Here is a 57189-nt window from a genome sequence, read left to right as displayed (position 1 = left end):
GGCGGGCCACTCGGTCCAGTTCTCGATCGGCACGTAGGGTCCTCCCGCCGCGACGCCGTCCTCAGCCACCGGCAGGGACACCGTACGCCGGGCGGACGTCGCGGGTCCGGTGGAGAAGTACTCCGGCGCGGGCCAGCAGCACGGCCGCGACGGTCAGCATCGCGGCGGAGCCGCCCTGGTGGACCCCGATCAGCGCACCGAGGCCGTAGAGCGCCGCGCGCAGGGCCATCCCGCCGAGCCATATCGCGGCTGTCGCCCTGCCGCCCTGGGCCCATGTCGCCCCGGACTCGTCGGACCATATTCGGGTGGTCCAGGCCCACGCGGCGCCGGTGGCGAGCCCGGCCAGCACACCTCCGGCGAGCAGACCGGCGGACTCCGCGGGGTGTCCGGAGTCGATCAGCCCCGGCCCACGGACGGCCAGGAGGACCAGCAGCGCGGGCAGCAGCCACCAGCGCCCACCGTCGGCGGCCACCCTGCGCGGCCTCGTCTGCCGGACGAGCACGATCGCGCAGACCGCGACGATCACTACGACGTCGAAGGAGCCGGACATGGGAAAACCCTCCGTGGGACCTGATCCGAGGCGTCGGATGCGAGTGACTCGACACATCCGACGCTACGGATCCGGGCCCCGGCGGGGATCGGACCACGGGTGGGGCTTCGGGTGGAACCCGGGTGGAGATCGCCCTCCACCTGAGGGTGGAGAGCCGCGCCGCGCGACCTGACGGACGCCGGTCAGGCGTCGATCAGACGTCGATGCGCGAGCGGTCCAGCGTGGCCGCGGAGTTGGTGATGAACTCCTTGCGCGGGGCGACCTCATTGCCCATCAGCAGGTCGAAGGCCCGCTCCGCCGCCTCCAGGTCACTGATGTTGATCCGCCGGAGCGTACGGTGGCGCGGGTCCATCGTGGTCTCCGCGAGCTGGTCGGCGTCCATCTCGCCGAGGCCCTTGTACCGCTGGATGCCGTCCTTGTAGCGGACGTTCTTCCGCTCCAGCTCCAGCAGCGTCTGCCGCAGCTCGCTGTCGGAGTAGGTGTAGATGTACTTGTCCTGCCCCTTCTTGGGGTGGGTCAGCTCCACCCGGTGCAGCGGAGGCACCGCCGAGAAGACCCGTCCCTCCTCGACCATGGGCCGCATGTAACGCTGGAAGAGGGTCAGCAGCAGGCACCGGATGTGCGCACCGTCCACATCGGCGTCGGCCAGGAAGATCACCTTCCCGTAGCGGGCCGCGTCGATGTCGAAGGTCCGCCCCGATCCCGCTCCTATCACCTGGATGATCGCGCCGCACTCGGCGTTCTTGAGCATGTCGGAGACCGACGACTTCTGGACATTGAGGATCTTGCCGCGGATCGGGAGCAGGGCCTGGAACTCGGAGTTCCGCGCCAGCTTCGCCGTACCGAGCGCCGAGTCCCCCTCGACGATGAACAGCTCGCTGCGCTCGACGTCGTCGCTGCGGCAGTCGGCGAGCTTGGCCGGCAGCGAGGAGGACTCCAGCGCCGTCTTCCGGCGCTGCGCCTCCTTGTGCTGCCGGGCGGCGATGCGCGTACGGGCCGCGGCGACGACCTTCTCCAGCACGGCGCGCGCCTGCTGCTTGGCGTCGCGCTTGGTGGAGGTCAGGAACGCCTTGAGCTCCTTGGCCACCACGTTCGCCACGATGCGGGAGGCGGCGGACGTGCCGAGGACCTCCTTCGTCTGGCCCTCGAACTGCGGTTCCGCCAGCCGTACGGTCACGACGGCCGTGAGGCCCTCCATGGCGTCGTCCTTGACGACGTCGTCCTCGGCGACGCGGAGCAGCTTCGAGGAGCGGAGCGCCTCGTTGACCGTCTTGGCGATCGCGCGCTCGAATCCGGCCACGTGCGTGCCGCCCTTGGGGGTGGCGATGATGTTGACGAAGGACTTCACCGCGGCGTCGTAGCCCGTGCCCCAGCGGAGGGCGATGTCCACACCGAGCTCGCGGGTGACCTCGGTGGGGGTCATGTGGCCGCGGTCGTCGAGGACCGGCACGGTCTCCTTGAAGGTGCCCTGCCCGGTCAGCCGGAGCACGTCGCAGACGGCCTTGTCCTGGGCGAGGTACTCGCAGAACTCGCTGATGCCGCCGTCGTAGCGGAACGTCTCCTCGGTGCTGTCCCCGCCGTCGAGGCCCCGCTCGTCGCGGACGACGATGGTCAGCCCCGGCACCAGGAACGCGGTCTGCCGGGCGCGCCCGTACAGCGTCTCCAGGGAGAGCTTCGCGTCCTTGAGGAAGATCTGGCGGTCCGCCCAGTAGCGGACGCGGGTGCCGGTGCGGGTCTTGGGCACCTTCTTGCCCTTGAGGAGGCCGTTGGCCGGGTCGAACGGTGCGTCAGGGCCGGACTCGGTGAAGATGCCGGGGACGCCGCGCCGGAAGCTGATCGCGTGGGTACGGCTGTTCCGGTCGACCTCCACGTCCAGACGTGCGGAGAGCGCGTTGACCACGGAGGCGCCGACGCCGTGCAGACCGCCCGAGGCCGCGTACGAACCGCCGCCGAACTTTCCGCCGGCGTGCAGCTTGGTCATGACGACCTCGACGCCGGACAGGCCGGTCTTGGGCTCGACGTCCACCGGGATACCGCGGCCGTTGTCCCGGACCTCCACCGAGCCGTCGTCGTGGAGGATCACGTCGATCCGGTCGCAGAATCCGCCCAGGGCCTCGTCGACGGAATTGTCGATGATCTCCCAAAGGCAGTGCATCAGGCCACGGCTGTCCGTCGAGCCGATATACATGCCCGGGCGCTTGCGAACGGCCTCAAGACCCTCGAGGACGAGCAGGTGCCGCGCGGTGTAGTTGGATCCGTCCCGGTCTGCCCCGGTCAGCAACGCAGTGGACGGCACGGACATATCGGCGGTCACGCGGTTCGCTCCTCGCTGAATTTCTTTTCGGCCCCGGTCGGGCGCGGTCGTGGCTCGGTTGCCGTTCAGAGGGTACCGAGGCCAGGTAGAGCCTTTGTGCAGCCACCCGTGGGAATGCCCATGCTAGTCCAGTGTCGATCACATGTTCGATGACACGATGGAGTGACGTGCACATCACGTTCCCTTGGAGGCATGAACCATTTAGGCTCCGGGCACGTCCTCAAGAACAACCCGGCAAGCCGGCCGGGAGGACCAAAGCCCCCAGCGACGTGAAACCGTAAGCCCACGCGATACGGCTCATTCGCCGCCAACCGTCAAGATCCGGCCCACTCTGAAGGAACTTTCGAGGAAAAGCCACGAGCGGGAACGTTTTCGGCCTGGTTGGATGTTGACCCTGGTACGACAGCTCGTCGAGCTAGAGAAGAGGCGACGTGACTACTGTTCTGACCCCCGCGAGCCCGCTGACGGCCGCTGACCGCTGCGACCGGTGCGGCGCTCAGGCTTACCTGCGCGTCGTTCTCATGAGCGGCGGCGAACTGCTCTTCTGCGCCCACCACGGGCGTAAGTTCGAGCCAGAACTCAAGAAGATCGCCGCGGAAATACAGGACGAGACGGAGCGGCTCACCGCCTCTCCGGCGTCCGCGTCCGACGAGGACCGTTGAGTCCGCAGTGGACCGCTGACACATCGCATCCGACGACGAGCGAGGTCCGGCCATCCAGGGCCGGGCAGCCGCGGGCGGCCGCCCCCACGGGGGAGGTCGCCCGCTCTCGTACCGTCACCCGCTCCACCGAGGCACCCGTGGCCGCCCGCGGGCACACCCTCGTACCCCCTCACGGCCGCCACCGCGGCCTTGCCGGCCTCACCCCGGCGCCGTGCCGCACACCCGGCGCAACAGCCCGCCGAACGGCCCGGAGCGGGGCGGTCTGGCCCATGTCCGGCAGTGCGGAGTGCGGCGGGACGATCTGGTCCGGCTCCGTCGCCCCGGAGTGCGACGGGGTGCTCTGCCCCGCATCCGGCGATACGGGGTGCGGCAGGTCGACCGCCTTCGCGGTCGACAGAGCGGCCTGTCTCGCCGCGTCGGCCACATGGGCCGCCAACGGCTTCGCGACCGCCGAGATCCGCGTGTAGACCCCTGGACGGCCCTTCTGGGCGCAACCGCTGCCCCACGACACCAGCCCGATCAGCCGCCCCCGCGCGACGAGCGGCCCGCCGCTGTCGCCCTGACAGGCGTCCTTACCGCCTTCCGGCAGCCCTCCGCACAACATCGACGCCCGACGGTAGATGCCCTCCGCACTGCCCGGGTACGCCCGCTCGCACAGGCCGTCGTCCAGCACGAGCAGCCTGGCCGTACGCAGCGTCTCCGAGTAGGTGCCGTCGCCGTACACGTCGCCCCAGCCGTAGACCATGGCCGCCGTGCCCGTCCGGTAAACCGATTCGCCCGGCTGCGCCATCGGGAGGACGCGGCCCCCCGGAACCGGCTCCTTCAGGGTGAGCACGGCGACGTCGCCCGCGTTGGTCACGGCGTCGTACTCGGGGTTGACCCAGGTGTCGCGCAGCTCCAGCTCGGCTCCTGTCAGGCTCCGCAGATCGTCCCGCCCGACGATGATGCGGAGGTCCTTCGCCTCGCTCACGTCCATGCCGAGCACCTCGTGGCTCAGGCAGTGCGCCGCCGTGACGACCGTCCTGGGGCCCACCACGACGCCGCCGCAGAACTGCCCCGACCGGGCGGGCCCGAAGCGCTGGCGGCTCGCCAGAGCCACCGCCCAGGGCGCGTCCGAGGCCCTCACCGACTGGCCCCCGATGATCACACGGTCCGCTGCCGCCGGAGCAGGCACCGCCAGCAGCAGCGCGATGGCGCCTGCCAGCGGATAACTCAGCGAACGCATACGACCTCCTGACGGTGTGGAGTTCCTCGCACACCCAGGGTCAACCTGCGAGGCGATCACCGCATCCGGAAGCTGGACGGGCCCCACCCCCGCGGAGCCGCTCCGCACAGCCCGAAGGCCCGGCACCTCCGGAAGAGGGGCCGGGCCTTCGGGTCCTGCTGATCGGGTTCGTTCCGTCCGTCAGTCCAGGTAGTCGCGGAGAACCTGGGAACGGGACGGGTGGCGCAGCTTCGACATGGTCTTCGACTCGATCTGACGGATGCGCTCACGCGTCACGCCGTAGACCTTGCCGATCTCGTCGAGCGTCTTCGGCTGACCGTCGGTGAGACCGAAGCGCATCGAGACCACACCCGCCTCACGCTCGCTGAGCGTGTCCAGGACGGAGTGCAGCTGCTCCTGGAGGAGGGTGAAGCTGACCGCGTCGGCGGGCACGACCGCCTCGGAGTCCTCGATGAGGTCACCGAACTCGCTGTCGCCGTCCTCACCCAGGGGGGTGTGGAGGGAGATCGGCTCACGGCCGTACTTCTGGACCTCGATGACCTTTTCAGGGGTCATGTCGAGCTCCTTGGCCAGCTCCTCCGGGGTGGGCTCGCGGCCCAGGTCCTGGAGCATCTGGCGCTGGACGCGCGCGAGCTTGTTGATGACCTCGACCATGTGCACCGGGATGCGGATGGTGCGGGCCTGGTCGGCCATCGCGCGCGTGATGGCCTGGCGGATCCACCAGGTCGCGTACGTGGAGAACTTGTAGCCCTTGGTGTAGTCGAACTTCTCGACCGCGCGGATCAGACCGAGGTTGCCCTCCTGGATCAGGTCCAGGAAGAGCATGCCGCGGCCGGTGTAGCGCTTGGCCAGGGAGACCACGAGTCGGAGGTTGGCCTCCAGCAGGTGGTTCTTGGCGCGGCGCCCGTCCTCGGCGATGATCTCCAGCTCGCGCTTGAGCTTGGGCGCGAGCTTGTCGGAGTTCGCCAGCTTGTCCTCGGCGAACAGACCCGCCTCGATGCGCTTGGCGAGCTCGACCTCCTGCTCCGCGTTGAGGAGGGGGACCTTGCCGATCTGCTTGAGATAGTCCTTGACCGGGTCGGCGGTGGCACCGGCCACCGCGACCTGCTGCGCGGGCGCGTCGTCCTCGTCCTCGTCGGACAGGACGAAGCCCTTGTTCTCGCCGGTCTCGTCCTCGTCCTCGCCGCCCTTGCCCGGGGTGGGGGTCTCGTCGACGAGGTCGTCGTCGAGCAGCTCGTCGGCGTCCTTCTTCGAGGCGGCCTTCTTGGCCACCGTCTTCTTCACGGCGGCCTTCTTGGCCACCGTCTTCTTCGCCGCCGCCTTCTTGGTGGCGGCCTTCTTCACGGGCGAGCCCATGGCGTCGTCACCGTCGCCGTACGCGTCCGTGGTGGACGCGGTCTGCCGGGCCGTGACCGTCTTGGACGCCACGGCCTTGGTGGCGGTGCGCTTCGCCGGGCTCTTCGCTGCGACGCTCTTGCGGGTGCGCTTGGGCGCCTCGGCGGCACTGACCATCAGCGTCACACCCTCCTCGTCGAGGACCTGGTTGAGGCTGCGCAGAACATTCTTCCACTGGGTTGGCGGAATCTGGTCAGCCTCGAAGGCCCGACGCACGTCGTCGCCGGCGATCTGCCCCTCGGCCTTTCCCTGCTCGATGAGCGCCATCAGAGACTCGGATTCGGCGATCTCCGGCGGGAGCGTACGGGATGTGCTGGCCGACACGAACAACCTCTCGGAACGATGGAAACGGCTTTCGGTACCGGCCTCTGGACGAGGAACCGGTTCCGACGACCGCCGGCAAGGATGAACCGACGGCGCGGGTGATGAATGCAGACGGACACAGCACCTCGGACGAGGCCGGTATTCCCTCCGCGGCTACCACCTCTTTAGTCATCGCACTGCCTCAAAGAGCGTTACGCCCAATCCCCGTGGCCCGAGTCACACCCCATAAGGGATCTAAAGGCCACTCAATCGGACAGAACGCTCCGATATGCCCCCGACCGAGCCCGGGGGCATCCCACACCGCTCACCTCTGGCGGCTCGCGCGTACGGTTCGCACGTCCGACCGTACGCGCGAACCGTACACACGGTCCGCGCGTGCGGCCCGGCCGTGCGACCCGCCGCTGCCGCTCGGGTTCAGTGCTCGCGGGGGGCCGGCACCACGCGCTCGACGTCGGGGTGGGCGACGAGCAGTTGACGCATCGCGGCTTCCGCCCCCGCGGCGTCCCCAGCGCCCACGGCGTCGACGATCCGGAGGTGATGACCCACTCCCGCTTCCGTGGGGCGGTCACAGCCGCCCGATGGCGCGCCCGAGACATGCAGGGCGGAGGAGACGATGCCCGCGAGGTGCTCCAGCATGCGGTTGCCCGCGACCTGGAGCAGCAGCGAGTGGAACTCGGCGTCGGCGCGGGAGAACGTGAGCGAGTCGCCCTGCGCCAGCGCGTGCCCCATGATCTCCGCCATGTCGGCGAGGCGCTGCTGGACTTCTTCGCGGCCATGACCGGCGGCCAGGCGGGCGGCGAGCGGCTCGATGGTCCAGCGGAGCTCGCAGAGCTCGCGGCGCTGGTCCTCGCGCTGGGGGCCGAAGGCCCGCCACTCGATGATGTCGGGGTCGAGGAGGTTCCAGTCGCTGACGGGACGGACCCGGGTGCCGACGTTGGGGCGGGCGCTGACCAGGCCCTTGGCCTCGAGGACGCGCAGGGACTCGCGGACGACGGTGCGGGAGACCTCGAACCGCTGGCCGATCTCCTCGGGGACGAGCGGGCGGTCGGCTCCCAGATCGCCGGAGACGATCATCTGTCCGAGCTGCTGGACGAGCTGGCCGTGCAGGCCTCGGCCCCGGCTGCCGGCCGCGCGGCGGCCGGCCCGGCTCAGCTCCGCCTCGCCGTCCCAGGCGGGCGAGGCCCCGCGGTCGGCCCCGGGGGCCTCCGCATAGGGGTAACGGTCAAGCTCGCCCGGACCGGAGAGGCCGGTGTCGGCGGGGCGAGCCGCGGTCATCATGGTGTGCGCAAGGGTACTCACGCCTCCTTTGTCGGCGACACCTCCAACTGCCTTGAGGTCTTTGGTGAAAAGCACACGAAAGGGTGATCGCCCATTACCTCACAATTGACGCCCAAATGGACAGAACTGGGCACTCTCCGGGGTGGCTTGAATGCGGAGCGTGACGACATTGGCGCCTGGATGCCCTGCGGGTTCCGGGGCGCGAGCGCGGCGGCGTAAGCACTTCGATGCGCGCCCTCATCGCGGTCTGCCGCGGAACACCGTGAGGACATACGCGCCGAGCAACCCCGTGAGCGACAGGGCGAGCGCCCAGCCGACGGGCTGGGACACCAGTTGCAGGGCCGCCGAGACCCCGCCGTCCACCTCGGACGGCCACTGGACCACGGCTGCCGCGCGCAGTCGCTCGGGGAGGCCGATCAGCGAACGGGCCGCAGGCTCCGACAGCGCGCTGCCCAGGACGGGCATCACCAGCGTCGGTACCGCCAGGACGGCGACCAAGCCCAGTTCGGTGGAGCGGAACAGCCCGGCGGCGAGCAGGCCGGACCAGGCGCAGCCGAGCGAGAGGCAGGCGCAGCCCGCGAGTCCGAGGCCCCACCCGGCGGGAGTGGCGGCCGCGTCGTCGCCGTAGAGCAGCCACACGGCGGCCGCGTCGAGCGTCACCGAAAGGAGCGCGAGCAGCACGGCCGCGGCACCGGTGACCACGAGCTTGGCGCCGAGCAGTCCGAGGCGGCGGGGAACCGTGCCCTGGTCGGGCGCGAGCGCGGGATAGCGGAATTCCTGGCCGAAAGAGAGTGCTCCGATGATCCCAGCGCCCAGGGCCGCCGGGGGCAGTGGCAACAGGTCCGGCCAGCCGGTGAACATCCGAGGGTCCGGCGCGCCAGTACGGGCAAGGAGAACCGAGGCGAGGAGCGACACGCCGAATGCCACGGCCGCCACGATCCAGCCGGTCCGGACCCCGGTGGCGCGCAGCAGTTCGTACCGCAGCGGCGAGACCGGGTCGGGGGCGGGAAGGAGCGGCTGAGGACGGGGCACGGGGACGGGCCGGACGGACGGAGCGAGTGCGTCAGCGGCTCCTTCCGCATCGTTCGGCCCGCCGGGGAGTTCGGCGGAGGGTTCAGCGGACGGATCGCCGAGCGGTTCGCCGGACAGCTCGGCGAGCGGTTCGTCGGCTGGTCCGCCGGGCGCCCTGTCAGGCCGGCAGCCCTGTGGGGCCGTCGCCTCGGCGCTTCCGGCTCCGGTCCGCCGGCCGTCCGCGCGGGACAGGGGTGTGACCGATCCCGTGGGCCCGGTCTCCTCGGTCAGGCGGTGAACGGGGATGCCGTGCCGGTGCGCGGTCTCGCCGACAGCGGCGCAGCTGCTGCCGTAGACCGACAGTCTGCCGCCACCCTCGTGCACGACTTCCACGGGAAGGCGGCCAGGAGGCGCGGACGCCGCGTCGGCCTCGGCCGTGAGGAGGTGGGCGAGGCGGGGTGCGGACGGCGAGCGGACGGCGACGCGGGGCCGCAGCCGGGTGCGGGCGAACGCGGCGACCTCTTGGTCTGCGACGAGCCGCCCTTGGTCGATGGTGACGACCTGATGGGCGATGCGGGCCGCTTCGCGGGCGTCACGGGAGGTGACGAGGACTGTGCCACCTTGGGTCGCGAAGCCGCGCAGCAGCCCGTGGACCCAGACGGTCTCGCGGGGCGAGAGCTCGCGTGCGGGCTCGTCGAGGATCAGGGTGTGCGGGTCGCCGAGCAGCGCGGCCGCGAGGCCCAGGCGACGGTCCATGCCGCGGGAGAACTCCCCGATGCGCTGGTCGGCGAGGCCGGTGAGGCCCACGACTTCCAGCACTTCGTCGACGCGGGCCACGGGCACGCCGGCCGCGGCGCCGAGCATGCGCAGGTGGTTCCTGGCGGTGCGGGCGGGGTGGCCCGGCACGTCGCCCAGGAGCACCCCGATCTCGCGCGTGGGGTGGGCGACGCGGTCGAGCGCGCGGCCTCGGAAAAGCGCGACGCCGCGGCCGGGATCGAGCCGGAGCATGAGCCGCAGGGCGCTGGTCTTGCCAGCTCCTTCCGCCCCGAGCAGGACGGTCAACCGCCCCGGCCGGGCCTCGAAGGTGAGGTCGTCGACGGCAAGGAGCCCGTTGCGGCGCGGGACGCTGGTGAGTCCGATGGCCTGGATCATGGCTCCTCCCGCAGGGCGTGGGACGGCTCGGCGGCACGGCCGACGGCCGGCTCGGAAACCCGAGAGGTCGCACGGCACGCGGAACGCTGGGACGTACCGGAGCACCGTAACCCGATATAACCGATTTACTACGTAATGCAGATAGTCGGTCTTGTCGTGTCACGCCCTGCGGGCGGGAGGCGTCGCTACGCCTCGGGCCGCAGCATCGGCGGATTGAGCAGAGTGGCCCCGCCCGCCCGGAAGAGCTGGGCCGGGCGCCCGCCCTGACGGGTCGTGGTCCCGCCGGTGGGCACCAGGAAGCCGGGGGTGCCGGTCACCTTGCGGTGGAAGTTGCGCGGGTCCAGGGCGACGCCCCACACCGCCTCGTACACCCGGCGCAGCTCGCCCACGGTGAACTCCTGGGGGCAGAAGGCGGTGGCCAGCGAGGAGTACTCGATCTTGGAGCGGGCGCGCTCCACTCCGTCCGCGAGGATGCGGGCGTGGTCGAAGGCCAGCGGGGCCGCCAGCTCGCCCTCGCGTCCGTAGCCGATCTCCTGGTCGAGCAACTCCTCCACGGGCGCCCAGCGCACGCTGCGCGCGTCACCACCGGGGCGCGGTGCGGGCAGATCGGGCGCCAGCGCGAGGTGCGCCACGCTGACGACCCTCATCCGCGGGTCGCGCTTGGGGTCGCCATAGGTGGCGAGCTGTTCGAGGTGGGCGGCGTTGGGCAGAGCGGGTCCCGCCGGCTCGTGGGCATGCAGCCCCGTCTCCTCCTCGAGCTCCCGGGCGGCGGCCGTCGCGAGGTCCTCGTCGCCCCGGACGAATCCGCCCGGCAGTGCCCAACGGCCCTGGTACGGAGGTTCACCGCGGCGAACGGCCAGGGCGCACAGCGCATGGCGACGCACGGTGAGCACGACCAGGTCGACGGTGACAGCGAAGGGCGGAAAGGCCGACGGGTCGTAGGGCATGACGCGATCATAGTCGTCTGCTTGACGATAAACAGGGTCTTGCGGACGTCCCGTGTACGTCGTCTCCGACAGCCTCGTGCGCATCGTCCTCACACCCCGAGTTGCAGGCCGTCGGGCGCTTCCTCGACCATGCCGAGCCCCATCCTGCTGATCCGTACGGCGAACCGCTGCTCGGCGACCCGCAGCCCGGTGAGACGCAGGGCACCCAGGGGGGCGGTGTGCAGTGGGCGGACGGCCACGGATCCGGCGGGCACATCGGGCCGTACGCCGACGAGCGCGGTCAGCAACTGCACCGTGCCCGCCGCAGCGACGGCAGCAGGACGGCAGGCTGCCGGGTGTGGCAAGGGTGCGCTGCCGGTGCTGCGCTGCTCCCCCGCGTACATCTCCGGAAGGCGGTGCCCGAATGCCTCGGCGGCGTCGACCGCGCCGCACAACAGAGCGCCGGCCTCCTTCTCATAGCCTCCGGCGGCCAGACCCGCGACAGCGACGGCCGTCTCGTGGACACGTACCGCACCGCTGCGGTGCCCGAAGGGGTTGTGTCCAGGTTCCTTCGCCCCCAGGCTGCGGAGCCCCCAGCCGGAGTCCAGGGCCGGGCTTCCGAGCAGTCTCGCCAGTTGTTCGGCCTGTACTTTGTCGAGAAGGCCGGGGGCGTGCGTCCCGGCTCCGAGCAGTCCCGTGTCGAGCAGGTGCGCGGCAGCGCTCCCCAGGTGAGGTATCCGCTGTCCTTCGGGGGTGAGGGCGGCGGCGGGGCGGCCACCGCTCAGGTCCTCCACCCAGAAGTCCTCGCGGAACCGGCGGCGCAGCCCGGCGGCCCAGCTCCGCCACTGCTCCGCCCCGGGGCGGCCGTACGCCTCCAGCAGGTCGGCGCCCAGGAGTGCCGCCCTGTGCGCGTGTGCCTGTACCTCGCAGCGGTACGGGCCCCGGGGCAGGGGGTCGGCGAGATAGCCCTCGCTTCCCACCGCTCCGCCCAGCCATTCCAGGCACCGTTCGGCGGCGGGCAGCAGTGCTTCCGTCTCACGCTCCGGCAGTCCCCACCGTCTGGCCTCGGCGAGAACGACCGGGAACAGCAGCGTCGCCTCGATGCCGGTGCAGCCGGGCGGCAGGTGCCCGCCCGCGTGGCGCAGCGCTCCTGGGATGCGTCCGCGGTCCGGGCCCGGCCCTGGGAGCTGGGTGCGGGCCAGGGTGCGCAGGGTCCCCGCCGCCAGCCGGACGCCCAGGGGCAGGGTCATCCGGGCCGCCCAGAGCCCTTCGGCGGGGGCGAGGCCGCACCGCCAGGGGACGCCTGCCGCGAGGTGGGAGTCGCCAGGTTGCTCGGGATCGCGCAGCAGCAATGCGCGAAGGTCGTCGAGGGCGGCCGCGAGCAGGGCCTCGGCACGGGGATCGTCTCCCTCTGCCTGTACGTCGCCCCATGGGACCGGGCCGGTCCTGACACGAGGGGTGGCGGCTTCGGGCGCGCGTGCCCCGCCGGGCTGCTCCGGGAGTACCCGGAGCTCGATGCTCCGGGTACTCCCGGGGGTCAGGTCGACGTCCCAGCACAGCAGCCCTGCGGATGCCAGGGCATCGTCCGGCGGGGGTTCGGCGGTGACCGCCGCCTGCACGCCGGACGCCGACCACCTCAGCCCGGAGGCGTGCACGGCGGCGGGCACCCCGGCGCCGGCCAGCCCCGCCGCTGCGGCGCCCAGCTCTGCCAGATCGGTGCCCAGGGACACCTCCACCCGGAGCCGCAGGGGGCGAACGGCGGTGCTGCGCAGGACGATGCGCTCGACCCCTTCCGCCGTACGCAGCCGCTCGACGGTGACGGCCGGGTCGGGCCCGGAGTCGGCGGCGGTGCGCACCGTGCCCACGAAGCGCGCCCGTTCCGCGGTGAGCATCCGCCCTTGCACGGGCAGCGGCTCAGAGCCGCCGACCCGTACCAAGCACCGTGCGAGGAGCCTTCTTCCGCCCCGGTAGAACCCGTCGAGCCCTTGCCCGGTCATCTGTCCGTGCTCTCCGGAAATGGCGAGGGCGGGCAGCGCGACGCAGATCAGTGACGTATGGACGGGTTGCGGACCGTGTGCGCGAGGCGTGCCGGTGCGCTGAGACGGTGCGGAGCGGCGGGTCTGCTGACCATGGGGGACGATGCCTTGCACTTGTCTGCACTCCCCTGTGGGTGTCATGGGCCGGGATGACGGACAGCTTCTGCGGCCACCCGGATGAACGGCGACGGGGCCGCCGAAGTCACGCTGTCGGCCCCGTGCTCCGTTCGTCGTGGGGTTCACTGGGGGCGGTCCTGACGGCTGCGGATGCCCTGTTGTCCACCTGTCCGCCGGGTGTGCGCCCTACCGGCAGGACCGTTCGGCCCGCCGGGGCGGATGTTTCCCGCGGGCTTGCCCGTCCTGGCCTTGCGCCGCGGCACGACCGGCCCCGGCGGGGTGTCCGTCGCGGCGGCGTCACCGCGGGTCTCTTCCTCGGCCACGGCCCTGCGCAGGGCGCGGTCCGCTTGCTCCCCTCGAAGACAGCGACGCAGGGGCTCCGGGTCGAGCCCTTCGTTGCAGGCCCGGTGGAGGAGCTGGGCGAAGAGGTATTCGGGGTCGAGACGCAGCGCGTAGCCGAGGGCGACCCGTGCTTCGAGCTTGTCGTCGGCCGACCATGCGACCCAGCCCGCGAGGGTGACGGGGGCTGCGGCGTGTTCCTCGTACGGGGGCACGCACCGGCGGGCGACGGCGCGCCACAGCCGCAGCGCGGCAGGTGCGTCCGGCCCCTCCATCCACTCCGCTGCGCGGTCCCGGGTGACACGGTCCTGCATGCCGATGATGATCGCCGCGGCTTCCCGCGCGGTGAGGAGGGAGTCGTCGCGCTCGTCCGATTCCGCCCGGCCGCCGAGCGGGGCGGTGCCGTGGAACCTGTTCATGGTCAGACGGGCCAGGTCCAGCGTCTCCTGGCGCACGGTTTCACAGTCGGCGCTGCGGAGGATGCGGGGCACGAGGGCCATCGCCGCGGCGTCGAGCGCCTGCTGTTGCTCGTCGGCACGGGCGCCGGTGAGCGGTGCGTAGCGGGCTTCCATCTGGCTGAGGGAGCCGCGCATCTCCATGCCCGCGTAGGTGGCGGCCGCCGCGATGACCGAGGTGCCGGGGAGCGCGAGGGGGGTGCCCTCCGCGGGGCAGCAGCGCGGATCGGGGCAGCAGTAGGACCAGAAGCGGCCGTCGGAGATGCACAGGGCCTCGTACACGGGCATGGCGAGGCGGCCGCACGCTTGGCGCAGCGCCCGGGCGAGCGGGCGCAGCCGGTCCATCACGAGCTGCCCGGTCTCGTCCGTGGCCGGGTCCTGGCAGAGGAACAGGACGACGCCGTCGGGGCGGGCTCCACGCTTGTTGCTTCCGGTGACGAGGGTCTCGGCGAGCTGCTCGCTGATGTCGGGCCACTCCTCGCGGGAGTGCGGGATGCCGAGCCTGAGTCGGCCGCCGAAGCGGCCGCGCTCGCCGTGGAGCGCGACCATGACGACACTGTCGTCCGGGATGAAGCCCAGCAAGTACGGCAGGGCGTCGGCCAGTTCGGCCGGGCTGCGGAGGGTGACCTCCTGTTCCGCGCGCGGCCCCGAGGCGGCGGACGCAGCGGTGGTGGAGGAGGGGAACGGGCGGGCTGAGTCGTTGTGCTTGGTCATGGCCAGAGAGTCCCGTGAACCCGCCGAGGCCCGCCAGGCCTGTGGATAACTCTCGAATATTGTCGTACTAACTTTGTGGGCGAGGTTTTCCACAGGATCGTGGTCGCGGTCGCGCGATGTCAGTGGCCTCGTGTTGCATGGGGGCATGACCAACGAAGACCTCCGCGCCTCGGCCGACGCAGTCCTGGCCCGTCTCGTCGGAGACACCACAGGCACTGCGAGACTGCGCGAGGATCAGTGGCGCGCGATCGAGGCGCTGGTCGCCCACCACCGCCGCGCGCTGGTCGTCCAGCGGACCGGCTGGGGCAAATCCGCCGTGTACTTCGTCGCGACCGCGCTGCTGCGCCAACGCGGCAGCGGCCCGACAGTGATCGTCTCGCCGCTCCTTGCCCTGATGCGCAATCAGGTGGATGCGGCCGCGCGCGCAGGCATCCACGCGCGCACGATCAATTCCGCGAACACCGAGGAATGGGACACCATCCAGGCGGAGGTGGCCGCGGGCGATGTGGATGTGCTGCTCGTCTCGCCGGAGCGCCTCAACAACCCCGACTTCCGTGATCAGGTCCTGCCCAAGCTCGCGGCCGCCACCGGCCTGCTGGTGGTCGATGAGGCCCACTGCATCTCCGACTGGGGCCACGACTTCCGGCCCGACTACCGGCGGCTGCGCACCATGCTCGCCGACCTGCCCCCCGACGTGCCCGTGCTCGCGACGACCGCCACCGCGAACGCGCGCGTCACCGCGGATGTCGCCGAGCAGCTGGGTACGGGCGAGGGTTCGGAAAAGGCGCTGGTCCTGCGCGGGCCGCTGGACCGGGAGAGTCTGAGCCTGGGCGTCCTGCAGCTGCCCGACGCCGCGCACCGGCTGGCATGGCTAGCCGACCACCTCGGCGAGCTCCCCGGGTCCGGGATCATCTACACGCTCACTGTCGCCGCCGCCGAAGAGGTCACGGCGTTCCTGCGCCACCGCGGCCACACCGTCGCCTCGTACACCGGCAAGACCGAGAACGCCGATCGTCAGCAGGCGGAGGACGACCTGCTGGCCAACCGGGTCAAGGCGCTGGTCGCCACGTCCGCGCTCGGCATGGGATTCGACAAGCCGGATCTGGGGTTCGTGGTCCACCTGGGCTCCCCCTCGTCCCCCATCGCCTACTACCAGCAGGTCGGCCGCGCCGGGCGCGGAGTGGAACACGCGGAAGTGCTGCTCCTGCCGGGCCGCGAGGACGAGGCCATCTGGAAGTACTTCGCCTCCCTCGCCTTCCCCTCGGAGGGCATGGTGCGCCGCACCCTCGATGTGCTGGCCGCGTCCGACCGCCCCGTGTCTCTGCCCGCTCTGGAACCACAGGTGGAGCTGCGCCGCTCGCGTCTGGAGACGATGCTCAAGGTCCTCGACGTGGACGGCGCGGTGCAGCGGGTACGCGGCGGCTGGACGGCGACGGGCCGACCGTGGGTCTACGACGCCGAACGCTATGCCTGGGTCGCGCGGCAGCGTGAGGCGGAGCAACAGGCGATGCGGGATTACGTCAACACGACGGAATGCCGGATGGAGTTCCTGCGGCGGCAGCTCGACGACGAGCAGGCGGCCCCGTGCGGGCGTTGCGACAACTGCGCCGGGCCCCGGTTCACCGCCGAGGTGTCCGCCACGGCTCTGGACGCGTCGCGGGGTGAACTGGGGCGTCCGGGCGTGGAGGTGGAGCCGCGGCGGATGTGGCCGACGGGGATGGCCTCGGTCGGCGTGGATCTCAAGGGCCGTATCCCCGCGGGGGAGCAGGCCGCCACGGGCCGGGCTCTCGGCCGGCTGTCCGACATCGGCTGGGGAAACCGGCTGCGGCCGCTCCTCGCCCCGCAGACACCGGACGGCCCCGTTCCGGACGATGTGGTGGACGCCGTGGTGACGGTGCTGGCCGACTGGGCGCGTGGGCCGGGCGGTTGGGCCTCCGGCGCACCCGACGCCACCGGCCGGCCGGTGGGTGTCGTCACCATCGCCTCCCGCACCCGGCCCCGGCTGATCCAGTCCCTGGGCGAGCGCATCTCCGCGATCGGCCGGATGCCGCTGCTGGGCACGGTCGAGTACCGGGACACGGAGGCGGACACCCGGCTGCCGCGCACCAACAGTGCTCAGCGTCTGCGGGCGTTGGACGGGGTGTTGACGGTGCCTCCGGTGCTCGCCGCGACCCTGGCCACGGCGGGCGGCCCCGTTCTGCTCGTGGACGACCTGTCCGATACGGGCTGGACGCTGGCCGTGGCCGCGAGGCTGCTGCGGCGGTCCGGGGCGACCGAGGTACTCCCGTTGGTCCTCGCGGTACAGGGCTGACCACGCGTGACGAGTCAGGCGGCTGGGCAAGGATAGGGGGCGCACGGCGCGCGCAGGGGGGCAGTGGCGTCAAACGATCGTTGCCGCGCTCCGGCGCGGCCGGGAGAATTGGACCCGCTCCCACCCCCGTCCGTCCGTGACCCGCCGGGCTGACGCGGTGGTGCGCACCCTTGCCCGATGGCCGCCCGCGCCCTCGCATGGGCACGCAGACGAAGGGAGGATCATGACCTTCGGCTTCGCTCCCCCGCCCGCCGACTCCGGTCCCCGGCTGGGACGGCTGCTGGAGCCCGCCGAATGGGCCGCGGCCGGGATCCCGCTGCTGCGCAACCCACGTGAGCTGATAACTGGTCTGCACGCGCGCCACCTGCCGTCGCCGACGACGGCGGTCGTCGCCGTACTCGACCCCGACGACCGGCTCGTGGCGAGCGCGTCCTTCACCCGACGGTCCGTTTCGGCCGATGGCTGGGAGCTCCGCAACGCGCTCCTCGCGCAATTGCGCCAGGTGATTCCGCACGACCTCCGTCGGCGCACTCCGGTGCGCACCGCTGTACTGCTCTACTGCCGGGAGGGCGAGGCCCATTGGACCGAGGAGGACGGCGCCTGGATGTGGGGCCTGCGTGACGCCTGCACCCTGCACGGTCTGCGCTGTGGCGCATACATCACGCTGACCACGAGCGGCTGGCGGATATTCGGCGAGGGGCGCACCGGACGGCGTCCGCACTCACCTGTGTACCGGACGGCGCCGCTGGTGTCCGACGACGAGGTGTCCGAGGTGGGGCCTCGGACGGCGGCCGGCTGACCTGCCCCTCCAAGGGGCAGCGGTCCGGTGCGAACCCCGCGGTCACCGTCGCCTCCAGGGCCGGGTGACCGCCGGGTCCGTATCTCAGACGCCTGCCGGGAGAAGGGTGCCGACCAGTTGCGAGTCGCCGCAGACGATCAGCAGCCCACCGGCGCGTTCCAGCGCGGCGGAAAGGACACCGTTCACCGCGACATCCTCGTCGCTGTTGACGGCTACGACCACGATCGGACGGCGGCCGGCGCGGCTCGCGTCGGCGCTCGCGTAGAAGACATCGTCACGGGCGTCGTGCTGCGCCCAGTACGACGCCTCGCCGAAGGACAGCTCGTGCGCTGCCCACGGGTGCTGTTCGCCGGTGGTGAGGACCAGGATCTCGCCGGGTTCGCGGCCGGTGTCGAGCAGCAGGTCGACGGCCTCGTCCGCGGCGTCCAGCGCGCCCTGCGCGGAGGCCGGGATGAGCTGGATCTGCGGACCGGTGGCGGGGGTGTCCGTCACCGCGGCGTGCGAGACGCGCGGGGGCGGAGCCGGGACCGGACCACGGTGGGAACCGGGGCTGCCGGGCCGCACCGGGGCCGGACGGGGGCCAGGGACAGGACGGGGGGTCTGCGCGCCGCGGCCAGGGGCCGGAACCGCGCGGGGACCCGGGACACTCTCGTGAATCTGAGGCTCCTCGGTGATGAGAGGCGTGAATTGATGTCTATCAAACGCCGGTGCGGGACGCGTCGGCGGGTGGCGGCGGGTGCCGCTCAGAAGTCGAAACCGAGTTGGCCACCGGCCTCCAGAGCAAGTGCCTCCGGGGCGCTGCGCGCCCGCTTGAGGTGCTGCCACCTGGGCAGCGCGTCGAGATAGGACCAGGACAGCCGGTGGTACGGGGTGGGGCCCAGCGCCTCCAGGGCGGCGCGGTGCACCGGCGAGGGATATCCGGCGTTGTCGCAGAAGCCGAAGTCCGTGTATTCAGCGCCCAGTTCGGCCATGATGGCATCGCGCCGCACCTTGGCGATCACGGACGCGGCGGCGACGACCACGCAGGACTGGTCGCCCTTGATGACCGTGCGGACCTTCCAGGGCTCCCCGAGGTAGTCGTGCTTGCCGTCGAGGATCACCGCGTCGGGCCGCACGGGCAGGGCTTCCAGGGCACGGGAGGCTGCCAGCCGCAGTGCCGCCGTCATGCCCAGTTCGTCGATCTCCTGTGGGGAGGAGTGGCCCAGCGCGTGGGCGGTGACCCAGCCCTCCAGCTGCTCCGCGAGCGCGGTGCGCCGCTTGGGGGTCAGCAGCTTGGAGTCGGTGAGGCCCTCCGGGGGCCGGCGCAGACCGGTGACGGCCGCGCACACGGTGACCGGTCCGGCCCAGGCCCCGCGGCCGACCTCGTCGACCCCGGCGACGACCTTGGCTCCGGTCGTGGCGCGCAGGGAGCGCTCGACGGTGTGGGTAGGCGGTTCGTACGGCATGGCGCCAGCAAGCGTACGCCCCTGCCCGCGGCCGGAGTAGCCCCGCCCCCTCCCCTTTTCGTCTCTTCTTCCTGTCGGGTCAGCCCACAGCGGTCGGCAGCCAGCCGGGAAGCCCTTCGGTGCGCTCCAGCCAGCCCTCGGGCGGAGTGCCCTGTTCCGCCGCCGCGACGACTCCGCCGACGATGGCGCAGTTGGTGTCCACGTCGCCGCCCACCTGCGCGGTCGTCCAGAACGCGGTCTCGAAGGAGCCGAGGTTGCGGGCGGCTGCCCACAGGGCGAACGGCACCGTGTCATGGGCGCTGGTACGGCGTCCGCAGCCGAGGACGGCGGCGACGGTCTGGGCGTCGCCGTAGTCGAGCATGTCGCGGGCACGCCGCAGTCCCGCCTGGACCGCGCTGCGCGGGACGAGCGCGATGACCCCGTCCAGGAGGGTCTCCGGGGCGACGGGGCCACTGGGGGCTGCGGCGATCGCGGCCGCGGCGGCCACGGCCATGCTCCCGGCCACGGCCTCGCGGTGCTGGTGGGTGGTGTACGACGAGATCTCCGCCTGGTGCGTGGCCTGTTCCGGGTCGTCCGCGTACCAGGCGCCGAGCGGGGCGATACGCATGGCGGCACCGTTGCCCCAGGAGCCCTGGCCGTTGAACAGGGCGGCGGCCAGCTCCCGCCAGTCGCCCCCCTCCCTGATCAGGCGCAGCATGCGATTGACCGCCGGGCCGTAGCCTCGGTCGAAGTCGTGGTGCTCGGCGAAGGAGCGGGCGAGAGCGTCCTGGTCGACGCGGCCGTGTTCGGCGAGGACGGCCAGCACGGAGCAGGCCATCTCGGTGTCGTCGGTCCACTGCCAGGGGGAGGGCGGCAGCTCGCGGCGTTTGAGGGACGGGTAGTTGGCGGGGACGAAGAACTGGGAGCCGAGGGCGTCACCCAGGGCCAGCCCGCGCAGGCTCCCCAGGGCTCGGTGGAATCGGTCAGCGGTCATCGCAGCGAACTCTAACCGGTGAAGCCGTACGGTTCGGGGGTGCACCAGCGCTCGAACGGGCGGTCCAGGTGGTAGCGGCCGTCGGTCCCGAGGAGCAGGGCGCGGGTCTCCCCGTTGCCCGGGTTCGACAGGCACTCGAACTCGGCGACGGTCCAGTGCAGCCAGCGCATGCAGAACAGCCGCATGGTCAGACCGTGGGTGACCAGCAGGACGTTCGGCGGGTGCCCGGGGTCCTCGAAGCTGCGCCACAGGCTCTCGAGGAAGGCCCCGACGCGGTCGTACACATCGGCGCCGGACTCGCCTTGGGCGAAGCGGTAGAAGAAGTGCCCGTAGGCGTCGCGGTACGCCTTCTGCCTGCGGACGTCCGCGGGGTCCTGCCAGTTGCCCCAGTCCTGCTCGCGCAGGCGCGGCTCCTCACGGACCCGGACCCTGCCCGGGTCGAGCCCCAGGGCGTGGAACGTCTGGTGCGTACGGCGGTAGGGGGAGACGTACGCGGACACCTGCTCGTCCCCGAACATCTCGCGCAGCCGGACACCGGCCTCCCTGGCCTGCTTACGGCCCTTTTCGGTCAGGCTCAGGGCGTGGTCGGGCTCCCGTTCGTAAACGGTGTCGTCGACATTGCCCACCGATTCTCCGTGGCGGATGAGAACGATGCGTCGGGGCCGTGGCATGCCGCCACCCTAGATCGGGCGCGAGCCTTCCGCCGTGCGTCACCTCGCCACAAGCGGCCGACCTGCCCGTATCTCCTGGCGGCGACCGGTGAACCGGCTGCTCAGCAGCCTGTCGTGGGAGACCACGACCAGGGCTCCGGGCCACTCGGCGAGAGCCTGCTCCAACTGCCCGACCAGGCCGAGGGCGAGGTGGTTGGTGGGTTCGTCGAGCAGGAGCAGGTCCGCCGGGCGGGCAAGCATGCGGGCGAGATCCAGACGGCGGCGCTGCCCGACCGAGAGCGAGCCGACCGGCACATGGAGATCCCGCTCGCGGAAGAGTCCGTACGAGAGAAGGCGCTCACGGCGCTCCTCCTCGGTCCCTGGCAGGCCGCGCCCGAAGGCGGTGAGCAGCCGCTCGGCACGGTGGTTCAGGGGCGACTCCTGGGCGAGGTGGCCGATGCTCCCCCGTCGGCGCACCGTGCCGGTGTCGGGTTCGATCACCCCCGCGAGGACCTTCAGCAGGGTGGACTTGCCCGCGCCGTTGGCGCCATGGATCAGGAGCCGCTCGCCCGCGTGGATCCGCAGCGAGTCGACGGCGAGCCGGTCCCCGACCCGCACCCGGTCCAGGTCGACGAGGACGCCCTCGACGCCGCCGGTCGACGGCCGGGCGGTGAAGCGCAGCGGCTCCGGCGGGCGGGGCACCGGATTCCCCTCCAGTCGGCGCAGCCGCACCTGGGCGTTGCGCACCCGGCTGGAGACGGAGGACTGGACGCGGCCCTTGTCCCGGTCGTAGGCCATCTTGTTGCCGTCCTTCATGGCCCGCCCATGGGCGACACGTTGCCCGGTGGTGGAGGCCGTCTCGGCGAGTGCCGCGGTCTCGGTGCACCACTGCTCGTACGCCTGCTCCCAGCGGCGACGGGCGGCCGCCTGCTCCATGACGAATCCGGTGTAGCCGCCGCCGTAGCGGACAAGGGCCTTCCGGTCTGCGTCGACCTCGACCAGAGCGGTGGCGACGCGCTCCAGGAAGACGCGGTCGTGGGAGACGGCGAGCACGGTGCCGGGGTGGGCCCGTACGGCTTCTTCGAGCCAGGTCAGCGCATCGCCGTCCAGGTGGTTGGTGGGTTCGTCCAGCAGCATGACCTCGGGTGCGGCCGCGATGAGACAAGCCAGGCTCAACCGGGCCTGTTCACCACCGGACAGGCCGCCCAACGGTCGCTCCCGCTCGATGTGGGCGAGCCCGAGGGCGTGCAGGGCCTTGTCGACCCGGGCGTCGGCCTCATAGCCGCCGCGCGCCTCGAAGGCCGTCAGGAGCTCCCCGTATTCGGCGAGCCCCTCGGGCCCGGCGGCGTCCAGACCGGCCTCCAGCTCGTGGAGCCGGTGCTCCATGGTGCGCAGTTCGGCGAGCGCCGCGTCGATCGCGTGGCCCACCGTGCGGTCGGGCGGGAGCGAGAGTGTCTGCCCCAGAAGACCGATGCCGCCCTCCGAGGTCGCCACGACCACGCCGTCGTCGGGCCGCTCGGCACCGGCGATGAGCTTGAGCAGGGTGGACTTGCCCGCGCCGTTCTCTCCGACGACGCCGATCCGCTCACCCGGCCGCACGGAGAAGGACACGTCGTCGAGAAGCCGACGATCTCCTCGGGACACGGATACACCGCGCAGGGAAAGCTGAGTGGGCATACGAGCCTCCAAGGGAGATCGGCACCGTGAGCGGGAGGAACGCTCACGGGAGCGCGACCGACCACTCAAACGCAACACAAGTTGCGTTACCCTCAGCATGGCACGACTCCCCGACTAACGCAACAGGAGTTGCAGTTGACTTCCGAGACGCCCCCCTCCCAGTCTCCGGGCACCGTCCGCCCCGGCGGTCGCACCGCCCGCACCCGTGCCGCCGTACGCGACGCCGTCCTCGCCGGACTGGTCGAGAGCGGATACCCGGGCCTGACGGTCGAATACGTGGCCGAGCACTCGGGCGTCCACAAGACCACGCTCTACAGGCGCTGGGGCGGGATCGAAGGCCTGGTCGCGGACGCCCTCGAGCTCGCGGGCGAGGACAGCTGGACCCCGCCCGACACCGGTTCCCTCCACGGCGATCTGCGCGCCCTGGCCCAGGAGATCGTCGACAGCTTCACCGACCCCGCGGCAGCTGCCGCCCCGGCTGCCTTCATCGCCGCGGCCTTCCAATCCGCCCATGCGGCCGACGCTCTGCGCCGCTTCTACAGCGAGCGCTTCGCGCGCTGTGCCCCTCTGGTCGCGCGGGCCGTCGACCGCGGCGAGGCGCCTTCCGGCACCGACCCCGGCGCTCTCGCCCGCGCTGTCTCGGCGCCGCTGTTCCTCAGACTGTTCATCACTCGGGAGCCCATCGGCGCAGCCGACGCCGGCCAGGCCGCCGACGCGGCCCTCGCCGCGGCACGCGAGGGGGTCTATGCCAGGCGCGCCTGACCCCGACCGGCGACGGGTGCGTGCCGGTCATACCGTCCAGGACGGTTCTATGGCGACGATGTCGCCCCCGACCGCGGCCACATCCGCCTCGGTCTGCGCCCGCAGGGCGAGCCGTTCCAGCCGGTCCACCCGGTATTTTCCGTACTCCGCGCCGGAGTTCCACATCGACAGCACCAGGAACTCCTGGCCGGGCGCCTCCCCGAACACTCCGCGCAGCATCCCCGGGGAGCCGGCCATCGCCGGGTTCCACACCTTCTCCTGCATGAGCGTGAAGTGCTCGACGCGGTCCTCGCGGACACGGCAATGGGCGATCCGCATCACGTCCGCGTCCGCGAACTGCGGCCGGAATCCCACTTTCACATCGCACCGGTGCTCGAACAGCCTCACCTGGGTGTTCTTGAACGTGCCGGCCTGCGCGGCCGCCAGCCGGTCGTGGGAGCGCGCCATGAACGAGTCGTAGAACGCCCTGCTCTCCCAGAAACCGAAGAGGTGCGCCACTTGGGGACGCCCCCTGCTCCAGCCCCCGCCCTGCCCCCGGAACCCCGGTTCGCCGAGCAACCCCGCCCATTTCCGCTGCCCCCGCTCGAACCCGCGGCGGTCCACCACGGTGCAGCGAATCCACTTGACCAGCACCGCGCCATCGTACGGTGCTGACAGCAGCGCGTAATCACGTACCGGATGAGTACACCCGCGCGAGCGTCGCGGCGTCCGCCTCACTGAGCTCGATCCGGAACTCCAGCTTCAGGAGTTCTGCCAACTCCTCGGGCTTCACCGTCTTTTGCTCGACAGTGCCATTGGAGTGCGCCACCGAGAACGACGAGCCCACCAGGCTCCGGCGCACGCCCGGCTCCGTCCGCTGCACCACAGCGCGGGAGACGAACGGCGATCGCGGATGGGTCGCCGTGTAATGGTTCATCACCGCGCAGTCGGCGGGGAAACGGGGCTCCGCGCCGAAGGCGTACAGGTCGAACCAGCCGTCCGGATGGAGCGAGCGCAGCACGTACGTCCCCTCCGGCTCACGTACGATCCCGAACGTCCAGTCACCATGCAGCGCCTGCGCACCGTCACGCAGCGGCAGCGGCTCCAGCAGCCCCTCCCCGCCGAATCCGACGTCGCACAGCCACGGAGTGCCGTCCACCTCGACCTTCAGGGCCAGGTGCGTGACGGCGCGCAGTTTGTCGCTCCCGTTGCGGATCCGCGCGCCGATTCCGGTGACGGCGAAGCCGATGTTCTCCAGAACGGCGGCCATCAGAAGGTTCTGTTCGTGGCAGTAGCCTCCGCGGGTCCCGGCGACCATCTTGTGCTGCAGAGCCCCGATCTCCAGCAGGACCGGCCGGCCGAGCAGGATGTCCAGGTTCTCGAAAGGGAAGGCGGCCACGTGCGCACGGTGCAGCGCCCGGAGCGTCGCCGGATCCGGCTGCGGCGCCCCCTCGAAGCCGACGCGCCGCAGATAGGCGTTCAGGTCCAGTTCGCTGCCGCTCCATATGGACTCGTTCATGCCGCCGCCCGCTTCCCCTGTCGCCCATTTCCGATCCGTACGCGCATCCGCGCGACCTCAATGATCATTCAGCTGCGGAGAGCAGTACCGCGGCAGCGGCACGCGCCTGGTGGGCCGCCGCGGGCGCACCGGTGACCGCCGCCGTGGCGATGGCCCCGTCGACCAGGACCGCCAGCTGATCGGCCAGCGGCTCCGGGGCCTCGAATCCGGCGTCGCGGACGAGGTGGAGCAGGTATCGGCGCACCTCGGCCTTGTGGTCGCGCGCGGCATCGGCGACCGCCGGCGAGCCCGTGCCCATCTCGCCGAACGCGTTGAGGAACGCGCAACCCCGGAACCCGGGCTCACCGAACCAGTCGTACAGCCAGTCGAAAACCGCGAGAGGGCGGTCCCGGTCGACAGGCCGGAGTTCCACACGGTCGGCCAACTCGGTCCGCCAGCGCCGGTCACGACGCCGCAGATACGCCTCCACCAGAGCCTCCTTGGACGGAAAGCACTGATAGAGGCGCTTGAGGGAGACGCCGGACGCGCCGCGGATCCGGTCCATTCCCACCGCCTGCACACCGTGTTCGTAAAAGAGCGCCTCCGCTGCGTCGAGCACCCGATCCTCGGTACCGGCGATTTCCATGTCACTCCCGACTGACGAAGGGCTGGCGGAGAACTAGCGAAGAGAACGATCGTTCTCTAGGCTACTCGACATCGGGAGAACGATCGTTCTCCCCTGGGAGGAAAGGCATTTCCGTGACTCAGCGCCCGCCCCTGCCGCCCTTCGACGAGGAGACGGCACGAGCCAAGGTCCAGGCCGCCGAAGACGCCTGGAACACCTGCGACCCGGACCGGGTCGCCCTCGCCTACACGGAGGACTGCGTCTGGCGGAACCGCGATCAGCTCCTCGCCGGACGTGAGGAAATCCGCGCGTTCCTGCGCCGGAAGTGGGAGAAGGAGCTCGACTACCGTCTGCGCAAGGAGTTGTGGTCCTGGAGCGGCAACCGCATCTCCGTCCGCTTCCGTTACGAGTGGCGCGACACGGACGGACGGCAGTGGCGCAGCTACGGAAACGAGCAGTGGGAATTCGACGCCGACGGACTGATGCGCCGCCGCGAGGCGAGCATCAACGACGTCCCGGCCGACGAGGCCACGGCCGGGGCCGACGCGACGTGGCAGGACGGGATCGGCTGATCTCCTCACGGTCACGCCATCACGTCGGCGACGAATCCGAGGGTGGCATCATGAGCAACCCACGTGAAATCCTTGGAAGTTGCGGACGCGCCCTGTGGAGACCCGTTTCACCTGGACGTGGCGTCCGTCCACGGCCGGACTCCGCCCGTCCGGCCCCTGACACTTCGCGCGGGTGCGGACCCGTGCGGCGTCGGTCGAGTTCCGAGGAAGGGGAGCCTGGTGAACAGTCTCAACAAGGGGATCGAAAAAGTCCAAGTGACACTCAAGTGGGACCCCAGTCCGCCCGGCACTCCCGCCCATGACCTCGATCTGATCGCCGCGACGTACCCCGTGGCCGCCCCGTACGGCGCACCCTCGTATCTCGTCTACTTCGACAGCCGGTCCCCCGACGGCACCATCACCCTCAACAGGGACAGCAAGACCGGCCAGGGGCTGGGTGCGGACGAGGCGCTGACGATGGAGCTCGACCGGCTGTCGGAGCACTACGGCCGGGTGGTGGTGGGCGTCGCCATTCAGCAGAACACGGGGCGGAAAACCTTCGGCGACGTGGCGAATACGGGTGTGCGCATCAGCGCGGGCCTCGCGGTACTGGCTTCCGAGGATCTCGCCGATGTCGCGGCGAGCACCGCTGCGACCGTCGGGGAATTCCTCCGGGACGGCTCGGGCGCGTGGGCATTCCACAAGCTCGTCCGCGGATTCGACGCCGACCCGGCCACGTTCGCCTCGGTGATGGGCAACCGCTGATTGCCGCGGCACGCAGCCGGAAGACACACAGCGGAAAGAAGAATGGGCGGAAAGGCGGATCCGAAAGGGGCCTTTCCGCCCGCGCTTGCCCGTCCGCTCTCTTGTCTGTGAAAATCGCCGTATGAACAAGCGAAAGGACAACCGGGCTCTCGTCCGGTGACCCGCCTCCAGCCATGGGACCTGGGCGGCACCCTCAGCGGCGGCCCCTCCCTCCACGAGCTCGCACTGGCGGAAGAAGAACGTCTGCCGACCGGGTCGGCAGCTCCGGCCCATCGTCGACTGCCCGTGCGGACCCCGGAACCGAGTCGCCGCGCAAGCCGATCGGCGGCCGGAGAAGCCCGGATCGTCGCGGCACTCACCCGCCTGGCCGGAACCGCTCCGGACCGCAGGGTCCTCGAAGTCCTGGACCGGCAACTACGGCGCCTGGTGTGGCGCGATCACGCGGAAGGAATTCGCGCCGCGATCGAGCAACTCGACCTGCCGCCCGACCGATTGCACCGCATGGGCCGGTGGTTCACCACTTATGGTGAGCACGCACACGCGGTCGCGTTCGGCATCGTACTGCTCGGCGCGTACGGAACCGACGAAGACCGGGATGTCCTGCTGACCTTCGGCGTCTACGGGGAATTCGCCAAGGAGGTCTGCGAAGCCCTGACGCATTCGCAGACCGGAGCGCACCGCGTGCTCGTGGCCTTGGCCGAGCGGTCCAAGGGCTGGCCGCGCGTTCACGCCGTCGAGGCGCTCATCGGAGCGACCGACCCCGGCATCAAGGAATGGCTCGTCCGCGATGCGTGCGGCGGCGACGTCCTGGACGGCTATTTCGCGCGGAATGCCGCGGTCACCTGCGATCTCGCCGGTGTGCTCGCCCGTGACCAGTTGGACGAGGAGACACTGAACGGCGCGGGGAGGCTCCTCGCCGCGCTGGCCGATGTCGAGAGCCCCGGAGCCACATTGTTCTCGTACCCGGACGCCCGACGAGCGCTCGAAGGTTATGCGCGGCATTGCGTCCTGCGCGGCCCGTCCCTGAAGCGCCTCACCGTCCTCGCTCTGATCGACCGCTGTCTCGGCACACCCGGTGCCACGAGAGCGGAGTGGCAACCGGACGGTTTCGAGAGCACCCGGTCCCGTTTCGCCGAGTTGCTCTCGGCTCCGGATTCGCGGTCCGTCGTCATACATGGCCTGGCCGACAAGGACCCCGCCGTATTCCGCCGCGCCGCATGGCTGGCGAGACTCCTGGGTGTCCCGTACCACTCGGCGCTCCTCGGCAGAGTGGAATCGATGCCGCTGGACACGACCGTCTGGTATCTGCTCGTCGACGCTTGCCCCGCCGAGGAGATCACCGCCGTGGCAGCGGCCGCGGAACGTCTTCTCCCGCTGGACCGATTGAGGTCCGGTCCCGCGGACGCCAACGGTTTCGGTCCGGACTTCGCGGCCGACAACGCCCTCGACATGATCGTCAGCCGTCTGGACGAACACCCGGGAATCGGCTGGCCGTTGATAACGGCCGCCCTCGGAAACCGCACACGGAGAAACCGCCATATGGCGATGAAGGCCATCGCCTCCTGGCCTGTCCATCTCCTGCCGCCCGAGGCCCGCACACTTCTCCTCGCCGCGCACTCGGAGGAACCGGACGAGGAACTCGGAACGAAGATGCGGCAAGAGCTCGAGCGGCTCTGAGGAACGGCTCCGACGGCACGACAAAGCGGTGGCGCGGAAAGGGATTTCCCTCTCCGCGCCACCGCTTTCAGGTGCGACTAACCCTCAGGCGTCAGCTGCAACCGCTCGTCGAACCGCAGCCCTCGCAGAGGTAGCAGCTGCCCGCGCGGCGCATCTTCGTGCCGCAGGAGAAGCAGAGCGGGGCGTCGGCGTTCAGACCGAGCTGCATTTCCACCAGTTCGGTGGAGTTGTGGGCCTGCTTCGGGGCCGGGGCGGCCGCCACCGGCTGGGCCGGGGCCGCGGCCTGGCGCGGCGCCGACTGGGCGAGGCCCTCGACGTCGACCTCGTCGTCGGCCGGCTCGTACGAACCGGTGTCCAGGTGACGCTGGCGCTCCTCGGCGGAGTGGATGCCCAGTGCCGAGCGGGTCTCGAACGGCAGGAAATCCAGCGCCAGGCGGCGGAAGATGTAGTCGACGATCGACTGAGCCATCCGCACGTCCGGGTCGTCGGTCATGCCCGCCGGCTCGAAGCGCATGTTGGTGAACTTGGAGACGTACGTCTCCAGCGGCACGCCGTACTGCAGGCCGACGGAGACGGCGATGGAGAAGGCGTCCATCATGCCCGCGAGGGTCGAGCCCTGCTTGGACATCTTGAGGAAGACCTCGCCGAGACCGTCGTCCGGGTAGGAATTGGCGGTCATGTAGCCCTCGGCGCCACCGACCGTGAAGGAGGTGGTGATGCCCGGACGCCCCTTGGGGAGGCGCTTGCGGACCGGGCGGTACTCGACGACCTTCTCCGCGGCGGGGGCGGCCTCGACGGTCTTGGCCTCCTCCTTCTTCTTGGCGGAGAGCGGCTGACCGACCTTGCAGTTGTCGCGGTAGATCGCGAGCGCCTTCAGACCGAGCTTCCAGCCCTCGAAGTAGACCTCCTCGACCTCCTCGACGGTGGCCGACTCCGGCAGGTTCACCGTCTTGGAGATGGCGCCGGAGAGGAACGGCTGCGCGGCCGCCATCATGCGCACGTGGCCCATGGCGGAGATCGCGCGCTCGCCCATGGCGCAGTCGAAGACCTCGTAGTGCTCGGACTTCAGGCCCGGGGCGTCGATCACATTGCCGTGCTCGGCGATGTGGGCGACGACCGCCTCGACCTGCTCCGGCTGGTAGCCGAGGCGCTTGAGGGCCTTGGGGACCGTGTTGTTCACGATCTGCATCGAACCGCCGCCGACGAGCTTCTTGAACTTGACCAGGGCCAAGTCCGGCTCGACGCCCGTGGTGTCGCAGTCCATCATCAGGCCGATGGTGCCGGTGGGGGCCAGCACGGACGCCTGGGCGTTGCGGAAGCCGTTCTTCTCGCCGAGGCGGATGACGTCCTGCCACGCCTCGGTGGCCGCGGCCCACACCGGGGTGTCCAGGTCGTCCATGCGCTTGGCGACCGTGTTGGCGTCGGCGTGCTGCTTCATGACGCGCTTGTGCGCGTCGGCATTGCGGGCGTAGCCGTCGTACGGGCCGACGACCGCGGCCAGCTCGGCGGAGCGCCGGTAGGAGGTACCCGTCATCAGCGAGGTGATGGCACCGGCCAGGGCCCGGCCGCCCTCGCTGTCGTACGCGTGGCCGGTGGCCATCAGCAGGGCGCCCAGGTTGGCGTAGCCGATGCCCAGCTGGCGGAAGGCGCGGGTCGTCTCGCCGATCTTCTCGGTCGGGAAGTCGGCGAAGCAGATGGAGATGTCCATCGCGGTGATGACCAGCTCGACGACCTTGGCGAAGCGCTCGGCGTCGAACGACTGGTTTCCCTTGTCGTCGTCGCGCAGGAACTTCATGAGGTTGAGCGAGGCCAGGTTGCACGAGGAGTTGTCCAGGTGCATGTACTCGCTGCACGGGTTGGACGCGGTGATCCGGCCCGTCTCCGGCGAGGTGTGCCAGTGGTTGATCGTGTCGTCGTACTGGATACCCGGGTCGGCACAGGCCCAGGCCGCCTCGGCCATCTTGCGGAAAAGGCCCTTGGCGTCGATCTCCTCGATGACCTCACCGGTCATACGGCCGCGCAGGCCGAACTTCGAGCCGGTCTCGACGGCGTTCATGAACTCGTCGTTGACACGGACGGAGTTGTTGGCGTTCTGGTACTGGACGGACGTGATGTCGTCGCCGCCCAGGTCCATGTCGAAGCCGGCGTCGCGCAGGGCGCGGACCTTCTCCTCCTCCTTGACCTTGGTCTCGATGAACGCCTCGACGTCCGGGTGGTCGACGTCGAGGACGACCATCTTGGCCGCACGGCGGGTGGCGCCGCCCGACTTGATCGTTCCTGCGGAGGCGTCGGCGCCGCGCATGAAGGAGACCGGGCCGGAGGCGTTGCCGCCGGAGGAGAGCAGCTCCTTGGAGGAGCGGATGCGGGAGAGGTTCAGGCCGGCGCCGGAGCCGCCCTTGAAGATCATGCCCTCTTCCTTGTACCAGTCGAGGATCGACTCCATGGAGTCGTCGACGGACAGGATGAAGCAGGCGGAGACCTGCTGCGGCTGGGCGGTGCCGACGTTGAACCAGACCGGCGAGTTGAAGCTGAAGACCTGGTGCAGCAGGGCGTAGGTGAGCTCGTGCTCGAAGATCTCGGCGTCCGCCGGGGAGGCGAAGTAGCCGTGCTCCTCGCCCGCCTTGCGGTAGGTCTTCACCACACGGTCGATGAGCTGCCGGAGGCTCGCCTCGCGGTCGGGGGAGCCGACCGCGCCGCGGAAGTACTTGCTCGTGACAATGTTGACCGCGTTGACCGACCAGAAGTCGGGGAACTCGACGCCACGCTGCTCGAAGTTGATCGAGCCGTCGCGCCAGTTGGTCATGACGACGTCACGACGCTCCCAGACCACCTCGTCGTACGGGTGCACGCCGGGAGTCGTGTGGATGCGTTCGATGCGCAGACCCTTGCCGCCCTTGTTTCCCTTGGAGCGGGAACCTCGTGCCGGGCCGCTCGTCGTCTCGGTCATGCCGCCTCCCTCTACGGGCAAAACGCCCTAATGCGCCCAATTCTTCCGTGGCGCGGATGTCTGTCGTTCACCCGGGCGCGCGGAGCGCGCCGGGCAGGTCTCTTGTTGTGGGGCCGCTAGTCGGCGGCCACGGCGGGCGCGGGGACCTCCGAGGTCCCGGCACGCTCACCGGCGGCCACGACGGGCCGTTGTTCACGGAGTTCCGCCACCGCGGCCTCGAAGTCCTCCAGCGAGTCGAACGCCTGGTACACGGACGCGAACCGCAGATAGGCGACGAGGTCGAGCTCCCGGAGGGGGCCGAGTATGGCGAGGCCGACGTCATGCGTGGAGAGTTCGGCGCTGCCTGTGGCCCGCACCGCCTCCTCGACACGCTGACCGAGCTGCGCGAGGGCGTCCTCGGTGACCGGGCGGCCCTGGCACGCCTTGCGCACTCCGGAGATGACCTTGTTGCGGCTGAAGGGCTCGGTGACCCCGCTGCGCTTGATCACCATCAGTGAGGCGGTTTCCACGGTCGTGAACCGGCGGGAGCAGTCGGGGCACTGTCGGCGCCTGCGGATCGAGCAGCCGTCATCGGTGGTCCGACTGTCGACCACACGGCTGTCGGGGTGCCTGCAGAAGGGGCAGTGCATGGCTCTCCACCCTCCTCACCCTCATAGGACTGTGCACGATCTTCGGCTTCGGCCGACCCCCTTGCGGAGGCCTCGCGAAGCAGCCCCCAGCATAGGCGATGCCCGCGGCTCGGAATGACCAGCTACGGTCTCCGACCACAACTTGTGGGAGCTGCCGCCAATCAAACCACTAGATCTGGTGCCGAGCGGCCAGCCGCGCCGGAGGCGTGTCGCACCGCGCGGACAGGGCACGAGCCTACGCGAGCGGCCCCTGCCGCTCCCCCGAGGGCCGCGGATGACAGACTGGCCGCGACGCGGCGACCCCGACCGTCCGACACGCCGGGGCACTCTCGGAGCGAAGAGCCGCCGGCCGGAATCCGGCGTACGGATGTCCGGCCCGGCAGGGTCTGTGAAGTCCGCAGGACTTCGCACCGAAGGGTACCGTAATAGGTCGAATTGATCTTCAGCCGTACACCCTCCCCCCTGATCACGTCAGGCAATCTTCGATATTTCACTCGAACGTGTGTTTGGCGCAACCTTTCGAAAGCAACTACCGTTGTCCAGCTAGGGAGAACATCTCGAGAGGGGCCGACGTGACCACCACCGCAGACAGCGCCACCATCACCGCCCAGGACCGCTCCCAGAACCGACTCGACCAGGCACACCCCATGAATGACGCAGCCATGAACGCCGAGGGGCCCAAGCCCGCTCGCGCGCTTCCAGGACGACCTCCAGGAATCCGGGCCGACAGCTCGGGGCTCACCGACCGGCAGCGCCGGGTGATCGAAGTCATCCGGGACTCCGTCCAGCGCCGGGGCTATCCGCCGTCCATGCGTGAGATCGGCCAGGCGGTGGGACTCTCGAGCACCTCCTCCGTGGCCCACCAGCTGATGGCCCTGGAGCGCAAGGGCTTCCTCCGGAGGGACCCCCACCGTCCGCGCGCGTACGAGGTGCGCGGCTCCGACCAGCCCAGCTCGCAGCCGACCGACACCACGGGCAAGCCCGCTGCCTCCTATGTGCCGCTGGTCGGCCGGATCGCGGCCGGTGGGCCCATCCTGGCGGAGGAGTCCGTGGAGGACGTCTTCCCGCTGCCGCGCCAATTGGTCGGCGACGGGGAGCTGTTCGTCCTCAAGGTCGTCGGGGACTCCATGGTGGAAGCCGCCATCTGTGACGGCGACTGGGTGACGGTGCGTCGCCAGCCGGTTGCGGAGAACGGCGATATCGTGGCCGCGATGCTCGACGGCGAGGCTACGGTCAAGCGCTTCAAGCGCGAGGACGGACATGTGTGGCTGCTGCCGCACAACGCCGCCTACCAGCCCATTCCCGGCGACGAGGCCACCATCCTCGGCAAGGTGGTGGCGGTCCTCCGCCGGGTCTGAAGGCGTCGCAGGACCGGGCCCCGGAACCACTGCGCCGGTTCCGGGGTCCGCCTTTGCGTTCGGCCCCGTCCGCTCCCGGTCCGGCGCCGTCCGGCCCTCGCCTCGGATCGAAGGGCCGGTTGCTCCTGCGGCCTACTCCTTGGCCGCCTTCGCGGCGGCGTCGATCGCCGCCAGGGAGCGGCGCGCCTGATTGCGGTCCGTCGTGTACCAGAAGTCCGGCATGGAGGCGCGCAGGAAGCTCCCGTAGCGGGCCTTGGCCAGCCTCGGGTCGAGCACCGCGACCACGCCGCGATCCCCCGCCGCCCGTACGAGACGGCCCGCCCCCTGCGCCATCAGCAGCGCCGCGTGCGTCGCCGCGACCGCCATGAAGCCGTTGCCGCCCGCTTCCTCCACGGCCCGCTGCCGGGCGCTCATCAGCGGATCGTCGGGCCGCGGGAAGGGCACCCGGTCCATCACCACGAGCTGACAGCTCGATCCGGGGACGTCGACGCCCTGCCACAGCGACAGCGTGCCGAACAGACACGTACGGTCGTCGGCCGCGAACGTCCGGATGAGCTCGCCCAGCGTCTCCTCGCCCTGGAGCAGGATCGGCATGTCGAGCCGCCCCCGCAGCGCCTCCGCGGCCGCCTGCGCGGCCCGCATCGAGGAGAACAGACCGAGCGTGCGGCCGCCGGCGGCCTCCACCAGCTCCGCCAGCTCGTCGAGCATGTCCGAACGGCTGCCCTCCCGGCCGGGCTGGGAGAGGTGCTGCGCCACGTAGAGGATGCCCTGCTTGGGGTAGTCGAAGGGGGAGCCGACGTCGACGCCCTTCCACTGGGGACTGTCGTCGCCCCCCGTGCCCTCCGGGGCCAGCCCCAGCGAGGCACCGACCCCGTTGAAGTCGCCGCCGAGCTTGAGCGTGGCGGAGGTGAGAACGACGGAGCGCTCGTTGAAGAGCTTCTCCCTCAGCAGCCCGGAGACGGACAGCGGAGCGACCCGCAGGGAGGCCCCGAAGCGATCGTGGCGCTCGTACCAGACGACGTCGTACTCGGAGCCCTCCACGATCCGCTCCGCCACGGTGTGGACGCTCTCGACGTGGGCCAGCGCCTGCTTGCGGACGGCGTCCTCGTCCTGGACGGACTTGTCGCGGGTGTTGCCGATCGCGGAGATCACCGTGCGGGAGGCGTCGCGCAGCGACATCAGCGCGTACCGCAGATCCTCGGGGATCACTTCGAGGCGGCCGGGGAGCGCCAGCTCCATGAGGCGCTCGAAGCCCTCCGCCGCGGTCTGCAGGGCGTCCGCCGCCTTCTCGTCCACGAGCTTGGCGGCCCGGCGCACGGCGCGGTTGACCTGGCCCGGAGTGAGCTCGCCGGTGGCCACACCGGTGACCCGGGACACCAGCTCGTGGGCCTCGTCGACGATCAGCACCTCGTGGCTGGGCAGCACCGGGGCGCCCTCGATGGCGTCGATGGCCAGCAGGGCGTGGTTGGTGACCACGACATCGGCGAGCTTGGCCCGCTCGCGCGCGGCCTCGGCGAAGCACTCGGCACCGTACGCGCACTTCGAGGCGGAGAGGCACTCGCGGGAGGTGACCGAGATCTGGGACCAGGCGCGGTCGGAGACCCCGGGCGTGAGGTCGTCGCGGTCGCCGGTCTCGGTCTCGTCCGCCCAGTCGCGCAGGCGCAGCAGGTCCTTGCCGAGCTTGCTCGTCGGGGCCGCCGCCTCCACGGCGTCGAACAGGCCCTCCTCCTCTTCCTGCGGCACTCCCTCGTGCAGGCGGTGCAGACACAGGTAGTTCGACCGGCCCTTGAGCATGGCGAACTGCGGGCGGCGGCGCAGCAGCGGCTGGAGCGCGTCGACCGTGCGGGGCAGGTCGCGCTCCACGAGCTGGCGCTGGAGCGCGAGCGTCGCGGTCGCCACGACGACACGCTCGCCGTGGGCGAGGGCCGGAACCAGATAGCCGAGGGACTTTCCGGTGCCGGTGCCGGCCTGCACCAGCAGGTGGGAGTTGCCGTCGACCGCTTCGGCGACGGCTTCGGCCATGGTGACCTGACCGGGCCGCTCGGTGCCGCCGACGGCGGTGACGGCGGCGTGCAGCAGGTCTGCGAGGGAGGGCGAGGAGGTGGCAGTCATAGCTGTTCCAGACTAAGGGGAGGCACTGACATCCCCGGCCCGATCATGAGAAGTGCTGTGGATCGGATACGGCCCGGTGCGGACATCGCACGGAAACGTCGTGCGGAAACGTCAGAGGACCCCGCGCAGCGAGCGGTCGCGGATCATCAGGGCCGCGCGCTTGTCCGGCAGGTCGACTTCCGCGGCCAGCCGGAAGCCCGCGCCGAGGAACGCCGCGACCGACGGGACGTTGCGGAGGTCCGGTTCGGCGACGACCCGGGCGCAGGAGGGCCGGTGGTCCAGGACGAGGTCGGCGACGGCGCGCAGCAGTCCGCTTCCGATGCCGCGGCCGCGGTCGGCGACCCTGCCGATGACGAGGTGGAGCCCGGTGTCGTGCGGCCGGGCCGGGTAGTGGCGGGCGATGGGGCCCAGGTCCGCGCGGTACACCTCCCAGTAGCTCATCGGCACTCCGGCGAGCACTCCCAGGCACGGAACGCTGCGCCCGTCGCCGTCGAGCTGGGCGCGCACATGGGCCTCGGTGACGGTGTCGGGCCCGCCGAGCCCCCAAAAGGCCGCGACGGCCGGGTCGTTCATCCATCGGGCGACGAGCCGCAGGTCGCGTTCGAGCCGGACGGGCACGAGCCGGAAGGGGCCCGACGGGGTCGTCGCGGCCCGCCAGTCCGGCAGGGAGTCGAGGAGGTCCGGGGCACCGTACCGGACGGCCCCGGCCGGGTCGTGCGCCTCCGGCCGGTCGTCGACGCCGAGTTCGACGAACTCCTCGGTCAGTTCCAGCTCGAGGGTGTCGTCGGTGCTGGACCCGGTGCCGGGGTCGGTGGGCGGCACGGCGGCACTCTCCTCTCCGTGGCTCTCCCGGGCTCCCGGGGAGCCACGGCCTTCCCGGGGCGCTCGCCGGTCATCCGGCCGATACGACAAGGGGGTTGGCGATGGTGACGTAGACGGACTGGGAGGCGACCGGGCCGACGAGCTCGTCGAGCCCCCGCAGTCCGGTCAGCAGGTTCGCCTTGCAGCTGAGGGTGGGTGCCTCCAGCAGGTGGGCGGGCAGGGTCGAGCCGCTCGCGGACGGCCCGTGGGCCGCCTCCTTGAGGAAACGGCGGAACGCGGCGAGCAGGATCCGCTCGTCGGCGAGGCGCTGCGACCCGAACGCGCCGATCAGGCCGAGGACGTTGTTGATGCCCAGGTAGTAGGCGAATCGCTCGTCGGCCACCGTGTCGGGCACAAAGGTGTCGCTCTGTGTGCCGATCCCGGGGAGCCTGCTGTCGAGCGCGTCGCGGTGGGACTCACGGAAGTAGTAGCCCTGGTTGTCGCGGAACCGTCCGCCCACCGGCCAGCCGTCCGGGTCGAGCAGCACCAGGGTGTTCTGCTGATGGGCCTCCAGGGCGATGCCCGCCTGTCCGTCGAGCCACAGCACGGGCCGTACGACCGCTTCCAGGTAACGGAGGAACCACTCCGCCGACACGGCTCCGGCGGGTCGGCCGGTGCGGTGCGCGAGCCGGGCGACGAGCTCGGCGAGGCGGGAGGACATGCCGGTGGGACGACGGCCCGGCGCGCCGGGCCAGGGGCGCGGCGACACGATCCCCGCGAGGCACACGGCGTCGTCGCCGGGGCCGAAGGGGTTGTGCCGGATGACGGCGTCCAGTCCGGGCAGCGGGGTGCCGTCCGGTGCGTCGACGGCGAGCCAGGCGGGGTCGCGGACGATGTCGAAGCCGAGGCCGCCCGCGCAGGCGGAGCGCCAGCGCTCGGCGAGCCCGCTGCGCAGCAGCCGGTGCACCTCGACGCCGCGGTGGAGTTCCTTGCGGAGGTTCTCCCGCCGCGAGTTGGTGATGCGCAGGCCCAGCGAGAGCTTCAGCATGGCGGGCGCGCCGGGGCGGTGCAGGGTGCGTACGGACGAAGTCGGGTGCCAGGGCTCGCCGTGTGCGCCGAGGTCGTGGAGCAGCCCGGCGTCGAAGAGGCGGGCGACGGCCGGGCGGCTGCGGACGTCGTGCGCCTGCCAGGGGTGCACGGGAAGGGCCGTCGTGTCGGGCGGCAGGCGCAGTTCGGGGCCCGCGAGCCGGGCGGCCAGGGTGACGGCGTCGATGGCCCTGCCGCGCTCGGTCCAGGCCGATTCGGATGCCAGCAGGGAGTGATGGACGGCCAGCCAGTGCAGAGGGAAGGAGCCGCGCGTCTCCGGTGAACAGGCGAGGGATTGCGCTTCGGAGAGACCTTCACGGCTCTTGGGCACGGGGTGGAGGGGATGCCCGAGCAGCAGGGACTGTTCCGCGTGGAGGAAGAGGTTCACCGCGTCCGGGTCGGCGGGCCGTTCGCGCCGGTCGGTGAGGAACTCCGCCGTACGGCGGGCCGAATCTGCGACCCGGGCGACGAGGTCGGCGCCGTCTCCGGCGGGGGTGTGTCCGGACAGTGCGGTCCGGTGGGCGGCTTCCCGGCCGAGGAGTGCGGCCAGGGTGACGGCGTCGACGGGCGGGGCGTCGGCCGGGCCCGCGGCGAGGGCGGGCGGGCCGAAGCGGTGCCAGCCGGTGGCGGACCAGTAGTGCAGGGGCACGCGCAGGACGGTGCCGCTCGCGCTGAGGGGCAGGTGCAGCACCTCGCCCTCCGGGCGGGGGATGTCGTGCTCGCGGACCCAGCAGCGGAGCAGGTTCTCGACGGTCGCGGCGTCCGCGGCGACGCGGGGGTCGGGGTGCTCCAGCGGGTCGGAAACCGTCCTGGTGTACGGGTCGGGGCTGTCGGCCTGGCCCGGCAGCACGACCACCACGGGCGGCCCGGCCTGCTCGCGGGCCCGGTCGGCGGCGGGTGCCTCGGTGCCGGTGGGTGCGTTCATGCGGTGTGCGGCGCACGCGCCCCGGTGTCACGCCGGGGTCGTGGTGCCTGCCTCCTTCGGCGTGGTCGGGGTGGGGGCGCGGCGGTGGGTCCTGGCGACCGCGGCGACGGCGTCCGACAGCCGGTCGAGGACCGCGCGCGTCTGCTCGTCGGTGATCGTGAGGGGCGGCAGGAGGCGTACGACGGAGGAGTGCCTGCCGCCCAGTTCGACGATGAGCCCCCGGTGCAGGCACTCCCGCCGTACGGCGGTGGCGGCGCCGGGCGCGCACTCGATGCCGATCATGAGCCCGAGCCCGCGTACCTCGCCGAGGCACGCGTGGTCCCGGGCGAGCTCCCGGAGCTCTCGGAGCATGTGCGCGCCGAGCGTCGCCGAGCGTGCGGCGAGGCCGTTCTCCCGTACGTGGCGCAGTGTCGCCGCGCCTGCCGCCATGGCCAGTTGGTTGCCCTGGAACGCGTCGGCGCGGGAGTCCGGCCGCCGGGCGTCGAGTTCGGCGCGGTGGACGACGGCGGCGAGCGGGAGGCCGCCGCCGATCGCGTGGGACAGCACCATCACGTCGGGCACGATCCCGCTGTGCTCGACCGCCCAGAAGGCCCCGGTGCGGCCGACGCCGGTCGTCGTCTCGTCCGCGACGAGAGGGATCGAGCGGGCGGCGGTGAGCGTGCGCGCCCTGCGCAGCAGACCGCCCGGCACCGGGAGCACGGAGCCGTCCCCCGCGACGGGCTCGGCGATCACGCCGCCCGGTGGGCACGCCCCGCTCGCGAGGGCGGCGAGGAAGGCGGCCGGAGCGAGCAGTTCCGTACGGCCCGTCGCGTCCCGTACGAGTTCCCGGACGGCGCGTGTGACATCGCTGCCGACGGGGCCGCAGAAACGGATCCGCGCCGTGTCGGCCAGCCCGCGCGGCAGGGTGGCGAACAACTCGCCGGTGAAAGCGTCCCGCACCGGGGTGGCGTGGTCCTGGGCGTTCAGCGGGGCGCCCGAGTCAAGCACCGCGCGGATGGCTTCGAGCACGACCGGGTGATTGTGTCCGAGCGCCGATGTGCCCGCTCCCGAGAGGCAGTCGAGGTAGCGGCGGCCGTCGGCTCCCTCGATCGTCAGGCCGCGGGCGCGCACCGGCACGACCGGCAACGAGCAGGCGTACGTACGGTCCGCCGGTTTCCGCGCCGACTGCCGTGGGAAAACGCCGTCGTGAGCCCCCCGCGACGACGTCTTCAGCGGCAGCTGCGTCAAGGTCACGGCTCTGGGACCTCCTGGTGCCGGACTCCGGTCGGTTCTCCCCCGTACGTACCAACGACGGGGCGGGCGGCGGAACACGGCCCGCCGTCAAGAACCTTCGTCAACGGAACCGGGGACCCGCCCTCACCCGTCTCCCACCGCACCGGCATAGTGGGGTCCTGCCACCCCACTGGGGCGGTACATGACAAATTCATAAAGGTGCGCGCACCGCGCGGGCACCGCTGCGTCAAGAGATCGATTCAGGGGGAACCCACTCCATGCCATCCATCCGCCGGCCCGCGCTGGCTGCGGCCGCTCTGACCGCCGCGCTGGCCCTGACAGCCACCGCGTGCGGCCCTTCCGAGGACAAGGCCGCGGGCGGCGACAAGCCCAGCGCCTCCGCGCCCCAGACGGGTGATGACGGCCTCCAGCTGCCCAAGAACCTCCCTTCGTCCCTCAAGGACCTGGACAAGTGGAAGAACGGCGCCTGGAAGAACTGGGACAAGGAGCAGTGGCTCCGTGAGGCACGTGACTTCATCAACCCCATCATCAAGGGCCACTGGAAGCCCGACACGATGAAGGACGCCCGCTCCAGCGACAAGACGCTGTCGAGCAAGGGTGCTCCGGGCTCCGCTCCGGGCGCCTCCGGCGACCAGGGCGTCACCGACCCCGAGCCGCGTCCGGTCACGGCCAAGTCCGTCGATCTGCCGTACCACAACAACGCCGCCCCGGTCGGCAAGGTGTTCTTCGACAGCCCCGAGGGCCACATGGTCTGCTCGGCGACGGTCGTCAAGGACCCGGCACACCCGGGCAAGTCCAATATGGTGTGGACGGCGGGCCACTGCGTGCACTCGGGCAAGAGCGGCGGCTGGTACCGCAACATCGCCTTCGTGCCGTCCTACAACGACAAGGGCCTGCCGAGCTCCCAGCTCAACAGCGCGCCGGTGCAGGACGTCGCCCCGTACGGCGTGTGGTGGGCGGACTGGGCGCAGACGTCCTCGCAGTGGATCACGCAGGGCGCCGAGACGGGTGGCGCCGGCGCTCCCTACGACTTCTCCGTGCTGCACGTGAAGCCCGAGGCCGGTTCCGGCAAGTCGCTGGAGGAGACCGTCGGCAACGCCCTCACCGTGGACTTCAACGCCCCGCAGGTGAAGTCCATCCAGTCGATGGGCGCTTGGGGCTACCCGGCCGCACCGCCCTTCGACGGCCAGAAGATGTACGACTGCGTCGACAGGCCGGGCCGGCTGACCATCGACCCGTCGCAGCCGACCATGTACCGCATCGGCTGCACCATGACCGGCGGCTCGTCCGGCGGCGGCTGGTTCGCCCAGCGCGACGGCAAGGTGGTGCTGGTCTCCAACACCTCCATCGGCCCGGCCAACAGCACCTGGCTGGCGGGTCCGCACCTCGGCCCGGAGGCCAAGGGCGTCTACGACGGCATCAGCCAGAAGTTCGCCAACCAGTAGGCGACGACGGCAAGCCGAAGGCCCGTCCCCGTGGTGATACGGGGACGGGCCTTCGTCGTGTCCGCGTGGCGCGGCCGCCGGTGTCAGCCTCGGACGGCCGGAGCGTACCGCTGAAGATCCGCGGCGAGCTCCTCGTGGACCCGCGCCTTGATGAGCGTGCCCTCCGGGGTGTGCTCCTCGGAGATCACCTCACCGTCGGCGTGCGTCCGCGCGACCAGGGAGCCCTGCGTGTACGGCACCAGGGCCTCGATCTCGACGGCGGGCCGGGGCAGCTCGGTGTCGATCAGCTCCAGCAGCTCCGCGATGCCCTCGCCGGTCCGCGCGGAGACGGCCAGGGAGTGCTTCTCGATGCGCAGCAGACGCTGCAGCACGAGCGGGTCCGCGGCGTCCGCCTTGTTGATCACGACGATCTCCGGCACGTCGACGGCGCCGACCTCGCGGATCACCTCGCGCACGGCGGCCAGCTGCTCCTCCGGCGCCGGGTGCGAGCCGTCCACCACGTGGAGGATCAGATCGGAGTCCCCGACCTCCTCCATGGTGGAGCGGAACGCCTCGACGAGGTGGTGCGGCAGGTGCCGTACGAACCCGACGGTGTCGGCGAGGGTGTAGAGCCGCCCACTGGGCGTCTCGGCACGGCGGACGGTCGGGTCGAGGGTGGCGAACAGGGAGTTCTCCACCAGCACACCCGCTCCGGTGAGCCGGTTGAGCAACGAGGACTTGCCCGCGTTGGTGTAGCCCGCGATGGCGACCGAGGGAACCTTGTTGCGCCTGCGCTCCTGGCGCTTGACGTCGCGACCGGTCTTCATCTCCGCGATCTCCCGGCGCATCTTCGCCATCTTCTCGCGGATCCGCCGACGGTCCGTCTCGATCTTGGTCTCACCGGGGCCGCGGGTGGCCATGCCGCCGCCGGAGGAACCGGAGCCACCGCCACCCATCTGCCGGGACAGCGACTGACCCCAGCCGCGCAGGCGCGGCAGCATGTACTGCATCTGGGCCAGCGAGACCTGGGCCTTGCCCTCTCGGGACTTGGCGTGCTGCGCGAAGATGTCGAGGATCAGGGCGGTCCGGTCGACCACCTTGACCTTGACGACGTCCTCGAGGTGGATGAGCTGGCCGGGGCTGAGCTCACCGTCGCAGACCACGGTGTCGGCGCCGGTCTCCAGGACGATGTCCCGCAGCTCCTGCGCCTTGCCGGAGCCGATGTACGTGGCCGGGTCCGGCTTGTCGCGACGCTGGACCACACCGTCGAGGACGAGGGCACCCGCCGTCTCGGCGAGCGCGGCCAGCTCCGCGAGGGAGTTCTCCGCGTCCTGCACGGTGCCCGACGTCCAGACACCGACCAGGACCACGCGCTCCAGGCGCAGCTGTCGGTACTCGACCTCGGTGACGTCCTGGAGCTCGGTGGAGAGGCCCACCACACGGCGCAGCGCCGCGCGCTCGGAGCGGTCGTACTGCTCGCCGTCGCGCTCCCCGTCGATCTCGTGGCTCCAGGCGACGTCCTCTTCCATCAGGGCGTCGGCCCGAAGGCTGTCCGGGAGGCTCTGCCGGTCCTGGGGAAGGGAAGAAGAGGAGGTCATTTGATCCTTACGTCGTTGGGAAGTGGCGGCCCCCGTCGAGGGACCACACCGTCGACAACGTGCGGTGACCCCCGGAGATTCCCGGGGCGGGCCCCCGCGCCGACCCGTCGATGGTCCCATGCCGCCGTGTGGGCGTCACGCGGGTTTCTTGGTGGGCTTCCAGTCGGGGTGGCCGGGCATCGGCGGGGTGGTGGGGTCGTACAGCCAGGCGTGCAGGAACCGCGACAGGTCCTGGTGGGAGACCCGGGAGGCGAGGGCGACGAAGTCGGCCGTGCTGGCCGTGGAGTCGCGGTGGCGGGCGACCCACTGGCGCTCCAGGTTCTCGAAGGCGGGTGTCCCGATCTTCTCGCGCAGCGCGTAGAGGACCACGGCGCTGCCGTCGTAGACGACCGGCCGGAAGATGCTGATCTTCTTCCCCGGCGCGGGGCCCCTGGGGGCGGCGGGCGGGCCGCCGTCGACGCGCATCGCGTCGGAGTACTCGTACGCCATGCGCATCCGGTCGGCGAACTTCCGGCCGCCCTTCTCCTCCGCGTAGAGCGCTTCGTACCAGGTGGCGTGTCCTTCGTTCAGCCAGAGGTCGGACCACACCCGGGGGCTGACGCTGTCGCCGAACCACTGGTGGGCGAGCTCATGGACCATGATTGATTCGAGGTACCAGTCGGGGATGTCGGTCCGGGTGAACAGGGAGCGCTCGAAGAGGGAGAGCGTCTGCGTCTCCAGCTCGAAGCCCGTCGACGCGTCGGCCATGAGCACCCCGTAGGTCTCGAACGGGAACGTGCCGACGCGCTTCTCCATCCAGGCGATCTGGTCGGGGGTCCTGGCCGTCCACTTCTCCAGCCGCTGCTGCTCCGCGACGGGTACGACATCGCGCACGGGCAGCCCGCGCGGTCCGTTGCGGTGGGGGGTGACGGAGCGGCCGATGGAGATCTGGGCGAGCTCGGTGGCCATGGGATGCATGGTCCGGTACGTCCACGTGGTGTCCGCACCCCTGGCGACACGTCCCACGGGCAGCCCGTTGGCGACCACGGTCAGCTCCTTGGGGGCCGTCACGTGGAAGGTGAACAGTGCCTTGCTGGAGGGGTGGTCGCTGCTGGGGAAGATGCGGTGGGCGGCATCGGCCTGGTTGGCCATGACCAGGCCGTCGCTCGTGGTGACCCAGCCGCCGTCGGTCGCGCCGCGGGGGTCGCTGGTGTGGTGCACCGTGACGGTGAACCGCCCGTGGTTCGGCAGGCCCGTCGCCGGGGTGATGACGAGGTCCTCCTGGACGGGGGTGAATCGGGCGGGCACCCCGTTGACCTCGATCGAGCGGACCGTGCCGTGGGTGAAGTCCAGGTTGAAGTGGTCCAGCCAGTCGGTGGCCTCGGCCCTGATGGTGGTGACGGCGTCGAGCGGCTTGTCGTTGCCGTGGTAGTCGAGGGCGATGTCGTAGGCGAGCACGTCGAAGCCCGGGTTGCCCAGATACGGGAAGAGCCGGTCACCGACCCCCTCGGCGGTGGGAGTGGGCGGGGCGGCGGCACCCACGAGGAGGGTGGTGGCGGCCGTGTAGAAGGCGGCCCGGCGGCTGAGGGGCCACTGACGGAACGGGAAGCGCGTCCTGCGGGAGTGCGGCATGCGTCCACCGCTATCAGCGCGGCGGCCAAGGCTGTCGGCGGCACGACGCCGCCCCACCCGTATGAGCGCTTCGGCAGACTGTACGAGCGTCACATCAGTGGACGTTCTCGGGCACCCGCTGTGGGCCGTTCCGGTGCGGCCGGGGCCGCGTTCCCGTCAGAGCGGTGCTCCGGCGAAGGACCGTCCCGCCCGCTCGACGTCGTAGACCCCCGGTACGCGCCGCATGGCCCGGATGAGCTCCGGCAGTTGGGCGGCGTCGGCCAGCTGAAGCGTGTAGGTGTGCCGCACGCGCTGCTCGTGCGGCGGCTCGACGGCGGCGGAGATGACCGCCGCTCCCTCCCGTGCGATGGCCTCCGTCAGATCGGCCAGGAGATGCGGCCTGCTGAACGATTCGGCGAGGAGAGTGACCCGGTAGTCGAAGGCGCCCGCGCCATCGGGGCTGCTCCAGCGCACCTCCACCGGCTCACGCCCCGAGGTGACCATCCGTCCCACCGCCGGACAGTGCGCGCGGTGCACGGTCACCGCACCGCCCCGTACGGCGAAGCCGGTGACCTCGTCCGGCGGCACGGGCGTACAGCACCCGGCGAGCCGCACGCTCGTGGCCGCCAGGTCGGTGCCGTCGGCGGTCACCACGACCGGCCAGCGGGCGGCCGGGGCGGTGGAACGGGGCGGCGGACAGGGGCGGTCCGGCATCAGGGGCGCGGGCGCGGCGACGGGGTCCGCCGCGGGGTGGGTGGCGAGCCAGCGCTCGATGGCGATGCGCGCGGCGGGCGTCCGGGCGTGCTCCAGCCAGTCGGGGGACGGACCGGAGGCGGTGTCGCGCGACATCAGCAGCTGGAGGGTGTCCCCGTCGCGCAGGATCGTGCTGAGTGTCGCCAGCCGGCCGTTGACCCGTGCCCCGATGCAGCTGTGCGCGCCGTCCCCGTGCTGCGCGTACGCGGCATCGACACAGCTCGATCCCGCAGGAAGGCCGATCGTGCCCCCGTCGGCGCGGAAGACGGTGATTTCACGGTCCTGCGCGAGGTCGTCGCGGAGGGAGGTCCAGAAGGTGTCGGGGTCGGGCGTGGCCTGCTGCCACTCCAGGAGCCTGGACAGCCAGCCGGGCCGGGTGGGGTCGACCCGCTCCCCGTCGGCCGCGTCGGGCGTCTCCGGGGCCGCGTACGGGTTCCCCAGGGCGACCACGCCGGCCTCGGCGACGTGGTGCATCTGGTGGGTGCGGATGAGGACCTGCGCCGCCTCCCCGCCGGGCCCCGCCACCGCGGTGTGCAGCGACTGGTAGAGGTTGAACTTCGGCACCGCGATGAAGTCCTTGAACTCCGAGACGAACGGCGTGAAGCACGTATGGAGCTCGCCGAGTACCGCGTAGCAGTCCGCGTCCTCCGCGACGAGGACGAGGAGTCTCCCGAGATCCGAACCGGTGACCCTGCCGTGCTTGATCCGCACCCGGTGGACGGACACGAAGTGCCGGGCGCGGACCAGGACTTCGGCGGCGATGCCCGCCTCGCGCAGCACGGCCCGCACCCGATCGGCCGTCGCCACCAGCGGATCGGGGCGGTCCGCGTGGGCGAGGACGAGGTCGCGGGTGCGGGCGTACTCCTCGGGGTGGAGGATCGCGAAGACCAGGTCCTCCAGCTCGGTCTTGAGCGCCTGGACCCCCAGCCGCTCCGCGAGCGGGATCAGCACGTCGCGGGTGACCTTGGCGATCCGGGCCTGCTTCTCGGGGCGCATCACGCCGAGCGTGCGCATGTTGTGCAGCCGGTCGGCGAGCTTGATGGACATCACGCGGACGTCGTTGCCGGTGGCCACCAGCATCTTGCGGAACGTCTCGGGCTCGGCGGCGGCGCCGTAGTCGACCTTCTCCAGCTTGGTGACGCCGTCGACGAGGAAGCGGACCTCCTCGCCGAACTGTCCGCACACCTGATCCAGCGTCACCTCGGTGTCCTCGACCGTGTCGTGGAGGAGGGACGCGGTCAAGGTGGTGGTCTCGGCGCCCAGTTCGGCGAGGATCAGGGTCACGGCGAGCGGGTGGGTGATGTACGGCTCGCCGCTCTTGCGCGTCTGACCGCGGTGCGAGGACTCGGCGAGGAGATAGGCCCGGCACAGGATGTCGAGGTCCGCGCCGGGGTGGTGGGCGCGGTGGACCTTGGCGACGTGGTCGATGGCGTCCGGGAGGCGGCGGGATCCGGAGCCGCTGAGCGCCGCGCGCCCCAGCCGCCTCAGATCGATGCGGGCGAGGCCGCGCCTGCGGCCAAGACCACCTTCGTTGGCGGTCTCTGCGCTCATGGGCACCTCCGGCAGCGTCCACCGGTGGCCGGCCATCGCCTCCTGACCCCGGTGCTTGATGTTACCGAGCCCATCACGCGCCGCTCACCCGCTCTCGCCCAGAGTGAAACGGATCACCCATTCGAGCGAGCCACGCAGCCAGGAGTTCGGCGGCGGCGCGGAGTCGCGGTAGGGGGTGCGGTCAGCCGAGCGCCGAGGTCAGCCAGGCCGCGTCGAACACGCCTTCCGCGACGATCACCGCGGGGCCGGTCATCTCGATCGAGCCGTCCGGGGCCTCGCCGATCACCAGTCGGCCGCCGGGGAGGTCCACGGTGTAGCTGACCGGGACTCCGGTGACCGCCGGGTCGACGCCGTCCCTGCGGGCCGTCGCGACCATCACCGCGCACGCGCCCGTACCGCAGGAGCGGGTCTCGCCGGAGCCGCGTTCGTGCACCCTCATGACGACGTGGCGCGGGCCCCGGTCGACGACGAACTCGACGTTGGTGCCGTCGGGGTACGCGGCGGCGGGCGCGACCACGGGCGCGGTGAACAGGTTCCCGGCGTCCGCGAGGTCGTCGGTGAACAGGACGGCGTGCGGATTGCCCATGTTGACGTTGCGGGCGGGCCAGCTGCGGTCGCCGACCGTGACGGTCACGTCCCCTTCGGGCAGCGCGGCCTTGCCCATGGAGACGGTGATGTCGCCGCCCGCGCTCTCCTTGGCGATGTGGACGTGGCGGATCCCGGCGCGGGTCGCCACCGCGAGGTCGCCCTCCGCGGCCAGGCCGGCGTGCCGGAGGTAGCGGGCGAAGACGCGGACGCCGTTGCCGCACATCTCGGCGATGCTGCCGTCGCTGTTGCGGTAGTCCATGAACCACTCGGCCTCGTCGGCCATGGCACGCGCCTCGGGGTGGGCGGCGGACCGCACGACCCGCAGGACGCCGTCCCCGCCGATGCCCGCGCGGCGGTCGCACAGCAGGGCGACCGCGGCCGGGGACAGCTCGAGCCGCCCGTCGTGGTCGGGGACGATCACGAAGTCGTTCTCGGTGCCGTGGCCCTTGAGGAAGGCGATCTGTGCTGTGCTCACGATTCGATGGTACGGGGACCCCCTGCGGAGGCTCCTCCCGGACCGGATCTAGCGCAGGCGGGCCACGCGCCAGACGGCCAGCACGACCGCCACCGCGACGACGGCCACGTACAGGGCGACGAACCGCCAGTCCGGCCGGCTGCCGGAGCCGCGCGGGGGCAGGCCCGGCCAGGTGTAGCCGACGCGGCGGGCCGCCATCACGGCCCAGCCGGCGGCGCAGCAGCTGATGAGCAGGCCGAGCATGGCCACGACCGGCCCGCCGTCGCCGAACTCGAAGGCGAGGGGGAAGGCGAACATCAGCGAACCGGTGGCGGCGAGCACGACGATGGGCGCGAGCTGCCAGGCCCGCAGCCTGCGCTGGGGGCGCAGCTCCCGGAACGACGCGGACACGGCGGTGCCGGACACCGCCCCGTCGGTCTCCTCGGTGTCCTCGGGACCGTCCGGAGTCAGCACTTCCGGTTCGCCCTGTGGCTGCTGCTGCGGTCTGTCACGAGGGCCGGCCTCCATCGCCACGCGCCCTCCCCACTCGGACTTCACCGCTCGATCGACCGCTTGATGATGGCACGCCCGGCCAGGCCCGAAGGCCGCGCATAGCGTCCCGATGCCATCACGTGATCAGGCTGTGACCGCCCGTTCGACCAACGTCAGCGCTTGCCCGCGGAGTTCTGCCCTCCGGTCCGCGGCGCCGCTCAGCCAGTGGACCCGGCCGTCCCGGCGGAACCACGAGTCCTGACGCCGCGCGAAGCGCTTCGTGGCCCGTACGGTCTCGGTGCGCGCCTCCTCCTCGGTGCACTCCCCGGCGAGGAAGGCGAGCACCTGCTGGTAGCCGAGCGCACGCGAGGCGGTGCGCCCCTCGCGCAGGCCCTCGCGCTCCAGCGCGCGCACCTCGTCGACGAGCCCGGCCTCCCACATGCGGTCGACACGGACGGTGATCCGCTCGTCCAGTTCCGGCCGTTCGACGTCGACACCGATCTGCAGCGCGTCGTACACGGGCTCTTCACCGGGCAGGTTGGCGGTGAACGGCTTGCCGGTGATCTCGATGACCTCCAGGGCGCGCACGATGCGGCGGCCGTTGCCGGGCAGGATCGCGCCGGCCGCCGCCGGGTCGGCGGCGGCGAGCCGCGCGTGCAGCGTGCCGGGTCCGCACTCCGCCAGTTCGGCCTCCAGGCGGGCGCGTACGGCCGGGTCGGTGCCGGGGAAGTCGAGGGCGTCGATCGTGCCCTTGATGTAGAGCCCGGAGCCGCCCACGAGCACCGGGGTGCGGCCTTCGGCGAGCAGCCGGTCGATCTCGGCGCGGGCCAGCCGCTGGTACTCGGCGACGCTGGCGGCCTCGGTGACGTCCCAGATGTCGAGCAGGTGGTGCGGTACGCCCTGCCGCTCCTTCGGCGTCAGTTTGGCGGTGCCGATGTCCATGCCCCGGTACAGCTGCATGGAGTCGGCGTTGACCACCTCACCGCCCAAGTGCTGGGCGAGGGCGACGCCGAGATCGGACTTGCCTGCCGCCGTGGGGCCGACGACGGCGATGACCCGCGGGGCGGGACGTACGTTTTTCACCGGGTTTTTCACCGCATCAGTCTCGCAAACCTTTGGCGCGCCCCTCGAACGAGCGACGTGACGCGGCGCTGTCGGTTTCGTTGCCTGTTGCGAGGTTCCGAGAGCCGGTTCACGGGCCGGTGTCCGGAAGCGGCGCAATGGAACGCTCCGGACGACGCGGGATTTCGCTCACACCAGTAAGGTAATGGAGTAGATATGGGCGTGTTTTCAAGGTTCCGCCGCAAGAAGGCCGAGGCGTCAACCGAAGAGGCGGCAACAGCCACTCTGACGGTGGAACCGGCCGACGAGGCGGGGACCACCGAGACCGCCGAGGCCGAGCCGGAGAAGTCCGGCGAGGCCAAGGCGGAGGCCGCACCGGCCGAGGGAGTCGAGATTCCCAAGCAGCAGTCCGCGGAGAAGGCCGCGGACAGCGAGGCCGGTGAGGGCGCCCGTAAGTAGCTTCCGACCAGGAAAGACGAGGGAAGGCGCCATGGGCCTGTTGGACGATCTGAAGGCCAAGCTCGCACCGGCGAAGGACAAGATCGGCGCCCTCGCGCAGCAGCACGGGGACAAGATCGAGCAGGGGCTGGAGAAGGCCGCCAAGGTGGTCGACGAGAAGACCAAGGGCAAGTACAGCAGCCAGATCGAGACGGGCACCGGCAAGGCCAAGGAAGCCATCGACCGCCTTGCCGAGAAGGACGGCAAGGGCGGCGACCAGGGCCCTTCGGCCTCCTGACACCTCGTCGGCGACGGGCCGCGGAGCATTGGCTCCGCGGCCCGTCGCCGTCTTCACGTGGCCGCGGCTCCGTGCGCCGCTCTCCCGGACGTTCTCACGCCCGGACGCCCAGGGGTCGGGGACGGCGGCCGCAGGCCGTCAGAATCCATCCTGAGGCTCTTCGGGGCCGGTCATGCCCGTTAGGACCAGGTCGCGACGAAGTACCCCACGCCGTAGGGCGCCTCGTCGTGGAGCAGCGCGCCCTTCAGCCCGGCGTCCTCCGCCGCGCCCGCGAGCATCTGCCAGGGTGCGCGGCCCGCGGCCTGCAGCTCCCGGGCCAGCAGTCCGTCGAGCGCGGCCAGTGCGTCGGTGTCCGCGGCTCCCAGCGCCCGCGCCGCCTCGGCGTCGAAGCCCTCGGCCCTGTCGTCGAGGTAGCCGGGCGCCTTGACGGTCCGGCAGGCGCTGCCGTCGCCCATGACGAGAAGTGCGACCCTGTCGCCTCGGGTGGCCAGTTCACGGCCGGTGTCGAGGCAGCGCGCGGTGTCCAGCTGGGCGTCGACGCCCAGCCCCTCGACGGGCGCGGCGGCCCATCCCGTACGTCCCAGCAGCCAGGCGGCCACGGCAAGGGACTGCGGCAGTTCCCGCTCCCCGGCGGGCTCGCCGTCGCCGAGCCGTACGTCGACGGCCACTCCGAGGTCCCGGAACGATCCGGCCGTGCCCTGGAGGTGGGTTCCCTGCCCGGCCGGTCCGGCCGGCCCGAGGACCACGAGCCGGTCGGGCCGCGCGGCGGCCAGCACCGCGACGGCATCGAGACAGGCCGCCCGCAGTCCGTCGAGCTCGGGCGCGGCCCCGGAGGCGACCTCGGGGACCAGCAGGGGCGGACAGGGGCACACGGCAGCGGCGACGAGCATGAGCCGCACCCTAACAAGCCCCCCGTGGCGTCAGGGGAGGTCGTCGCGGCCCAGCCAGGACGGCGTGACCGGAACGCCGTCGGCGTCGTACCGCGGGGCGGCCGGCACGGCGTCCCGCGGTACGGGGTCCGCGGGCTTCGCTGCCTCAGCCGGGGGCGCGGCGCTGTCGTGCAGCAGCTCCCCCACGGTGAAGCGGGTGAGACGGCCGTCCCAGGCCCCGTCCACGATCAGGTCGAACCCGTCCGTGGTGCGGAACAGCCGCAGGCGCCGCTGATTCAGCGGGTGCTGGGGCGTGAAGCGCCGGGCGCGCGCCTCCGGCTCCCGCAACGCGTCGTCGCGGGAGCCCTCCACGTGCGCCATGTCCGTGCCCGAGGTGTGTTTGCGATCCCCGGTGCCCACGGTCGTCTCGACGATCAGCCCCCAGGTCGCCATGCCGCCCCCTCCGGTCCGGCCGTCAGTCGCAGCCGCAGCCCGCGGCCGCCGGGGCCGGAGTCGGGGCGGGGGCCCCGATCGCCGGGATGCCCAGCATCACGCCGGCCGGCTTCTCGGCGGGCGCCGCGTTGCGCTTCTCCCAGGCGTCGCCGGCCCGGGTCCGGCGCACCGCGAGGGCCGGACCCTCGGCGAGCAGGTGGTGCGGGGCAGCGTAGGTGATCTCGACGGTCACCACATCGCCGGGCCGGACCGGCTCGTCCGGCCTGGTGAAGTGCACCAGGCGGTTGTCGGGGGCACGGCCGGAGAGGCGGCGGGTCGCGTCGTCCTTGCGGCCCTCGCCCTCGGCCACCAGGACCTCCAGCGTCCGGCCGACCTGCTTCTTGTTCTCGTCCCAGGAAATCTCCTCCTGGAGGGCGACCAGGCGCTCGTAGCGCGCCTGCACGACCTCCTTGGGGATCTGTCCCTCCATCTCGGCGGCCGGGGTGCCGGGGCGCTTGGAGTACTGGAACGTGAAGGCGTTCGCGAAGCGGGCCTCGCGCACGGTGTGCATGGTCTGCTCGAAGTCCTCCTCGGTCTCGCCGGGGAAGCCCACGATGATGTCGGTGGAGATGGCGGCGTCCGGCATGGCGGCGCGCACCTTCTCGATGATCCCGAGGAAGCGCTCCTGGCGGTACGAGCGGCGCATCGCCTTGAGGACGGTGTCCGAGCCGGACTGGAGCGGCATGTGCAGCTGCGGCATCACGTTCGGCGTCTCCGCCATGGCGGCGATCACGTCGTCGGTGAAGTCACGGGGGTGCGGGGAGGTGAAGCGGACGCGCTCCAGGCCCTCGATCTTCCCGCAGGCGCGCAGCAGCTTGGAGAACGCCTCGCGGTCGCCCATGTCGGAGCCGTAGGCGTTGACGTTCTGCCCGAGGAGGGTGATCTCGGAGACGCCCTCGGCGACGAGCGCCTCCACCTCGGCGAGGATGTCGCCGGGGCGGCGGTCCTTCTCCTTGCCGCGCAGCGCCGGGACGATGCAGAAAGTGCAGGTGTTGTTGCAGCCGACGGAGATGGAGACCCAGGCCGCGTAGGCGCTCTCGCGCCGCGTCGGCAGCGTCGAGGGGAACGCCTCCAGCGACTCGGCGATCTCGACCTGTGCCTCTTCCTGGATGCGGGCGCGCTCCAGCAGCACCGGGAGTTTGCCGATGTTGTGCGTGCCGAAGACGACGTCGACCCAGGGCGCCCGCTTGACGATCGTGTCGCGGTCCTTCTGGGCGAGGCAGCCGCCGACGGCGATCTGCATGCCCGGCCGCTTCGTCTTCATCGGGGCCAGCCGCCCGAGGTTGCCGTACAGCTTGTTGTCGGCGTTCTCCCGCACGGCGCAGGTGTTGAAGACGACGACGTCCGCGTCGCCCTCCGGGTTGCCCTCGGGGGCGCGCACGTAGCCCGCGTCCTCCAGCAGACCGGAGAGCCGCTCGGAATCGTGGACGTTCATCTGGCACCCGTAGGTGCGCACCTCGTACGTTCCCTTAACGTCCACTACCTGACTCCGGTCGCTGCTGCTGGTCATCCCTCAAGAGTAAGGGCGCACCGGGAGAGCTCCCGCACCGTCCCCGGCTGCCGCTCCGGGACGCGGTGCGGGCCTCCCCGTGCCGATGCCGGTCCCCCGTCTTCGTCCGCTCCTCTGCCGCGACCCGGCCGGGCCTGGCAGGATCCGCCCATGACCCCCCGGCTCCCGCGCCCCGGCCGCCGCCGTGCCGTACAAGCGGGCGTGGCGGCCGCCGCCGTGCTCGCCCTGCTGGCGTGGTGGCTGGTGTCCCTGCACGGCCCGACGTCGCCGAGCGGACGGATGTCGTTCGCGACCGGAGTGCCGACGGGTGTGTACGCGAAGTACGGCGATCTCCTGAAGGAGGATCTCGGGCGGGACATGCCTTCCCTGGAGGTGCGGCTCAGGCGCAGCCAGGGGTCGCTGGACAACCTCAAACAGCTCACGTCGGGCGAGGCCGACTTCACCCTGGCCACGGCCGATGCCGTCGCCACCTACCGCGACCGGAGGGAGCCCGGTTCGGCGGGGCTGCGGGCCTGTGCGCGTCTCTACGACGACTACATCCAGCTGGTGGTCGAAAAGGACTCACGGGTGCGGTCGGCGCGCGACCTGAAGGGGATGCGGGTCGGGGTCGGCACGGACGAGTCCGGCGTGCAGCTGATCACCAGGCGGCTGCTGAAGGCCGCCGGGCTGGACTTCGACAAGGACATCCGGCCCGTCCGCGTCGGGATCGACCGGATGCCCGCGCTGCTGGAGCAGGGCAGGATCGACGCGTTCTTCTGGTCGGGCGGGCTGCCCACCAACGCCGTGACGAGCCTGGGCCGCCGGTTGTCGATCAGGCTCGTGCAGCTGGGCGACCTCATAGGGCCACTGCACGCGCTCGGTCCGGAGACGCGCTACTACAGGGCGGCCGTGATGCCGGTGGACGCCTATCCGGAGCTGCACACCGGCCAGGCGGTACAGACGATCGCGGTCGCGAATCTCCTGATCACCATGGATCACGCGGACCCCGAGCTGGCGGAGAGCGTCACGCGCTCGGTGATGAACAGCCGCGACCGCATAGGGCAGAAGGTTCACGCCGCGCAGAAAGTGGACCTCCGTACGGCCATTTTCACCGACCCGCTGGATCTCCACACGGGCGCACGGCGCTACTACCTGTCGGTGAAGCCGTAGCGGCACGCACCGTTCGCCATGGCGAAGAGCTACCGGGCGGGGTCCGGTCGGCCGCTCAGCTTCCGCGTGGGGCCGCCGCGGGGTCGGCCCCACGGTCGCGCGGCACCCGGATCACCGCCCGCAGGCCGTTCGGGGTGTTCTGGGCGTACGAGAGCGTGGCGCCGCCCGCCGCGAGGAGGGCGCGGGAGATGGACAGCCCGAGGCCGGAGCCGGCGACGTTCTGGTGACGGCTGCTGCGCCAGAAGCGGTCACCGATTCGGGTGAGTTCCTCCTCGGTCAGGCCGGGGCCCCGGTCGGCGACGGTGATGCCCACCGTGTCGCCGTCGACCGAGACGCTGACGCGCACGTCGGCGCCTCCGGGGGTGAACTTGAGGGCGTTGTCCACCACGGCGTCGAGCGCGCTGGAGAGCGCCACCGGATCCGCCCAGCCGGTCGTGGCGGCCGGCCCGCTGTAGGTGAGGGCGACCCGCTCCCGGTCAGCCATCGGGGACCAGGCGCCCACCCGGTCGGTGACGATCTCGGCGATGTCGGTCAGCTGGAGGTCCGCGGAGGCGTGCTCGGCGAGCGCCAGGTCCAGCAGGTCGTCGAGGACCCTGGCCAGCCGTTTGCCCTCCGCCCGGACCTTGGCGACCTCCCCGTGTCCGTCGGGCAGGTCCAGGGCGAGCAGGTCGATGCGCAGCAGCAGCGCGGCGAGCGGGTTGCGCAGTTGGTGCGAGGCGTCGGCGACGAAGGCGCGCTGCTGTTCCAGGACCTCCTCCACGTGGTCGGCCATCTCGTTGAACGACCGGGCCAGCCGCCGGAGTTCGGGCGGCCCGCTGTCCACGGCGACACGGGAGTTCATCCGGCCCGTGGCTATCCCGTGGGTGGCGGTGTCGAGGGTCCGCACGGGCCTCAGCACCCATCCGGTCAGCCGGAAGGCGGCCGCCACCGCGAGCAGCATGGCCGCGGTCTCCCCCGCCGCGAGGAGCAGCCAGGAGTGCAGGATCCGGGACCGCAGTCGCCCGGTGGGCGAGTCGGTGACGACGACCGCGACGACGTCGCCGTCCCGGATGACGGGTGAGGCGACGGTCAGCCTGCGGTTGTCGAAGGGCCACACCTGTCCGGGGTCGTGGCTGCGCCGCCCGGCCAGGGCCTCCTGGAAGGCCCTCCGGCCCTCGCCCTCCGCGGGGACGGACCAGTGGGCGGGGGCGACGGCCATGGCCCGGCCGTCGCGGTAGAAGATGCCGACCCGGATGTCGTACACGTCCTCGTAGCGGGCGAGTTCGGAACTGAGGGTGGCGAGCCGCTCGTCGCTCCCGGCACCCGGGTCGAACGGCCGGGCGGTGACGTACTGGGCGAGCGAGGCGAAGCGCGCGGTGTCGTCGATCCGGTCGACGACCAGTCGCTGCTGCTGGGCGGCGGCGATGCTCGCGGCGAGCGGGAAGCCCAGGGCGAGCAGCACCCCGGCCAGCAGGAGGATGAGCAGCGGGAGGAGTCGGGTGCGCACGGGCTCGTACGGCCGTCAGGCTGCCGGGACGACGATTTTGTAGCCGACCCCGCGGACCGTCTCGATGAGGGCGGGCATGCCCAGCTTGGAGCGGAGCGAGGCGATGTGCACTTCCAGGGTGCGCCCGGTCCCCTCCCAACTGGTGCGCCACACCTCGCTGATGATCTGTTCCCTGCGGAAGACGACACCGGGCCGCTGGGCGAGCAGCGCCAGCAGGTCGAACTCCTTGCGGGTGAGCGGGACGGGTGTGCCGCCCACGGAGACCTCCCGGTTGGGGAGTTCGACGGTCAGGGCGCCCAGGCGCAGCGCGTGCGGGCCGTCGAAGTCGCGGGTGTCGTCGCCACCGCCGTCGGGCGGGATGCGCCGGGCGACGGCGTGGATGCGGGCGAGGAGTTCACCGGTGTCGTACGGCTTCACCACATAGTCGTCCGCGCCGAGGTTGAGGCCGTGGATCTTCGAGCGGGTGTCGGCGCGGGCGGTGACCATGATGACGGGGATGGCGGTGCGCTTGCGGATCCTGCCGCAGACCTCGAAGCCGTCCTGGTCGGGCAGTCCGAGGTCGAGCAGGACGACGGCGAACGCGGCTCCCGGGTCGGGCAGCAGCGCCCGGAGGGCCTCTTCGCCGCTGCGGGCGTGGGTGACGTCGAACCCGTGCCGGGCCAGCACCGCGGACAGGGCGGCGGCGACGTGGTCGTCGTCCTCCACGAGCAGCAGTCTCAATCCGCGCCCTCCGTCCGGCCGTGGTGTGGCAACACCGCATCCACGCTGATGGACGCCCGCCCCGTCAAGAGGGTTGCGGGGGTGCGGGGGCTTCCGTTACCCACCCGGTACGCCCGCGCTACCCATGTGCGCTCCACGCGCCCCCTTCACGCGGAGTGTCCCTTTGCCGCCGGATCGTTATGCTCAATTTCAGCTCAGATGTAATGACGCTGGTAGTTCCCGCTGATTAGGGTCCTCCCCAACCGAGGAGGATGGAGCGAGGAACGCCGATGAGCGAAATATCGGTGCCTGACGCCGCGGCGGCCGCTGCGGCTCCCCCGGACGCACTTGTCGTCCTGAACAGCGTCAACAAGCACTTCGGCGCCCTGCATGTCCTCCAGGACATCGATCTGACCATCGCGCGCGGCGAAGTCGTCGTCGTCATCGGCCCGTCGGGGTCCGGTAAGTCGACGCTGTGCCGCACGATCAACCGGCTGGAGACGACGGATTCCGGCTCGATCACCATCGACGGCAAGCCGCTGCCGCAGGAGGGCAAGGAGCTGGCGCGCCTGCGTGCCGATGTGGGCATGGTCTTCCAGTCCTTCAACCTCTTCGCCCACAAGACGGTGCTGGAAAATGTGACGCTGGGTCAGATCAAGGTCCGGAAGACGGACCGCAGGACCGCGGAGAAAAAAGCCCGCGATCTGCTCGACCGCGTGGGGGTCGGCGCCCAGACGGACAAGTACCCCGCCCAGCTCTCCGGCGGCCAGCAGCAGCGGGTGGCGATCGCCCGCGCCCTGGCCATGGAGCCGAAGCTGATGCTCTTCGACGAGCCGACGTCGGCGCTCGACCCGGAGATGATCAATGAGGTGCTGGAGGTGATGCAGCAGCTCGCGCGGGACGGCATGACCATGGTCGTCGTCACCCACGAGATGGGCTTCGCCCGCTCGGCCGCCAACCGCGTGGTCTTCATGGCGGACGGCCGGATCGTCGAGGAAGCGCGGCCGGAGCAGTTCTTCAGCAACCCGCGCAGCGACCGGGCGAAGGACTTCCTGTCGAAGATCCTGCACCACTGACCCACCGCCGACCGCTCTCCGGCCGGCCCGTTCACCGGCTGCCCGCCGCCCGTGCCCGCCGTACGCCGCGGCATGGCCGCCTCGGCCATGCCGGCAACACCCGCAGACGCAAAGGATGTTCACCATGAAGCTCCGCAAGACCGCCGCAGCGGCCGTCGTGGTAGTGGCGCTCGCCGCGTCCGCCTGCGGCAAGTCGGGCAGCCCCGACGACAAGAGCGACAAGGCGGGCGACGGCTCGTCGGCGCCGTCGGTACCGGCCTACAAGGTGAACACCGCCGCCGACGTCAAGGGCTCGCCCGTCTTCGAGAAGATCAAGGGCAAGAAGATCACGATCGGCACCAAGGCCGATCAGCCCGGCC

The 57189-nt window shown here is 71.3% G+C and carries 48 protein-coding genes and 1 pseudogene (1 of these 49 only partly in view); 14 read left to right on the top strand and 35 right to left on the bottom strand.

Going from position 1 to position 57189, the window contains the following annotated elements; translation table 11 throughout:
* The 3 genes from ACWD4A_RS17235 to ACWD4A_RS17225 all read right to left on the bottom strand — a co-directional run.
* Nucleotides 1-33: the 5' portion of a sensor histidine kinase gene (locus tag ACWD4A_RS17235; RefSeq protein WP_451194639.1), read on the bottom strand. Its footprint begins 1131 nt before the window's first position; only the first 33 of its 1164 coding nucleotides appear in the window; it begins with the start codon at nucleotides 31-33; the stop codon falls past the left edge of the window.
* Between the two features lie 28 nt (nucleotides 34-61).
* Nucleotides 62-550, bottom strand: a complete 489-nt coding sequence (locus ACWD4A_RS17230) for a DUF1453 domain-containing protein (RefSeq protein WP_451194637.1) — start codon at nucleotides 548-550, stop codon at nucleotides 62-64.
* A gap of 193 nt (nucleotides 551-743) precedes the next feature.
* On the bottom strand, nucleotides 744-2864 hold the full coding sequence (locus ACWD4A_RS17225) for a DNA gyrase/topoisomerase IV subunit B (RefSeq protein WP_451194635.1): 2121 nt from the start codon (nucleotides 2862-2864) through the stop codon (nucleotides 744-746).
* 431 nt (nucleotides 2865-3295) lie between these two features.
* Here ACWD4A_RS17225 and ACWD4A_RS17220 point away from each other — a divergent pair, with 431 nt between their 5' ends.
* Nucleotides 3296-3526, top strand: coding sequence for a DUF7455 domain-containing protein (locus tag ACWD4A_RS17220; protein ID WP_030260793.1), 231 nt, complete (start codon nucleotides 3296-3298; stop codon nucleotides 3524-3526).
* A 169-nt stretch (nucleotides 3527-3695) separates the two neighbouring features.
* On the opposite strand, the gene ACWD4A_RS17215 is transcribed toward ACWD4A_RS17220, so the two are convergent.
* From ACWD4A_RS17215 to ACWD4A_RS17185, 7 genes are all read right to left on the bottom strand, one after another.
* Entirely contained in the window at nucleotides 3696-4751 is a 1056-nt protein-coding gene (locus ACWD4A_RS17215; protein ID WP_451194633.1) for a S1 family peptidase, read from the bottom strand.
* A 180-nt stretch (nucleotides 4752-4931) separates the two neighbouring features.
* Entirely contained in the window at nucleotides 4932-6470 is a 1539-nt protein-coding gene (locus ACWD4A_RS17210; RefSeq protein ID WP_451194632.1) for an RNA polymerase sigma factor, read from the bottom strand.
* A gap of 414 nt (nucleotides 6471-6884) precedes the next feature.
* A complete protein-coding gene (locus tag ACWD4A_RS17205) occupies nucleotides 6885-7823 on the bottom strand; it encodes a FadR/GntR family transcriptional regulator (RefSeq protein ID WP_451194630.1) in 939 nt (312 codons plus the stop codon).
* 162 nt (nucleotides 7824-7985) lie between these two features.
* Nucleotides 7986-9911: an ABC transporter ATP-binding protein gene (locus ACWD4A_RS17200; RefSeq protein WP_451194629.1), complete on the bottom strand. Its 1926-nt coding sequence runs from the start codon at nucleotides 9909-9911 to the stop codon at nucleotides 7986-7988.
* A 185-nt stretch (nucleotides 9912-10096) separates the two neighbouring features.
* Entirely contained in the window at nucleotides 10097-10858 is a 762-nt protein-coding gene (locus ACWD4A_RS17195) for an NUDIX hydrolase (protein ID WP_451194628.1), read from the bottom strand.
* Nucleotides 10859-10947: 89 nt separating this feature from the next.
* Nucleotides 10948-13014, bottom strand: coding sequence for a glycogen debranching N-terminal domain-containing protein (locus tag ACWD4A_RS17190; protein WP_451194627.1), 2067 nt, complete (start codon nucleotides 13012-13014; stop codon nucleotides 10948-10950).
* Nucleotides 13015-13112: 98 nt separating this feature from the next.
* Nucleotides 13113-14498 (bottom strand): DUF4192 domain-containing protein, encoded by a 1386-nt coding sequence (locus ACWD4A_RS17185; RefSeq protein WP_451194625.1) that lies wholly within the window; start codon nucleotides 14496-14498, stop codon nucleotides 13113-13115.
* Between the two features lie 145 nt (nucleotides 14499-14643).
* Here ACWD4A_RS17185 and ACWD4A_RS17180 point away from each other — a divergent pair, with 145 nt between their 5' ends.
* Entirely contained in the window at nucleotides 14644-16809 is a 2166-nt protein-coding gene (locus tag ACWD4A_RS17180; RefSeq protein WP_451194623.1) for a RecQ family ATP-dependent DNA helicase, read from the top strand.
* A 223-nt stretch (nucleotides 16810-17032) separates the two neighbouring features.
* On the top strand, nucleotides 17033-17608 hold the full coding sequence (locus ACWD4A_RS17175) for a hypothetical protein (RefSeq protein ID WP_451194621.1): 576 nt from the start codon (nucleotides 17033-17035) through the stop codon (nucleotides 17606-17608).
* 84 nt (nucleotides 17609-17692) lie between these two features.
* On the opposite strand, the gene ACWD4A_RS17170 is transcribed toward ACWD4A_RS17175, so the two are convergent.
* The 5 genes from ACWD4A_RS17170 to abc-f form a co-directional block, all read right to left on the bottom strand.
* Entirely contained in the window at nucleotides 17693-18283 is a 591-nt protein-coding gene (locus ACWD4A_RS17170) for a hypothetical protein (RefSeq protein WP_451194660.1), read from the bottom strand.
* 68 nt (nucleotides 18284-18351) lie between these two features.
* Nucleotides 18352-19053, bottom strand: a complete 702-nt coding sequence (locus tag ACWD4A_RS17165) for a ribonuclease HII (protein WP_451194620.1) — start codon at nucleotides 19051-19053, stop codon at nucleotides 18352-18354.
* A gap of 79 nt (nucleotides 19054-19132) precedes the next feature.
* The gene (locus ACWD4A_RS17160) at nucleotides 19133-20026 is read right to left on the bottom strand and encodes an ADP-ribosylglycohydrolase family protein (RefSeq protein ID WP_451194619.1); all 894 of its coding nucleotides are present in this window, start codon (nucleotides 20024-20026) and stop codon (nucleotides 19133-19135) included.
* Nucleotides 20027-20037: 11 nt separating this feature from the next.
* Nucleotides 20038-20697 carry a histidine phosphatase family protein gene (locus tag ACWD4A_RS17155; protein ID WP_451194617.1) on the bottom strand — a complete coding sequence of 220 codons (660 nt, stop codon included), beginning with the start codon at nucleotides 20695-20697 and terminating at the stop codon, nucleotides 20038-20040.
* A 39-nt stretch (nucleotides 20698-20736) separates the two neighbouring features.
* Nucleotides 20737-22353, bottom strand: a complete 1617-nt coding sequence (gene abc-f / locus ACWD4A_RS17150) for a ribosomal protection-like ABC-F family protein (RefSeq protein ID WP_451194615.1) — start codon at nucleotides 22351-22353, stop codon at nucleotides 20737-20739.
* Between the two features lie 135 nt (nucleotides 22354-22488).
* Between abc-f and ACWD4A_RS17145 the strand changes: the two genes are divergently transcribed.
* Nucleotides 22489-23115: a TetR-like C-terminal domain-containing protein gene (locus ACWD4A_RS17145; RefSeq protein ID WP_451194613.1), complete on the top strand. Its 627-nt coding sequence runs from the start codon at nucleotides 22489-22491 to the stop codon at nucleotides 23113-23115.
* A 27-nt stretch (nucleotides 23116-23142) separates the two neighbouring features.
* Here the strand turns inward: ACWD4A_RS17145 and ACWD4A_RS17140 are convergent, their stop codons facing one another.
* From ACWD4A_RS17140 to ACWD4A_RS17130, 3 genes are all read right to left on the bottom strand, one after another.
* Nucleotides 23143-23748 (bottom strand): YdbC family protein, encoded by a 606-nt coding sequence (locus tag ACWD4A_RS17140; RefSeq protein ID WP_451194611.1) that lies wholly within the window; start codon nucleotides 23746-23748, stop codon nucleotides 23143-23145.
* 34 nt (nucleotides 23749-23782) lie between these two features.
* On the bottom strand, nucleotides 23783-24613 hold the full coding sequence (locus ACWD4A_RS17135) for an arylamine N-acetyltransferase family protein (protein WP_451194609.1): 831 nt from the start codon (nucleotides 24611-24613) through the stop codon (nucleotides 23783-23785).
* Between the two features lie 64 nt (nucleotides 24614-24677).
* Nucleotides 24678-25238 (bottom strand): TetR/AcrR family transcriptional regulator, encoded by a 561-nt coding sequence (locus tag ACWD4A_RS17130; RefSeq protein ID WP_451194608.1) that lies wholly within the window; start codon nucleotides 25236-25238, stop codon nucleotides 24678-24680.
* A gap of 113 nt (nucleotides 25239-25351) precedes the next feature.
* Between ACWD4A_RS17130 and ACWD4A_RS17125 the strand changes: the two genes are divergently transcribed.
* The 3 genes from ACWD4A_RS17125 (at nucleotide 25352) to ACWD4A_RS17115 (ending at nucleotide 28210) form a co-directional block, all read left to right on the top strand.
* Complete coding sequence (locus ACWD4A_RS17125; RefSeq protein WP_451194606.1) at nucleotides 25352-25789, top strand: nuclear transport factor 2 family protein; 438 nt, start codon at nucleotides 25352-25354, stop codon at nucleotides 25787-25789.
* Nucleotides 25790-26008: 219 nt separating this feature from the next.
* Nucleotides 26009-26533: a TerD family protein gene (locus tag ACWD4A_RS17120; RefSeq protein ID WP_451194605.1), complete on the top strand. Its 525-nt coding sequence runs from the start codon at nucleotides 26009-26011 to the stop codon at nucleotides 26531-26533.
* A gap of 156 nt (nucleotides 26534-26689) precedes the next feature.
* Nucleotides 26690-28210 (top strand): hypothetical protein, encoded by a 1521-nt coding sequence (locus ACWD4A_RS17115; protein WP_451194604.1) that lies wholly within the window; start codon nucleotides 26690-26692, stop codon nucleotides 28208-28210.
* Nucleotides 28211-28301: 91 nt separating this feature from the next.
* On the opposite strand, the gene ACWD4A_RS17110 is transcribed toward ACWD4A_RS17115, so the two are convergent.
* Both ACWD4A_RS17110 and nrdR read right to left on the bottom strand, forming a co-directional pair.
* The gene (locus ACWD4A_RS17110; RefSeq protein ID WP_451194602.1) at nucleotides 28302-31157 is read right to left on the bottom strand and encodes a vitamin B12-dependent ribonucleotide reductase; all 2856 of its coding nucleotides are present in this window, start codon (nucleotides 31155-31157) and stop codon (nucleotides 28302-28304) included.
* A gap of 116 nt (nucleotides 31158-31273) precedes the next feature.
* A complete protein-coding gene (gene nrdR, locus ACWD4A_RS17105) occupies nucleotides 31274-31786 on the bottom strand; it encodes a transcriptional regulator NrdR (RefSeq protein ID WP_451194600.1) in 513 nt (170 codons plus the stop codon).
* Nucleotides 31787-32358: 572 nt separating this feature from the next.
* On the opposite strand from nrdR, the gene lexA reads away from it, so the two are divergent.
* Complete coding sequence (lexA, locus tag ACWD4A_RS17100; protein ID WP_361520735.1) at nucleotides 32359-33144, top strand: transcriptional repressor LexA; 786 nt, start codon at nucleotides 32359-32361, stop codon at nucleotides 33142-33144.
* 132 nt (nucleotides 33145-33276) lie between these two features.
* On the opposite strand, the gene ACWD4A_RS17095 is transcribed toward lexA, so the two are convergent.
* From ACWD4A_RS17095 to ACWD4A_RS17080, 4 genes are all read right to left on the bottom strand, one after another.
* On the bottom strand, nucleotides 33277-35256 hold the full coding sequence (locus tag ACWD4A_RS17095) for an ATP-dependent DNA helicase (RefSeq protein ID WP_451194599.1): 1980 nt from the start codon (nucleotides 35254-35256) through the stop codon (nucleotides 33277-33279).
* Nucleotides 35257-35367: 111 nt separating this feature from the next.
* Nucleotides 35368-36078 (bottom strand): GNAT family N-acetyltransferase, encoded by a 711-nt coding sequence (locus ACWD4A_RS17090; RefSeq protein WP_451194597.1) that lies wholly within the window; start codon nucleotides 36076-36078, stop codon nucleotides 35368-35370.
* Nucleotides 36079-36148: 70 nt separating this feature from the next.
* Nucleotides 36149-38068, bottom strand: a complete 1920-nt coding sequence (locus tag ACWD4A_RS17085; protein ID WP_451194595.1) for an IucA/IucC family protein — start codon at nucleotides 38066-38068, stop codon at nucleotides 36149-36151.
* A gap of 27 nt (nucleotides 38069-38095) precedes the next feature.
* The gene (locus ACWD4A_RS17080; protein WP_451194593.1) at nucleotides 38096-39301 is read right to left on the bottom strand and encodes an aminotransferase class III-fold pyridoxal phosphate-dependent enzyme; all 1206 of its coding nucleotides are present in this window, start codon (nucleotides 39299-39301) and stop codon (nucleotides 38096-38098) included.
* A 257-nt stretch (nucleotides 39302-39558) separates the two neighbouring features.
* On the opposite strand from ACWD4A_RS17080, the gene ACWD4A_RS17075 reads away from it, so the two are divergent.
* The gene (locus ACWD4A_RS17075; protein WP_451194592.1) at nucleotides 39559-40746 is read left to right on the top strand and encodes a trypsin-like serine peptidase; all 1188 of its coding nucleotides are present in this window, start codon (nucleotides 39559-39561) and stop codon (nucleotides 40744-40746) included.
* A gap of 83 nt (nucleotides 40747-40829) precedes the next feature.
* On the opposite strand, the gene hflX is transcribed toward ACWD4A_RS17075, so the two are convergent.
* The 6 genes from hflX to miaA all read right to left on the bottom strand — a co-directional run bounded on the left by hflX (nucleotide 40830) and on the right by miaA (nucleotide 48834).
* On the bottom strand, nucleotides 40830-42323 hold the full coding sequence (gene hflX, locus ACWD4A_RS17070; protein WP_451194590.1) for a GTPase HflX: 1494 nt from the start codon (nucleotides 42321-42323) through the stop codon (nucleotides 40830-40832).
* A 135-nt stretch (nucleotides 42324-42458) separates the two neighbouring features.
* Entirely contained in the window at nucleotides 42459-43934 is a 1476-nt protein-coding gene (locus tag ACWD4A_RS17065) for a M1 family metallopeptidase (RefSeq protein ID WP_451194588.1), read from the bottom strand.
* Nucleotides 43935-44090: 156 nt separating this feature from the next.
* Complete coding sequence (locus ACWD4A_RS17060) at nucleotides 44091-46217, bottom strand: RelA/SpoT family protein (RefSeq protein WP_451194587.1); 2127 nt, start codon at nucleotides 46215-46217, stop codon at nucleotides 44091-44093.
* Nucleotides 46218-46398: 181 nt separating this feature from the next.
* On the bottom strand, nucleotides 46399-47280 hold the full coding sequence (gene dapF / locus ACWD4A_RS17055; RefSeq protein ID WP_451194585.1) for a diaminopimelate epimerase: 882 nt from the start codon (nucleotides 47278-47280) through the stop codon (nucleotides 46399-46401).
* Nucleotides 47281-47328: 48 nt separating this feature from the next.
* Nucleotides 47329-47787: a hypothetical protein gene (locus tag ACWD4A_RS17050; RefSeq protein ID WP_451194658.1), complete on the bottom strand. Its 459-nt coding sequence runs from the start codon at nucleotides 47785-47787 to the stop codon at nucleotides 47329-47331.
* Between the two features lie 108 nt (nucleotides 47788-47895).
* A complete protein-coding gene (miaA, locus tag ACWD4A_RS17045; protein WP_451194584.1) occupies nucleotides 47896-48834 on the bottom strand; it encodes a tRNA (adenosine(37)-N6)-dimethylallyltransferase MiaA in 939 nt (312 codons plus the stop codon).
* Between the two features lie 195 nt (nucleotides 48835-49029).
* Between miaA and ACWD4A_RS17040 the strand changes: the two genes are divergently transcribed.
* Together ACWD4A_RS17040 and ACWD4A_RS17035 are read left to right on the top strand one after the other, a co-directional pair.
* Nucleotides 49030-49272: a hypothetical protein gene (locus ACWD4A_RS17040; protein ID WP_451194583.1), complete on the top strand. Its 243-nt coding sequence runs from the start codon at nucleotides 49030-49032 to the stop codon at nucleotides 49270-49272.
* Between the two features lie 31 nt (nucleotides 49273-49303).
* On the top strand, nucleotides 49304-49549 hold the full coding sequence (locus tag ACWD4A_RS17035) for an antitoxin (RefSeq protein WP_451194581.1): 246 nt from the start codon (nucleotides 49304-49306) through the stop codon (nucleotides 49547-49549).
* A 179-nt stretch (nucleotides 49550-49728) separates the two neighbouring features.
* Here ACWD4A_RS17035 and ACWD4A_RS17030 read toward each other — a convergent pair whose 3' ends face one another.
* The 3 genes from ACWD4A_RS17030 to miaB are packed head-to-tail and all read right to left on the bottom strand — an operon-like array spanning nucleotide 49729 to nucleotide 52420.
* A complete protein-coding gene (locus tag ACWD4A_RS17030) occupies nucleotides 49729-50439 on the bottom strand; it encodes a class III extradiol dioxygenase subunit B-like domain-containing protein (protein ID WP_451194580.1) in 711 nt (236 codons plus the stop codon).
* Between the two features lie 30 nt (nucleotides 50440-50469).
* Nucleotides 50470-50871 (bottom strand): hypothetical protein, encoded by a 402-nt coding sequence (locus tag ACWD4A_RS17025; RefSeq protein ID WP_451194578.1) that lies wholly within the window; start codon nucleotides 50869-50871, stop codon nucleotides 50470-50472.
* Between the two features lie 22 nt (nucleotides 50872-50893).
* The gene (miaB, locus tag ACWD4A_RS17020; RefSeq protein ID WP_451194576.1) at nucleotides 50894-52420 is read right to left on the bottom strand and encodes a tRNA (N6-isopentenyl adenosine(37)-C2)-methylthiotransferase MiaB; all 1527 of its coding nucleotides are present in this window, start codon (nucleotides 52418-52420) and stop codon (nucleotides 50894-50896) included.
* Between the two features lie 150 nt (nucleotides 52421-52570).
* On the opposite strand from miaB, the gene ACWD4A_RS17015 reads away from it, so the two are divergent.
* Nucleotides 52571-53569: a TAXI family TRAP transporter solute-binding subunit gene (locus tag ACWD4A_RS17015; RefSeq protein WP_451194574.1), complete on the top strand. Its 999-nt coding sequence runs from the start codon at nucleotides 52571-52573 to the stop codon at nucleotides 53567-53569.
* 55 nt (nucleotides 53570-53624) lie between these two features.
* Here ACWD4A_RS17015 and ACWD4A_RS17010 read toward each other — a convergent pair whose 3' ends face one another.
* Complete coding sequence (locus ACWD4A_RS17010) at nucleotides 53625-55055, bottom strand: HAMP domain-containing sensor histidine kinase (protein WP_451194573.1); 1431 nt, start codon at nucleotides 55053-55055, stop codon at nucleotides 53625-53627.
* A gap of 15 nt (nucleotides 55056-55070) precedes the next feature.
* A complete protein-coding gene (locus ACWD4A_RS17005) occupies nucleotides 55071-55775 on the bottom strand; it encodes a response regulator transcription factor (protein WP_451194571.1) in 705 nt (234 codons plus the stop codon).
* A gap of 269 nt (nucleotides 55776-56044) precedes the next feature.
* Here ACWD4A_RS17005 and ACWD4A_RS17000 point away from each other — a divergent pair, with 269 nt between their 5' ends.
* Both ACWD4A_RS17000 and ACWD4A_RS16995 read left to right on the top strand, forming a co-directional pair.
* On the top strand, nucleotides 56045-56830 hold the full coding sequence (locus ACWD4A_RS17000; RefSeq protein ID WP_451194569.1) for an amino acid ABC transporter ATP-binding protein: 786 nt from the start codon (nucleotides 56045-56047) through the stop codon (nucleotides 56828-56830).
* A gap of 124 nt (nucleotides 56831-56954) precedes the next feature.
* Nucleotides 56955-57189, top strand: a pseudogene (locus ACWD4A_RS16995) (ABC transporter substrate-binding protein); the annotation flags it as partial.

It is taken from the genome of Streptomyces sp. NPDC002537 (assembly GCF_053594975.1).
The sequence above is the reverse complement of the archived record's forward strand: the minus strand, read 5'-3'. Positions and strand labels throughout refer to the sequence as shown.

Bases quoted from the DNA above. Each gene is read 5' to 3' on its own strand.
- ACWD4A_RS17230 (WP_451194637.1), bottom strand. From the start codon at position 550: ATGTCCGGCTCCTTCGACGTCGTAGTGATCGTCGCGGTCTGCGCGATC.
- ACWD4A_RS17215 (WP_451194633.1), bottom strand. From the start codon at position 4,751: ATGCGTTCGCTGAGTTATCCGCTGGCAGGCGCCATCGCGCTGCTGCTG.
- ACWD4A_RS17200 (WP_451194629.1), bottom strand. From the start codon at position 9,911: ATGATCCAGGCCATCGGACTCACCAGCGTCCCGCGCCGCAACGGGCTC.
- ACWD4A_RS17195 (WP_451194628.1), bottom strand. From the start codon at position 10,858: ATGCCCTACGACCCGTCGGCCTTTCCGCCCTTCGCTGTCACCGTCGAC.
- ACWD4A_RS17190 (WP_451194627.1), bottom strand. From the start codon at position 13,014: ATGACACCCACAGGGGAGTGCAGACAAGTGCAAGGCATCGTCCCCCAT.
- ACWD4A_RS17185 (WP_451194625.1), bottom strand. From the start codon at position 14,498: ATGACCAAGCACAACGACTCAGCCCGCCCGTTCCCCTCCTCCACCACC.
- ACWD4A_RS17180 (WP_451194623.1), top strand. From the start codon at position 14,644: ATGACCAACGAAGACCTCCGCGCCTCGGCCGACGCAGTCCTGGCCCGT.
- ACWD4A_RS17175 (WP_451194621.1), top strand. From the start codon at position 17,033: ATGACCTTCGGCTTCGCTCCCCCGCCCGCCGACTCCGGTCCCCGGCTG.
- ACWD4A_RS17165 (WP_451194620.1), bottom strand. From the start codon at position 19,053: ATGCCGTACGAACCGCCTACCCACACCGTCGAGCGCTCCCTGCGCGCC.
- ACWD4A_RS17160 (WP_451194619.1), bottom strand. From the start codon at position 20,026: ATGACCGCTGACCGATTCCACCGAGCCCTGGGGAGCCTGCGCGGGCTG.
- ACWD4A_RS17155 (WP_451194617.1), bottom strand. From the start codon at position 20,697: ATGCCACGGCCCCGACGCATCGTTCTCATCCGCCACGGAGAATCGGTG.
- abc-f (WP_451194615.1), bottom strand. From the start codon at position 22,353: ATGCCCACTCAGCTTTCCCTGCGCGGTGTATCCGTGTCCCGAGGAGAT.
- ACWD4A_RS17135 (WP_451194609.1), bottom strand. From the start codon at position 24,613: ATGAACGAGTCCATATGGAGCGGCAGCGAACTGGACCTGAACGCCTAT.
- ACWD4A_RS17130 (WP_451194608.1), bottom strand. From the start codon at position 25,238: ATGGAAATCGCCGGTACCGAGGATCGGGTGCTCGACGCAGCGGAGGCG.
- ACWD4A_RS17110 (WP_451194602.1), bottom strand. From the start codon at position 31,157: ATGACCGAGACGACGAGCGGCCCGGCACGAGGTTCCCGCTCCAAGGGA.
- nrdR (WP_451194600.1), bottom strand. From the start codon at position 31,786: ATGCACTGCCCCTTCTGCAGGCACCCCGACAGCCGTGTGGTCGACAGT.
- ACWD4A_RS17095 (WP_451194599.1), bottom strand. From the start codon at position 35,256: ATGACTGCCACCTCCTCGCCCTCCCTCGCAGACCTGCTGCACGCCGCC.
- ACWD4A_RS17085 (WP_451194595.1), bottom strand. From the start codon at position 38,068: ATGAACGCACCCACCGGCACCGAGGCACCCGCCGCCGACCGGGCCCGC.
- ACWD4A_RS17075 (WP_451194592.1), top strand. From the start codon at position 39,559: ATGCCATCCATCCGCCGGCCCGCGCTGGCTGCGGCCGCTCTGACCGCC.
- hflX (WP_451194590.1), bottom strand. From the start codon at position 42,323: ATGACCTCCTCTTCTTCCCTTCCCCAGGACCGGCAGAGCCTCCCGGAC.
- ACWD4A_RS17065 (WP_451194588.1), bottom strand. From the start codon at position 43,934: ATGCCGCACTCCCGCAGGACGCGCTTCCCGTTCCGTCAGTGGCCCCTC.
- ACWD4A_RS17060 (WP_451194587.1), bottom strand. From the start codon at position 46,217: ATGAGCGCAGAGACCGCCAACGAAGGTGGTCTTGGCCGCAGGCGCGGC.
- ACWD4A_RS17050 (WP_451194658.1), bottom strand. From the start codon at position 47,787: ATGGAGGCCGGCCCTCGTGACAGACCGCAGCAGCAGCCACAGGGCGAA.
- ACWD4A_RS17040 (WP_451194583.1), top strand. From the start codon at position 49,030: ATGGGCGTGTTTTCAAGGTTCCGCCGCAAGAAGGCCGAGGCGTCAACC.
- ACWD4A_RS17035 (WP_451194581.1), top strand. From the start codon at position 49,304: ATGGGCCTGTTGGACGATCTGAAGGCCAAGCTCGCACCGGCGAAGGAC.
- ACWD4A_RS17030 (WP_451194580.1), bottom strand. From the start codon at position 50,439: ATGCTCGTCGCCGCTGCCGTGTGCCCCTGTCCGCCCCTGCTGGTCCCC.
- ACWD4A_RS17025 (WP_451194578.1), bottom strand. From the start codon at position 50,871: ATGGCGACCTGGGGGCTGATCGTCGAGACGACCGTGGGCACCGGGGAT.
- miaB (WP_451194576.1), bottom strand. From the start codon at position 52,420: ATGACCAGCAGCAGCGACCGGAGTCAGGTAGTGGACGTTAAGGGAACG.
- ACWD4A_RS17015 (WP_451194574.1), top strand. From the start codon at position 52,571: ATGACCCCCCGGCTCCCGCGCCCCGGCCGCCGCCGTGCCGTACAAGCG.
- ACWD4A_RS17000 (WP_451194569.1), top strand. From the start codon at position 56,045: ATGAGCGAAATATCGGTGCCTGACGCCGCGGCGGCCGCTGCGGCTCCC.